General features: G+C 58.5%; 49 protein-coding genes, 1 tRNA gene and 1 pseudogene (2 of these 51 running past the window's edge). 26 read left to right on the top strand and 25 right to left on the bottom strand.

The window, feature by feature from the left end; translation table 11 throughout:
* Positions 1-959: the 5' portion of a Fe(3+) ABC transporter substrate-binding protein gene (locus tag ACHZCU_RS03090; RefSeq protein WP_319517603.1), read on the bottom strand. Its footprint begins 76 nt before the window's first position; only the first 959 of its 1035 coding nucleotides appear in the window; it begins with the start codon at positions 957-959; the stop codon falls past the left edge of the window.
* A gap of 166 nt (positions 960-1125) precedes the next feature.
* On the opposite strand from ACHZCU_RS03090, the gene rirA reads away from it, so the two are divergent.
* From rirA to ACHZCU_RS03075, 3 genes are all read left to right on the top strand, one after another.
* Positions 1126-1593 carry an iron-responsive transcriptional regulator RirA gene (gene rirA / locus ACHZCU_RS03085; RefSeq protein ID WP_106302254.1) on the top strand — a complete coding sequence of 156 codons (468 nt, stop codon included), beginning with the start codon at positions 1126-1128 and terminating at the stop codon, positions 1591-1593.
* 286 nt (positions 1594-1879) lie between these two features.
* The gene (locus ACHZCU_RS03080; RefSeq protein ID WP_319517602.1) at positions 1880-3511 is read left to right on the top strand and encodes an FGGY-family carbohydrate kinase; all 1632 of its coding nucleotides are present in this window, start codon (positions 1880-1882) and stop codon (positions 3509-3511) included.
* A 74-nt stretch (positions 3512-3585) separates the two neighbouring features.
* Positions 3586-4587: a substrate-binding domain-containing protein gene (locus tag ACHZCU_RS03075; protein ID WP_319517601.1), complete on the top strand. Its 1002-nt coding sequence runs from the start codon at positions 3586-3588 to the stop codon at positions 4585-4587.
* A 30-nt stretch (positions 4588-4617) separates the two neighbouring features.
* Here the strand turns inward: ACHZCU_RS03075 and ACHZCU_RS03070 are convergent, their stop codons facing one another.
* From ACHZCU_RS03070 to ACHZCU_RS03045, 6 genes are all read right to left on the bottom strand, one after another.
* Positions 4618-5985 (bottom strand): aminotransferase, encoded by a 1368-nt coding sequence (locus ACHZCU_RS03070; protein ID WP_319517600.1) that lies wholly within the window; start codon positions 5983-5985, stop codon positions 4618-4620.
* A 156-nt stretch (positions 5986-6141) separates the two neighbouring features.
* Positions 6142-7194, bottom strand: coding sequence for an ABC transporter ATP-binding protein (locus ACHZCU_RS03065; protein WP_319517599.1), 1053 nt, complete (start codon positions 7192-7194; stop codon positions 6142-6144).
* A gap of 1 nt (position 7195) precedes the next feature.
* A complete protein-coding gene (locus ACHZCU_RS03060) occupies positions 7196-8491 on the bottom strand; it encodes a hypothetical protein (RefSeq protein ID WP_394706009.1) in 1296 nt (431 codons plus the stop codon).
* Positions 8488-9738, bottom strand: a complete 1251-nt coding sequence (locus ACHZCU_RS03055; RefSeq protein WP_394706008.1) for a carbohydrate ABC transporter permease — start codon at positions 9736-9738, stop codon at positions 8488-8490. The genes ACHZCU_RS03060 and ACHZCU_RS03055 overlap by 4 nt, the downstream gene beginning before the upstream one ends.
* Positions 9735-11051 (bottom strand): sugar ABC transporter permease, encoded by a 1317-nt coding sequence (locus tag ACHZCU_RS03050; RefSeq protein WP_319517596.1) that lies wholly within the window; start codon positions 11049-11051, stop codon positions 9735-9737. The genes ACHZCU_RS03055 and ACHZCU_RS03050 overlap by 4 nt, the downstream gene beginning before the upstream one ends.
* Positions 11052-11121: 70 nt before the next feature.
* Positions 11122-12465, bottom strand: a complete 1344-nt coding sequence (locus tag ACHZCU_RS03045) for an ABC transporter substrate-binding protein (protein WP_106302236.1) — start codon at positions 12463-12465, stop codon at positions 11122-11124.
* Between the two features lie 377 nt (positions 12466-12842).
* Here ACHZCU_RS03045 and ACHZCU_RS03040 point away from each other — a divergent pair, with 377 nt between their 5' ends.
* Entirely contained in the window at positions 12843-13661 is an 819-nt protein-coding gene (locus ACHZCU_RS03040; protein WP_319517595.1) for a DUF1206 domain-containing protein, read from the top strand.
* Between the two features lie 415 nt (positions 13662-14076).
* Here the strand turns inward: ACHZCU_RS03040 and ACHZCU_RS03035 are convergent, their stop codons facing one another.
* The 3 genes from ACHZCU_RS03035 to ACHZCU_RS03025 all read right to left on the bottom strand — a co-directional run bounded on the left by ACHZCU_RS03035 (position 14077) and on the right by ACHZCU_RS03025 (position 15889).
* Complete coding sequence (locus ACHZCU_RS03035; protein ID WP_319517594.1) at positions 14077-14502, bottom strand: transposase; 426 nt, start codon at positions 14500-14502, stop codon at positions 14077-14079.
* A gap of 174 nt (positions 14503-14676) precedes the next feature.
* On the bottom strand, positions 14677-15006 hold the full coding sequence (locus ACHZCU_RS03030) for a transposase (protein ID WP_319517593.1): 330 nt from the start codon (positions 15004-15006) through the stop codon (positions 14677-14679).
* A 268-nt stretch (positions 15007-15274) separates the two neighbouring features.
* Complete coding sequence (locus tag ACHZCU_RS03025; RefSeq protein WP_319517592.1) at positions 15275-15889, bottom strand: hypothetical protein; 615 nt, start codon at positions 15887-15889, stop codon at positions 15275-15277.
* Between the two features lie 379 nt (positions 15890-16268).
* On the opposite strand from ACHZCU_RS03025, the gene ACHZCU_RS03020 reads away from it, so the two are divergent.
* Positions 16269-18038 (top strand): IlvD/Edd family dehydratase, encoded by a 1770-nt coding sequence (locus ACHZCU_RS03020; RefSeq protein ID WP_319517591.1) that lies wholly within the window; start codon positions 16269-16271, stop codon positions 18036-18038.
* A gap of 97 nt (positions 18039-18135) precedes the next feature.
* Here ACHZCU_RS03020 and ACHZCU_RS03015 read toward each other — a convergent pair whose 3' ends face one another.
* A complete protein-coding gene (locus tag ACHZCU_RS03015) occupies positions 18136-18726 on the bottom strand; it encodes a transglycosylase SLT domain-containing protein (RefSeq protein ID WP_319517590.1) in 591 nt (196 codons plus the stop codon).
* 250 nt (positions 18727-18976) lie between these two features.
* Between ACHZCU_RS03015 and ACHZCU_RS03010 the strand changes: the two genes are divergently transcribed.
* A complete protein-coding gene (locus ACHZCU_RS03010; RefSeq protein WP_106313254.1) occupies positions 18977-19366 on the top strand; it encodes a TIGR02300 family protein in 390 nt (129 codons plus the stop codon).
* A gap of 320 nt (positions 19367-19686) precedes the next feature.
* Positions 19687-19762: transfer RNA gene (locus ACHZCU_RS03005), tRNA-Ala, on the top strand.
* A gap of 345 nt (positions 19763-20107) precedes the next feature.
* Here the strand turns inward: ACHZCU_RS03005 and ACHZCU_RS03000 are convergent.
* From ACHZCU_RS03000 to ACHZCU_RS02970, 7 genes are all read right to left on the bottom strand, one after another.
* Complete coding sequence (locus ACHZCU_RS03000; protein WP_319517589.1) at positions 20108-20824, bottom strand: SprT family zinc-dependent metalloprotease; 717 nt, start codon at positions 20822-20824, stop codon at positions 20108-20110.
* Positions 20821-24126 (bottom strand): HsdR family type I site-specific deoxyribonuclease, encoded by a 3306-nt coding sequence (locus ACHZCU_RS02995; RefSeq protein ID WP_319517588.1) that lies wholly within the window; start codon positions 24124-24126, stop codon positions 20821-20823. Before ACHZCU_RS02995 ends, ACHZCU_RS03000 begins: the two co-directional genes overlap by 4 nt.
* Complete coding sequence (locus tag ACHZCU_RS02990) at positions 24123-25799, bottom strand: DUF6119 family protein (RefSeq protein WP_319517587.1); 1677 nt, start codon at positions 25797-25799, stop codon at positions 24123-24125. The genes ACHZCU_RS02995 and ACHZCU_RS02990 overlap by 4 nt, the downstream gene beginning before the upstream one ends.
* The gene (locus ACHZCU_RS02985) at positions 25792-27015 is read right to left on the bottom strand and encodes a restriction endonuclease subunit S (protein WP_319517586.1); all 1224 of its coding nucleotides are present in this window, start codon (positions 27013-27015) and stop codon (positions 25792-25794) included. Before ACHZCU_RS02985 ends, ACHZCU_RS02990 begins: the two co-directional genes overlap by 8 nt.
* A complete protein-coding gene (locus tag ACHZCU_RS02980) occupies positions 27008-28525 on the bottom strand; it encodes a type I restriction-modification system subunit M (RefSeq protein WP_319517585.1) in 1518 nt (505 codons plus the stop codon). The genes ACHZCU_RS02985 and ACHZCU_RS02980 overlap by 8 nt, the downstream gene beginning before the upstream one ends.
* Positions 28525-29115: a restriction endonuclease subunit S gene (locus ACHZCU_RS02975; protein WP_319517584.1), complete on the bottom strand. Its 591-nt coding sequence runs from the start codon at positions 29113-29115 to the stop codon at positions 28525-28527. The genes ACHZCU_RS02980 and ACHZCU_RS02975 overlap by 1 nt, the downstream gene beginning before the upstream one ends.
* Before the next feature lie 268 nt (positions 29116-29383).
* Positions 29384-29953: a recombinase family protein gene (locus tag ACHZCU_RS02970; protein WP_319517583.1), complete on the bottom strand. Its 570-nt coding sequence runs from the start codon at positions 29951-29953 to the stop codon at positions 29384-29386.
* Between the two features lie 387 nt (positions 29954-30340).
* Between ACHZCU_RS02970 and ACHZCU_RS02965 the strand changes: the two genes are divergently transcribed.
* The 7 genes from ACHZCU_RS02965 (at position 30341) to ACHZCU_RS02935 (ending at position 37554) form a co-directional block, all read left to right on the top strand.
* Entirely contained in the window at positions 30341-30607 is a 267-nt protein-coding gene (locus tag ACHZCU_RS02965; protein WP_319517582.1) for an addiction module antidote protein, read from the top strand.
* A gap of 125 nt (positions 30608-30732) precedes the next feature.
* Positions 30733-30918: a hypothetical protein gene (locus tag ACHZCU_RS02960; RefSeq protein ID WP_319517581.1), complete on the top strand. Its 186-nt coding sequence runs from the start codon at positions 30733-30735 to the stop codon at positions 30916-30918.
* A 545-nt stretch (positions 30919-31463) separates the two neighbouring features.
* Positions 31464-31697, top strand: a complete 234-nt coding sequence (locus ACHZCU_RS02955) for a helix-turn-helix domain-containing protein (RefSeq protein WP_319517580.1) — start codon at positions 31464-31466, stop codon at positions 31695-31697.
* A 248-nt stretch (positions 31698-31945) separates the two neighbouring features.
* Complete coding sequence (locus ACHZCU_RS02950) at positions 31946-32632, top strand: hypothetical protein (protein ID WP_319517579.1); 687 nt, start codon at positions 31946-31948, stop codon at positions 32630-32632.
* Positions 32632-34785: a Mu transposase C-terminal domain-containing protein gene (locus ACHZCU_RS02945; protein ID WP_319517578.1), complete on the top strand. Its 2154-nt coding sequence runs from the start codon at positions 32632-32634 to the stop codon at positions 34783-34785. The genes ACHZCU_RS02950 and ACHZCU_RS02945 overlap by 1 nt, the downstream gene beginning before the upstream one ends.
* 1 nt (position 34786) lies before the next feature.
* The gene (locus ACHZCU_RS02940) at positions 34787-35743 is read left to right on the top strand and encodes a TniB family NTP-binding protein (protein ID WP_319517577.1); all 957 of its coding nucleotides are present in this window, start codon (positions 34787-34789) and stop codon (positions 35741-35743) included.
* Positions 35743-37554, top strand: a complete 1812-nt coding sequence (locus ACHZCU_RS02935) for a TniQ family protein (protein WP_319517576.1) — start codon at positions 35743-35745, stop codon at positions 37552-37554. The genes ACHZCU_RS02940 and ACHZCU_RS02935 overlap by 1 nt, the downstream gene beginning before the upstream one ends.
* Before the next feature lie 235 nt (positions 37555-37789).
* Here the strand turns inward: ACHZCU_RS02935 and ACHZCU_RS02930 are convergent, their stop codons facing one another.
* Positions 37790-38002 carry a hypothetical protein gene (locus ACHZCU_RS02930; RefSeq protein WP_394706006.1) on the bottom strand — a complete coding sequence of 71 codons (213 nt, stop codon included), beginning with the start codon at positions 38000-38002 and terminating at the stop codon, positions 37790-37792.
* Between the two features lie 47 nt (positions 38003-38049).
* Between ACHZCU_RS02930 and ACHZCU_RS02925 the strand changes: the two are divergent.
* The 7 genes and pseudogenes from ACHZCU_RS02925 to ACHZCU_RS02895 form a co-directional block, all read left to right on the top strand.
* Positions 38050-38376, top strand: a pseudogene (locus ACHZCU_RS02925) (integrase core domain-containing protein); the annotation flags it as partial.
* 305 nt (positions 38377-38681) lie between these two features.
* A complete protein-coding gene (locus tag ACHZCU_RS02920) occupies positions 38682-39605 on the top strand; it encodes a hypothetical protein (protein WP_394706005.1) in 924 nt (307 codons plus the stop codon).
* Between the two features lie 17 nt (positions 39606-39622).
* On the top strand, positions 39623-40456 hold the full coding sequence (locus ACHZCU_RS02915; protein WP_319517574.1) for a polysaccharide pyruvyl transferase family protein: 834 nt from the start codon (positions 39623-39625) through the stop codon (positions 40454-40456).
* A gap of 669 nt (positions 40457-41125) precedes the next feature.
* Entirely contained in the window at positions 41126-42145 is a 1020-nt protein-coding gene (locus ACHZCU_RS02910) for a Gfo/Idh/MocA family oxidoreductase (RefSeq protein WP_319517573.1), read from the top strand.
* A 9-nt stretch (positions 42146-42154) separates the two neighbouring features.
* Entirely contained in the window at positions 42155-43228 is a 1074-nt protein-coding gene (locus tag ACHZCU_RS02905) for a Gfo/Idh/MocA family oxidoreductase (RefSeq protein ID WP_319517572.1), read from the top strand.
* 8 nt (positions 43229-43236) lie between these two features.
* On the top strand, positions 43237-44019 hold the full coding sequence (locus tag ACHZCU_RS02900; RefSeq protein WP_106311946.1) for a FadR/GntR family transcriptional regulator: 783 nt from the start codon (positions 43237-43239) through the stop codon (positions 44017-44019).
* Positions 44020-44035: 16 nt separating this feature from the next.
* Positions 44036-44464 carry a VOC family protein gene (locus ACHZCU_RS02895; RefSeq protein ID WP_319517571.1) on the top strand — a complete coding sequence of 143 codons (429 nt, stop codon included), beginning with the start codon at positions 44036-44038 and terminating at the stop codon, positions 44462-44464.
* A gap of 303 nt (positions 44465-44767) precedes the next feature.
* On the opposite strand, the gene ACHZCU_RS02890 is transcribed toward ACHZCU_RS02895, so the two are convergent.
* From ACHZCU_RS02890 to ACHZCU_RS02880, 3 genes are read right to left on the bottom strand one after another with little or no spacing between them, the layout of a single operon-like run.
* Positions 44768-46072, bottom strand: a complete 1305-nt coding sequence (locus tag ACHZCU_RS02890; RefSeq protein WP_319517570.1) for a TRAP transporter large permease — start codon at positions 46070-46072, stop codon at positions 44768-44770.
* 15 nt (positions 46073-46087) lie between these two features.
* The gene (locus tag ACHZCU_RS02885; protein WP_106311937.1) at positions 46088-46594 is read right to left on the bottom strand and encodes a TRAP transporter small permease; all 507 of its coding nucleotides are present in this window, start codon (positions 46592-46594) and stop codon (positions 46088-46090) included.
* A gap of 6 nt (positions 46595-46600) precedes the next feature.
* Positions 46601-47590, bottom strand: a complete 990-nt coding sequence (locus tag ACHZCU_RS02880; RefSeq protein ID WP_319517569.1) for a sialic acid TRAP transporter substrate-binding protein SiaP — start codon at positions 47588-47590, stop codon at positions 46601-46603.
* A 157-nt stretch (positions 47591-47747) separates the two neighbouring features.
* Here ACHZCU_RS02880 and ACHZCU_RS02875 point away from each other — a divergent pair, with 157 nt between their 5' ends.
* From ACHZCU_RS02875 to ACHZCU_RS02865, 3 genes are all read left to right on the top strand, one after another.
* Complete coding sequence (locus tag ACHZCU_RS02875; protein WP_319517568.1) at positions 47748-48644, top strand: dihydrodipicolinate synthase family protein; 897 nt, start codon at positions 47748-47750, stop codon at positions 48642-48644.
* A gap of 62 nt (positions 48645-48706) precedes the next feature.
* Positions 48707-49378 carry a GntR family transcriptional regulator gene (locus ACHZCU_RS02870; protein WP_319517567.1) on the top strand — a complete coding sequence of 224 codons (672 nt, stop codon included), beginning with the start codon at positions 48707-48709 and terminating at the stop codon, positions 49376-49378.
* Between the two features lie 30 nt (positions 49379-49408).
* Complete coding sequence (locus tag ACHZCU_RS02865) at positions 49409-52063, top strand: family 78 glycoside hydrolase catalytic domain (protein WP_319517566.1); 2655 nt, start codon at positions 49409-49411, stop codon at positions 52061-52063.
* A gap of 7 nt (positions 52064-52070) precedes the next feature.
* Here ACHZCU_RS02865 and ACHZCU_RS02860 read toward each other — a convergent pair whose 3' ends face one another.
* The 3 genes from ACHZCU_RS02860 to ACHZCU_RS02850 are packed head-to-tail and all read right to left on the bottom strand — an operon-like array spanning position 52071 to position 54812.
* Positions 52071-53321 carry a TRAP transporter large permease gene (locus tag ACHZCU_RS02860; RefSeq protein ID WP_319517565.1) on the bottom strand — a complete coding sequence of 417 codons (1251 nt, stop codon included), beginning with the start codon at positions 53319-53321 and terminating at the stop codon, positions 52071-52073.
* Entirely contained in the window at positions 53318-53824 is a 507-nt protein-coding gene (locus ACHZCU_RS02855) for a TRAP transporter small permease (protein ID WP_319517564.1), read from the bottom strand. Before ACHZCU_RS02855 ends, ACHZCU_RS02860 begins: the two co-directional genes overlap by 4 nt.
* Before the next feature lies 1 nt (position 53825).
* Entirely contained in the window at positions 53826-54812 is a 987-nt protein-coding gene (locus ACHZCU_RS02850) for a TRAP transporter substrate-binding protein (RefSeq protein ID WP_319517563.1), read from the bottom strand.
* 720 nt (positions 54813-55532) lie between these two features.
* Here ACHZCU_RS02850 and ACHZCU_RS02845 point away from each other — a divergent pair.
* Positions 55533-56810, top strand: coding sequence for an ABC transporter substrate-binding protein (locus ACHZCU_RS02845; RefSeq protein ID WP_319517562.1), 1278 nt, complete (start codon positions 55533-55535; stop codon positions 56808-56810).
* Positions 56811-56873: 63 nt separating this feature from the next.
* Positions 56874-57671, top strand: partial view of a carbohydrate ABC transporter permease gene (locus ACHZCU_RS02840; RefSeq protein WP_106311913.1) — the 5' portion only. It continues 96 nt past the right edge of the window; only the first 798 of its 894 coding nucleotides appear in the window; its start codon is at positions 56874-56876; its stop codon lies beyond the right edge, outside the window.

Here is a 57671-nt window from a genome sequence, read left to right as displayed (position 1 = left end):
GGCAGGTCGTCCGGATGGATATCGCCAAATGACTGCACGATCTCGGAGGCTTCGGCCCCCGGCATCACCGGATACTCGAACACCTGTTCGGCGTAGATTTCCTGGGCTTCGGGCGAGGCGAGGAATTCCATCAGCTTCAGTGCGTTTTCCGGATGGGGTGCATGTTTGGTCATGGCCATGCCGGAAACATTGACGTGGGTGCCGCGGTCATCGGCATTGGGAAACAGGATATCGATCGCGGCGGCCCATTCCTTCTGCTCGGGTTCCTTGTCGTTGGTCATCATCAGCCCGACATAATAGGTGTTTCCAAGCGCGAGGTCGCATTCGCCGGACATGATTGCCTTGGCCTGGCTGCGGTCATTGCCGTTCGGACGCCGGGCAAGATTGGCCTTGAGGCCTTCCAGCCATTCTTCGGTGTATTCCGTGCCGTGATGGGCGATCATCGAAGCAATGAGGGCGATATTATAGGGATGTTGACCGTCGCGGATGCAGATCGCGCCTTTCCATTTCGGGTCCGCCAGTTCCTCATAGGTAATGGGTATCTGGCCGATGCGGTCTTTCGATGCGTAGACCACGCGGCCACGTTTGGTCAGCGCAAACCAGTTGCCGTCGGGGTCGCGGAACTGCGCGGGGATATGGTCATTGATGATCGCGCTTTCGACCGGCTGGGTGACATCGGCTTCCCTGGCTTCCGTCAGCCGGCCGATATCGACGGTGAGAATCACGTCGACGGGCGAATTGGCGCCTTCTGCCTTCACCCGTTCCACAAGGCCCGTATCCAGAAACAACACGTTGGTATTGATTCCGGTCTCGGCCTCAAAGGCCTCGAGCAGGGGGGCGATCAGCTCCGGCTGGCGATAGGAATAGATATTGACATCCTCGGCCAGGGCCGCAGGCGCGGCAAAAGCGGCAGTCGCGAATGCAAGAAAAAAACCGGCGGACGCCTTGAGCCTTGTCATTGAATCCTCCTTGTGTTCTTTTAAGTTGAATTATGTCATCAGGTATTCGGATCGAGGTGTCAACCGAGAGCCTTTCTGGACTTGAGTGAAAATTTCTTCTTTTGGAATTGTTCCAAAGTGAGAAACGCGCTATAAAGATGGAAACATTCTAAAGAGGACAATTGGTATGCGCCTGACAAAGCAGACGAATTATGCGGTACGCATGCTCATGTATTGCGCCGCCAATGACGGAAAACTCAGCCGCGTGCCCGAGATTGCCAAGGCCTACGGTGTGTCCGAGCTGTTTCTGTTCAAGATCATTCAGCCCTTGCACAAGGCTGGTATCATGGAAACGGTGCGCGGGCGCAATGGCGGTGTTCGCCTCGGTCGGCCCGCTTCCGAGATCACGCTTTTCGATGTTGTTTGCGTGACCGAGGAAAACTTTTCCATGGCCGAGTGTTTCGATGACAGCAACGAAACGGATTGCCCGCTGGTCGACAGTTGCGGTTTCAACGGAGCGCTGCGAAAGGCTCTCAACGCCTTTTTCGCGGTGCTTGCCGACTACACGATTGCCGATCTGGTGCGGCGTCGCGGCGACATTTTCAAGCTTCTCAGCATTGAGGAAAACGAGAAGGTTGAATCCTCAGCCGCCTGATAGCGCTGCGCAGACGATGTCTGCGGCCGAAAAGCTTTTATGAATTGGTACGATGAGCGCCGGGATATTTTCCGGCGCTTTTTCGTTGTTCGGGTGCGGCGCATTGCACAATGGTGCTTGAGCTTCCTCCGGGAAAGATATAGCTGTAGATCGCTAACTCGTAGCAGCATATGCTTTTCATGGCTGAAAAGCTTAGGTCGGGCGATGGCAGGTGAGCATCGGGCAGTGGTGCCCTGATCGAAAGATACGGAGTTGCCCCGTTGGCGAACGGGGCAGGGAGGGAACCATGAACAATCATTTCATCGGTATCGATGTCGGAACCGGCAGTGCTCGGGCAGGCGTTTTCGACGAGAACGGCCGTCTGCTGGGCGTCGGCAAGAAGGATTTGACGCTTTGGCGGGAAGCCGGCGATATCGTCGAGCAGTCATCGCATGATATCTGGAGCGCCATCTGCTTTTGCACGAAAACGGCGCTGGCGGAAGCCAATGTCGATCCGGCAACCGTCAAGGGGATTGGCTTTGATGCGACATGTTCGCTGGTTGTTCTGGACGCGCAGGGAGAGCCGCTGGCCGTCGGCCCCTCGAACGATCCCGAGCGCGATGTCATCGTCTGGATGGATCACCGCGCAATCGAGCAGGCCGACCGCATCAATGCCGGCGGCCATGATGTGCTGCGCTATGTCGGCGGCCGGATTTCGCCGGAAATGGAAACACCGAAACTGCTCTGGCTGAAGGAAAACAGGCCGGAGACCTTTTCCGCCGCCGGTCATTTCTTCGATCTCGCCGACTTTCTGTCATGGCGCGCGACCGGTTCGACGGACCGCTCGGTCTGCACCGTTACCTGCAAATGGACCTATCTTGCCCATGAGCGACGCTGGGACGCCGAATATTTCAAGGCCATCGGCCTTGAGGAGCTTGCTGACGACGCATTTACGCGCATCGGTTCGAATGTCGTCGATATCGCAACCCCTGTTGGCGAAGGGCTGACGGATACGGCCGCCGGAGAGCTAGGCCTTGTTGCCGGAACGCCGGTCGGCGCCTCGCTGATCGATGCCCATTGCGGCGGCGTTGGCACTTTTGCCTGCGAAGGCCCGAATGGCGAAAACCTGCCGCCGGAAACCCAGATGGCGCTGATCATGGGGACCTCGGCCTGCGCGATGACACTGGCGAAGGATGCGCATTTCGTCGATGGCGTCTGGGGACCGTATTTCGGCGCGATGGTGCCGGGCTTCTGGCTTCTCGAAGGCGGGCAATCCGCTTATGGCGCGGCCCTCGATCACCTCGTCACCCTCCATCCAGCCTATCCTGCCATCCGCGAAAAGGCGGCGGCCCAGGGCCTGCCCGTCCCTGTCTATCTGGAAAAGCGCGCGATCGAACAGGCCGGCTCGCTGGACGCGGCGACCTTTCTCGGCCGTGACATTCAGGTGGTGCCGGAATTTCTCGGAAACCGCGCGCCCTATGCCGATCCGCAGGCAACCGGCGTCGTCAGCGGGCTGAAGCTTGATACGGGGGAGGACAGTCTTGTCGCGCTCTACGTCGCGGGGCTTTGCGGGCTGTGCTACGGCACACGGCAGATCATCGAGGCGGAAAAGGCCGCAGGGCTGCCGCTTGAGACCATCGTGGTCAGCGGCGGAGCCGCGCAGAGCAGGCTTTTGCGGCGCATCCTTGCCGATGCGACGGGCCTCAAGGTTGCCCTTCCCGATACGGCAGAACCCGTGCTTCTCGGCGGTGCGATCATCGGCGCGGTTGCTGCAGGGCATCACGATAATCTGGAGCAGGGCGCGCGACAGATGTCGGCGATCCGGGAGATTATCGAACCTGCCGGCGGCGCGGTTTCCGAGCTGCATGCGGCAAAATTTGAGGCTTTCGCGCTGCTACAGGACGCTGACCGCAAGATCAGGGCGATGATGGCATCCTGACCGCGTAGCCTTCTTGGTGCTGGCGTTTGGCACGCGCCTTGCGATAAACTGCCGGCAGCGGAGAAAAACAGGCTATGGCGAAAACGATTTCCGAGATTGCGGAAGAAACCGGTTATTCCCGGACGACGATCACCATGGTGCTGAGCGGGCGTGCTTCCGAATACCGGATCAGCACCCGCACGCAGAAGATCATCCGCGATTATGTCGACGAGCATGGCTACACGATCAACCAGACTGCGCGCAATCTGAAGACGCAGCGCAGCCATACGATCGGCTTTGTGGCGCCGGAGATTGCGAACCCGTTCTTTGCCCGTTTCATGGCGCATCTTGAAGCCTGCTGCCGGAGTGAGGGCCTTGTGCTGATTACCACGTCGAGCGGGGAGGATCCGCTGGTGGAAGCCCGCGCGCTGCAAAGCCTGCTGGAACGCGGGGTCGATGCGCTGGTGCTGGCACCGTGCGCACCACGCCCGGCGGTTTCGGCCAAAAAGCGCAGCCGCCAGACGCCCATGGTCGTGATCGACCGCCACTATCCGGGCGATAATACGCAGGTGATCGCCAGCGACCACCGGGAAAACGCAAGGCTTCTGACCGCCGCGGTGATGAGCGCGGGCGCAAGCGACATGGTGTTTTTCTGCGGACATCCGGAAAACCCGGCCATTGTCGCGCGCATTGCCGGATTTCGCGCGGCTGCCGGTGAGGGGGAGAATGCAAGACTGCTGACAGCGGCCGACGACAGCGTGGCCGCTGGCAAAGCCATGATGCAGACACTTCTTGAGGCCGGTGGCGCATTGCCGTCGGCGCTTTTGTGCTCTTCGCTGCTCGTGCTCGAGGGCGCCCTGCAACATTTCAGGCGCACGCGTTCGGTCGTTCCGCCCGACATGATCATCGCCACGTTTGACTATGACGGCTTTCTGGAACTTCTGCCCAACACGGTCATCGTCATCCGGCAGGATGAAGAGGCACTGGCGCGCGCCGCCTTCCAGGCGCTCTCCGACCGGATCGGCGGCAATGTGGCGGCCGAGGGAACGCGCACGGTCGTTGATGCCGAACTGCTCTATCTCAACGCGCCGGCCTGACGCGTCCCGGGAGGCGATGCGGCAACAGCGCTAACCGATCTCCGCAAAGACATCGGCAACCGTCTCTTCCAGCAGATCGAACATGGTGTCGGTTTCAGCCTTGGTGATGATGAAGGGGGGCGCGAGGACCACGGCGGCCCCGAGCGGGCGGCAGATCAGGCCCTTTTCCAGCGCCTTGTTGGCGATCCGCTCGGACACCCGAAGCTTGCTGTCGAACGGCGCCCTGGTCTTTCTGTCGGCAACCATTTCGATGGCGCCCATGAAACCGACGCCGCGCACCTCGCCTGTGTGGGGATGGTCGCCGAAGCGCGAAAGCCGCTCGAGAAAATGCGGTGTCAGAGCCCGGACATTGTCGATCAGCCCTTCCGTCTCGAGCACATCGAGCGCCTTCAGGGCAACAGCGCTGCCAAGCGGGCTGCCGGCTGCGGTAAAGCCATGCGGAAATTCCTCGGCCGCCTCTGATGCTTCTTCCAGTTCCGCGGCAAGCTTCGCGCCGAGAATGGCGGCGCCCATCGGATAGTAACCGGCGGTAATGCACTTCGAGGCGATGATCGCATCCGGCTCTATCCCGTAATAATCGCTGCCCCACATTGTGCCCATCCGGCCGAAACCGCAGATCACCTCGTCGGCGATCAGCGGAATGTCATATTCCCGAAGGATCGGCCGGATTGCGTCGAAATAGCCTTTTGAAGGTGGAATGACGCCGCCCGCACCCTGCACCGGTTCGGCAAACATACCGGCAATGGTTTCGGGGCCTTCACGCTCGATCAGGTCCCTGAGATTGCGCGCCATGCGCGCGGTAAATGCCTCTTCTGTCTCCTCCTCGAGGCCGAAACGCCAGAAATGCGGGCAGTCGGCGCGGAGAAAACCCGGCAGCGGCAGGCCGAATTCGCTGTTATAGGGCTTTGCCGTCATCGATGCCGTGGCCACTGTCACGCCATGATAGGCATTGATGCGGGTGATGATCTTGCGCCGTTCCGGCATGCCCTTTCGCCGGTTGATCATCCACAGCATCTTCACCATGGTGTCGTTGGCTTCCGAACCGGAGTTTGTGTAGTAGACCTTGCCGCTGTCGAAAGGCGAAAGCGAAATCAGGCGCTCGGACAGTTCGACGGTGACATCGGCAATCCGGCCGAAAAACGAATGATAGCCCGGAAAGCGCTGCGCCTGTGCGCAGAGCGCCTCCACAATGCCTGAGTGATTGAACCCGGCGACATTGTTCCACAAGCCCGAATTGGCATCCAGATAGCGTTTGCCGTGCACATCGAAGACATGAATGCCTTCGCCATGGCTGAGAACAACCGGCCCGTTTTCCTTCAGCGAAGGAAAATCGGTAAAGCCATGGAAGACATTGGCCATGTCCTTCTCTTCCCATGAATTTCCGCCTGTGTCCGCCATGCCCGGTCTCCCTGTTGCCGTTTGCAAGCCTGACCTTTCCGGGATTAGGTGGCGTCGTCAAGGCACGAACGGCAAAAGGGGCGTCTGGCTATCCGGGGACGGCCCTTCATGCCTGTCGCTGCGGCAATGGTTCAGGCGGGGCGAGCCTTGCAGGCATCAAAGCGAAAGCCCGGCCTCGTTGAAGAAATGCAGTTTATCCGGGCGGAAGGAAAGGCCGATATCCTTGCCGCGAATGTCGGCATCGATTTCTGCAACGCGGATGATGAGCCTGCCGGCATCGCCGCAATCGACATGGAGATAGGTGTCGGAGCCGAGATATTCGGAGATCTCCACCTTGCCCGTCACCTGACCCTTGCCGGCCTCGACAACGTCGATGTGTTCTGGACGGATGCCGAGCGAGGCGGGCGTGCCTTCCGTGCCCTCCGGCATTGGCCCACTGCCGTGGCCTTCGATTTTATATTCACCGCCGCTACCTGAACACGGCAGAATGTTCATTTTCGGTGAGCCGATGAACTGGGCGACGAACAGGTTGTCGGGTTTTTCGTAAAGGTCGCGCGGGGTGCCGACCTGCATGATGCGGCCATCCTTCAGCACCACGATCCTGTCTGCCAGGGTCATCGCCTCGACCTGATCGTGGGTCACATAGATCATCGTGGTGTTCAGCGTTTCATGCAGGCGGGCGATTTCGAAGCGCATCTCGACCCTGAGCGCCGCATCGAGGTTGGAGAGCGGCTCGTCGAACAGGAAGCCCTTCGGTTCGCGGACGATGGCGCGACCGATGGCGACGCGCTGGCGTTGGCCTCCGGAAAGCGCTTTCGGGCGACGGTCGAGATAGTCGTCGAGGCGCAGGATTTCGGCGGCACGGCCGACCTTTTCCGCAATTTCCTTTTTCGGGCTGCCGGCGGTTTTCAGCGAAAAGCCCATATTGTCGCGCACATCCATATGCGGATAGAGCGCGTAGGACTGAAACACCATGGAAAGGCCGCGCTCTGACGGCAGCCGGTCGGTCACATCGTCGCCATCGAGCAGAATGCGGCCGCGGCTTGTCTCTTCAAGCCCGGAAATCATCCTGAGCAGTGTCGACTTTCCGCAGCCGGAAGGACCGACGAAGATGACGAATTCGCCGTCATCAATTTCAAGGTCGATGCCTTTGATGACCTGCAGGTCGCCGAACCATTTTTCCACGTTTTCCAGCCGGATAGAGCCCATCTTATTCTCCTTCAGCCTGCAATAGATCGTCGCCCATGGCCCAGGCGAGATGAATGGCTGCGGTCCATGTGAAAAGCTTGCCGCCAAGGCCTTCGCCGGTCAGCGGGTCGAAATATTCATAAAAGCCGGATGTCTCGACGGCCCTTCGGGTGTCGCCGCGCAGCCGTTCGGCAAGGGCGCCATGGCCCTTTTCGGCAAGGCCGGTGCCAATCATGTAGTTGACCACGGACCAGATGGGGCCGCGCCAGTAGCGCCGGCTTTCAAACTGGCTGTCGCGCGGGTCCCAGCTGGGAAAACCATAGGTGCAGCAATCGAGAATGGCGGTGATTTCCCTCACCGAGCGGGCTTGTTGCGCCGCATCTCCGGCATCGGCGTAAAGTGCCATGGCCGACGCATTGGTGAAGGCCGTCGACAGCGCGCCGGAGCGCAGGTCCTTGGCAACAAAGCCGCCGACATCCTCGTTCCAGAAACTGCCGCAGCCTTCCTTTGCGCGTTTCAGCCAGCTTTCCGCCTCGTCGCGGATAGCGGGAAGGCCGAATTCATCGGCGAGTTCGGCCAGATCGCGGTCGCCGCGCATCAGCGCAAACTGGACGCAGGGGTCGACCATGAAGAACGGCCCGTTGCGGGCAATCTCGAGATGATCCCATTTGCATTCATGGCCGAATTTCACGATGGCGAGGTAGCGGTTATATTGCTCCGCCGTCGGCCGTTCGGACGGGTCGACATGGGTGATGTCGCGGCGCGGCAGGTCGCCGAGGTCGTCGGGCACGGTGATCTGCGCCATGCCGATATCCCAGTCCGGGCAATTGTCGCGGCCCGATTCCCACGGGTGGATAATGCCGACGACGCCGGTTTCATCCGGGTCGCGGTATTTGTGAAACCAGCGATGCCAGGCGACGAGCTTTTCGAAAAGCGCTTCCGCACGCTCCCGATCCATCGTCCCGCCGGTCTTCAGCATGGTCAGCATGGCGCTGGCGGCAACCGGCGGCTGGGAATGGCCGGAGGAGGGCGGCATGGTGTTGGATTTCCACATTTCCGGCCCCGGAAAATAGTCCGGGTCGGTCTTGTGGAAGATGATATGCGGCACCATGCCGTCATCCCACTGGCCGGAAAACAGCGTCTCGATTTCTTCCCATGCCCGGTTGCGGTCGAAGGTGGCAAAGCCGAGTGCGGCAAAGACGGAATCCCATTCCCACTGATAGGGGTAGAGGCGCGCTGTCGGTACGGTATAGCCGCCCCGGTCGTTCATGCGCAGGATATCGATGGCCTGTTGTTTCAACGACTGATGCATGCTCATCCTTTCACGCTGCCGGCAGTCAGGCCTGCCACGAGGAAACGTTCGAACCACAGGAAGATGAACAGCACCGGAACGGTGGCAACCACCGCGCCCGCCATCAGATGCTGGCGCGGCACTTCCGACGAATTGAGCGAGACGACCCCGCGCGAGAGCGTGAACATGTTGATGTCATCAAGGAACATGAAGGCAAACAGGAATTCGTTCCAGGCGATCATGAAGACGTAGAGCGCAACCGAGGCGAGGGCGGGCAGCGCCAGCGGCAGGGTGATCTTGAGGATGACGCCGGGCCGCTTCAGCCCGTCCATCAGCCCCGCCTCTTCCAGTTCGGAGGGCAGCCCCCGGAAATAGCCCTGCAACATGTAAAGCGCGACCGGAATGGTGGTTGCCGGATAGACGATCATCAGCCCGATAAGCGAGTTTCTCAAACCCACCTGCGAGAACACCGAATAAAGCGGGATCACCAGCACGATGGCAGGCACCATGTAGATCAGCAGGATGGAGCGCGAAAGGAACGCCTGACCGGGAAAGCGAAGTCTGGCCACCGCATAGGCGCCGGGCACGGCAAAGACCAGCGTGATGATGACGGTTGCCACCGACACGATGGCCGAGTTCATCAGGAAGGTGCCGAAAGAATAGACGGTAAACAATTCGATATAGGAATTGAACAGGCCGGAAAGCCCCTGGCTGAGGTCGATCGAAAGGTCGAGCGGATTGGAAATCAGCGACTGCTGGCTTTTGAAACTGGTCATCACCATGACATAAAAGGGCAGGGCCACGACGATGGTGAAAAGCGTCAGGCCAAGCCCTTTCATGAAGCGCAGGAAGATGACTTCGAGGTGGTAGCGGCCGATATTACCGGCCTTCTGATCGTGAAGGGCAGCCACAATCGACCACCAGACGGCCACCAGAAAGCCGGCAAAGGCGACAAGCTGCAGCCCCGTTGTGTAGGCGAGCGACAGCCCGAAGGGTTCGCCGAACGTGGTCAGCATCAGCACCGCGAAAATGGCGACGATCATGGAAGCCTGTACCGCAGCCCCGCGCGCTTTCGGGCGGTCGCGGGTTCTGACCGGCGACAGCACGTATATGGCCGCCCCCACTGCGCCCGCCAGTGCGGCATAGCCAAGCTGCGGCGCGCTTGCCTCACCGGAAAACAGCGTGAACACGAGGCCGATCACGATCATCCAGACAATTGCCCAGAAAGCGCCCAGAAGAATGGCGGCGATGAAACCGGTTCCGATACGCATCATCCGTCATCCTGTGGTGAGAATTTGAAGAAGACCAGCGAGAAGAACAGCAGGACCGCGAAGACGACAACGGCAACCGCCGCGCCCGCGCCGAGATTGGACACGGCAAAGGCCTGCTCATAGACATCGACCGTCAACGTTCTGGTGCCGGCTGCCCCGCCGGTGAGCAGGAAAATGTCGTCGAACTTGTTGAAGGTCCAGATGAAGCGCAGCAGGAACAGAACCGCCAGAATGCCGACAAGCTGCGGCAGCGAAATGTACCAGAACTGTTGCAGCGGCGTTGCACCGTCTATTTCGGCTGCCTCGTAGACATCGGTGGAAAGCGCCTGCATGCGGGCCAGAATGAACAGGAAGGACAGCGGGAAATAGCGCCACGCCTCGAACGCGATCACGGTCGTCAGCGCCACCGGGAACTGGAAGGTCAGGCCGAAAATCGAGATATCGACATCGCGCTGGCCGAAGAAATCGATCGGCGCGCCGATCATGCCGGAGCGCACCAGAAGCGCATTCAGCGTGCCCGAATAGGGATCGAGCAGGATGATCCAGGTGAACGCGACCGCGATGACCGGCGCCACATAGGGAAACAGGAACAGCCCGCGCAGCACCGAGCGCCCCTTGAAACTCTGGTTCAAAAGCTGGGCGGCGAACAGCCCCAGAACCAGCGCGCTCGCCGTGCCGAACACGGTGTAATAGAAGGTGACCCGCAGCACTTTCCAGAAGTCCGGCGAGGAGAAAATGCGGGCGAAATTTTCGAGCGTGAAGTCGAAATTCGTCAGGATGTTGTCGGCCCGGCCCGAGGTTTGCGGCTCACTGTCTCTGAGTTCGACGGGCGATGTCAGATAGGCGGTATCGGCAATCACCTGCATGCGGATGCGATCCCGGAATTTTTCCGGCAGGTCGCCGAGCGTGCAGCTCAGTTGACGGCCTTCCAGCGTGCAGCGCTCATCGAGGCCAGAGACCTGAAGGCCCTCGGGAATGATATCGACAAAACCGGCATTGTAGATGGAGGCCTTCTGCGAGGTATTGCGCAGCCGGTATTCGATTTCCGCCTCATCGCCGGGGTTTTCCAGATCGCCGCGCAGGCGCTCGTTGATGTTGAGCTGTGGCGGGCGCAGGTCGGAAAGCTGAACCGGCTTGAACGATATCCAGAAATTGGCAATCAGCGGCAGCAGCACCACGGCCAGCACAATGGCGAAGGTCGGGGCCAGCATCGTATAGGCAAAGCGCATTTCGCGCCGCGCCATCCGGCCGAAACCCTTGGGTGGTTTGGGGGACGGTTCGGTCGCGGGGCTGCCGCTGTCGGTCATGTCTGCCATGTCTCAAGCCTTTTGCGGGAAAAGCGGCCGGGCATGTATTTCAGCGCCCGGCTGTTCTTTCGGCCGGAAATCAGTTGATTTCCGAAAGCTCCGCATTGAGCTTTTCGACGGCGTCCGGTCCGGAAATCTCGCCGTCGATATATTCGCGCACGACCTGATTGATGACCTGGCTGTTGACCATCTTCGAGGCGAGCGCCAGCTGGCCTTCCTTCACGCCCCAGCGATTGGCGGTCTCAAGACCGGTGACGATTTTCTGCACCGTCTCGGCGGGGTAGACATCGGCAAGCGGCGCCTTGCGGTCGACGCCGACCGGCAGTGTTGCCCATTCATCGACAAACTTGCTGGGTTCTTCCGCCGTGCCGCGCCGAACCGGGAACTTGCCTTCCGGCGCCATCGACAGCGTGTTCATATAGCCCTCATCCATGGAGAACTTGATGAAGTCGGAGGCGACGTCGATATTGGCATCCGCCGTCACGCCGAGATAGCGGATGTCCGCCCAGGCCGCGCCATCCGGGTTGGACGGGCCGGAAAAGGTGGTGACGACGTCGGTCTTCTGGGCAAGCTCCGTGGAGGTCGGATCGTCGTTGATGGTCGGCGGGGCGCTGTCGCGCAGGCCGGCAAGCTCATCGAGGATGAAGGGCGACCAGATGATCATCGCCGCCTTGCCGTCGAAATAAAGCGCGCGCGACTGCTGCCAGTAGAGTTCACCGGCAGGCGAGGCATCGGCCAGCGTCTTGTAGAATTCCAGAACCTCGATGGTCTTGGCTTCGTCCAGCGGTTTGAAACCGTTTTCGTCCACCGGCGTCACGCCATTGGCGAGGAAGACGTGCTCCAGCACCTGGCTCATGAAGTTGTCATCGATCTTGGTGGCGGCGACGAAACCGTACATGTCCGGCGGATTGTTGAGGACCTCGATCGCCTTGGCAATGTTTTCATAGGAGTCCGGCGGAGCAAGGTCGTGCTCGTCAAACAGGTCCTTGCGGTAGATGATCATCTGCGTCCAGCCGTCGACTGGCACGGCGGCGGTCATGCCTTCGAACTGCGCCATTTCGATAGCGCCGGGCGCGAAACTGTCAATGCCGAGGTCGTTTACAATCTCGTCGTCGATTTCTGCATCAAGAATGCCGGCTTCCGCCCATGGCAGCACATATTGCAGGGTCAGGTAGATGACGTCCGGCAGGTCGCCGGCGGCGAAGGCAGCGGTTGCGCGGGTGCCGAGTTCGCTTTCCGTCACCGGAATGACCTGCACCTCATTGCCGGTCTCTTCCATGAACGCGTCGGCGATTTCCTGCTGCTTGGCCAGCCGCTCGGGCTGTTCTTCCGTGGTCCAGAAGCGGATTGTGTCCGCATGTGCCAGGGATGCAGCGCTTGCCGAGAGCAAGAGGGCTGCCGTCAGTTTCGTCAGTGTCTTCATTGTCATCCTCCAAAAGCTTCCATCGGAAAACCTGAACCCGGTCTTCCGCCACGACCCGGCAAAAGGCCGAACCGGTTTTTCGCACGCGACATCGCAGACGACGCAGCGGCCGGGTCTAAAATCCGGGCCGTCACGAGATCATGACGCCATATGCGTCAGGCCAGTCTGTTACCGATGGATCTCCTCCCATCGCCTGCAGTTTACTTAGGCATTTTTGAAAAATGCCAATTTAATAGACTTTAGCGCTTTCGGACAAAGGGTCAAGACGGGCTGTCGTCTTTGTCTGCGCGGCCTCTACGACTTTCGCAGCACCGGAACGCAAGCAACCGGCAGCTTTTCCGGTTCCGGAACAAAGACTGAGACCGGGCGTTGCTTTCATGAAACAAAACAAAGGGGAACGCCGGATGGCAAAGGGCTCCAAATGGATCAAGCATCTGGCGCGAACGGGATATTTCGCGCGCGGCCTCGTCTATTCCATCATCGGTTTGTTTGCCATTCTCGCTGCGATCGGATCGGCGGAAAGCAAGGATACAAGAGACGCACTGCAAACCGTCTTGAGCCAACCTTTCGGCTCGGCGCTGGTGACTGTCCTCATTGTCGGGCTTGTAAGCTATGGTCTCTGGCGGCTGTTTCAGGCGGTCATGGACCCTGACGATCATGGTTTCGGGGCGAGGGGGCTGGCGGTGCGGGCCGGTCTCTTGACAAGCGCTGTAACCTATGGTCTGCTGGCGTTTTATGCCTTGTCACTCGTCGGTATTTCCAACGGTGGCGAGGGTGACGGCGCATCGCCGGCTGAAATGATTGCCGGCTTTTTCGGTTCGCGGCCCGTTTCAATCGCGCTCGCAGCAATTTTCGCCGGTGTCGCCATCGCGCACTGGTGGAAGGCCTACAGGCGCAAATATGCCGAACATCTCAAGGCCTCCGATGCAGTCATGACCTGGTTGCACCCGATATCGATGACCGGGCTGGCCGCGCGGGGATGCGTTTTCTCCATTCTCGCCATGCTTCTGATTTTTCGTGGGCTGATGAGCGAAGATGGTTCCGGCACGCCGGGGATCAAGGATGCGCTTGAATATACCCAGGACCTGCCGTTTGGCGCATTCCTGCTGGCTGCTCTTGGCGTCGGCGTCGTGCTGTTTGCCGTCTATTCCTTCGCCGAGGCAATCTGGCGGGAGATCAATATCGAAGATGCCTGACAGGGTTCAGGCCCTGCGTTCTTCGCATGTGTTCTGCTGGGGTGGGATGAAGGCTGAGCTTCAGGATGGCATGTATAGGAAACGGACCGGAGATCCGGACTGTTTCCTCAGAATATTGACAATACCCCGCAAGCAATCACGGTTTTGTCTCCTCCCCCTCCCTCCGGGTCATCCTCGTGCTCGACACGAGGATCCAAGGCTACACGATGTATGCTTGCTTGAAACCCTTTCTTATTAAAGGGTTGAGCGGAATGGATGCTCGGATCATGTCCGAGCATGACACCTGTGGGGACTGCTGACGGAGGCAACAACCCGCACGTCGTCAGGTTTGTCAGCAGTCTGAGTCCTTGCGCGCAAGGACCTTTCCGAAAGGGCATAACAAGCAGCCCTGGCAACTGTATTGTTTCCCGCATGTTCAGGCTGTTTTGTACATGGTTTGATCTCTTAGTATTGCGTTTGCAAGGGTTAGGATTTTCCGTGCGATGGCGATAATCATGACCTTGAACGGTTTGCCTTTTGCAGACATGGCTTGTGCTGTTTGGGCAAAAGGCTTCTTGAGCCGATAGGCGACAAGAGCGGCCATATAGAGTGCATCGCGCACACGCTTTCGACCGCCGCGGATATGCCTTTGGCCTCTTTGATGTCCGCTGTCGACATTGAAGGGAGCAAGGCCGGCCAGAGCCGCCATAGCCCTGGATGGGGCTTCGCCCAGTTCGGGCATCAAGGCTATGAGCGTGAATGCGGTAACAGGGCCGACACCGGGGATGGAGCGCAGCCGAACCGTCTTCTGTTTCAGGGTTCTGTCTGACCGTACCAGCTCAAGGCAGGCTTTCTCGGTCATGGCGATCTCCGTGTCCAGCCAGGCGATGTGACGTTCGATACCTTCTCTTTCCTGCGGTTCGGCACCATGAAGTCGGTTTCGTTCCTGCTGACGCATGGCGACGAGCTGGTCTCTGCGAGCATGCAGCTGGCACAGCCTGTGACGCACGGGATCCGGTGGTTTGCTTGTCGGCGGTCACAGGGTCTCCCCCATGCGCGCCAACATGCGCGCATCGATCGCGTCGGTCTTGGCAAGCAGGCCACAGGCCCTTGCAAAGTCTCGTGCCCTGGCAGGATTGACGCGGCAGTAGGCGCACCCGCGGCGCGCCAGGGCTAAACACAAGCGCCGGTCATAGGGACTGGTCGCTTCGAATATGACCGTGACATTGCGCTCATCCAGGCTATCGAGCCAGGTCTCGATGCATGAGGCAAGGTTGTCGATGCGCAGATAGGTGCAGGTCCGGGGATCAAAAATATCGAGATGTGCTTTGGAGACATCGCATCCGATGAAGACAGGGTGTATCATGACAAGCCTCATCCTGTGCTGCGAGGTCCGCTGAAACGGCCTCTATCAACTGTTCAGGTTGGGATATTCAAAGCGGGCGGAGGATCAGGTGCCAGGGAACGGTCTCTAACGACCAGGATGCCGGACGACCTTCCGCCCGCGCCCATCATATCATAAGCCGCTATACACAGGACGCCGGATCAAGTCCGGTATGACGAATAAACGTGGGACGAGCTTTGTCAACAAAATGAGGAAACGGACCGAAATTCTTCCGGTCCGTTTCCCGTTTTCAGGCCTTGCGGCGCAGTGCCGCCGGGACGAAGCTGTGGATCGACAGGCCTTCGTCGCGGTGTTTGCCGCCGGCAACGCCTGCAAACCAGGCGCCGGCTGCGGCCAGAACTGCGCCGGCCGCGGAGGCAAAGGCGGTGATGACCGAGGCATTGTGCATCATCTGCATCATTTCTTCGCTGACCTCGCCGCCGGAAGGCGCAGCGCCCAGGCTGGAAAGCGCAGAGATGAGCGCTGCGCCGGCGCCGAGCACCAGTGTGGAAAGCGCCCAGACGACAATGCCGTGGATGCCATCGCGGAATTCGCTTTCATCCGGCGTTCCATCGCCGAAGTGAGAGCGCATGCGACCGGCGACATAGCCACCGGCAGAGGCGCTGGCAAAGGCGACGAGAACGAGCCAGAGGCCGATGAGGAAAAGGGCCCATGACAGGCCGTCTTCACCCGGCATCGCATCGCTTGCGGCAAGCCCGATGCCCGCGCCGAACTGGCTGAGCACGGATGCGAGCGCGCCCGCGACGGCCGCACCGCCAAAGATGGCGCCCCATTCGAGGTAGGAGACGCCCGGCACGGCCGGCGTGGCCGGCGTGGTTACAGGACTGTGGTTTTGCTCTGTCATGACTCCCCCTTATGCCAGGCCGAGGACGGACAGGATAAACATGACGACTACAACAAGACCTACGAGATAAATAATACCGTTCATTGTTTCTGCTCCGTTTTAATTCGATGCCTATTCAACGGGCACTGGCGCAGAACGTTCCGATGAAATCGCCCTTTTGACGGGATAGGGGTGTCAGCCACGGCGACAAGACACGGTGTTGCGGGCTATGAAAGGTCGTGCATCACGACCCGATTGCTGATCATATGGAAGCAGAACATGGGAAGTGATGTCGCATGGCGATAACCGGTTTCCGGCCGGGCCGGCGCCATTGACAATGACTGCCCAGACCGGCGCTTAGGCTTCGTGTTGCGGGCTTGCAGTATTGGGAGAAGGACATATGTCGCAACGTCGCCTGAGGTCTCGGGACTGGTTCGATAATCCGGATCATGCGGATATGACGGCGCTCTATCTGGAGCGCTTCATGAATTACGGCACAACGCCGGAGGAGCTGCGGTCCGGCAAACCGATCATCGGCATTGCCCAGAGCGGCAGCGATATCAATCCCTGCAACCGTCACCATCTGGATCTCGCGCGGCGCCTGCGTGACGGCATTCGCGATGCCGGTGGTATTCCCATCGAGTTTCCTTCTCATCCGCTGTTTGAAAACTGCAAGCGCCCGACCGCCGCGCTTGACCGCAATCTTGCCTATCTCGGACTGGTGGAGATCCTTTACGGCTATCCGCTCGACGGCGTGGTGCTGACGACCGGTTGCGACAAGACGACACCATCGGCGCTGATGGCCGCAGCAACGGTCAATATTCCGGCGATCGTCTATTCCGGCGGCCCCATGCTCGACGGCTGGTATGACGGGGAGCTTGTCGGCTCCGGCACCGTGATCTGGCGTTCGCGCCGCAAGCTTGCCGCCGGCGAGATCAATCGCGAGCAGTTTCTGGAGGCCGCCCTTGAATCCGCGCCTTCGGTCGGTCACTGCAACACCATGGGCACAGCCTCGACCATGAACGCCATGGCGGAGGCGCTCGGCATGTCGCTGACGGGCTGTGCGGCAATCCCCGCCGCCTATCGTGAACGCGCGCAGATGGGATATCGCACCGGCCGGCGTGCGGTGGAACTGGTCAACGAAAATATCCGTCCGCTCGATATTCTCACCCGGGATGCTTTCCTCAATGCCATCCGGGTGAATTCGGCAATCGGCGGCTCCACCAATGCCCAGCCGCATCTCTCCGCCATCGCGCGCCATGCCGGGGTCGAGCTGAAGCCTTCAGACTGGCAGGACTATGGCTTCGATATCCCACTTCTGGCCAATGTCCAGCCCGCCGGCGAGTTTCTGGGGGAACGCTTTCACCGGGCCGGCGGCGTTCCGGCGGTGATGTGGGAGCTGTTGCAGGCAGGGCGGCTCTCGGGCGACTGTCCGACGGTGACCGGCAGGCCTGTTGCCGATAATCTGCAGGGGCGGGAGGCGCAGGACCGCGCCGTGATCAAGCCGTTTGCCGAGCCGATGCAGGAGCGGGCGGGTTTTCTGGTGATGAAGGGCAATCTGTTCGATTTTGCCATCATGAAGATGAGCGTCATCTCCGAGGAGTTTCGCAAGCGCTATCTTTCCGTTGCCGGAAAGGAGGGCATATTCGAGGGCAAGGCCGTGATCTTCGATGGCTCGGAGGATTATCATGCCCGGATCAACGATCCGGCGCTCGATATTGACGAACATACCATTCTGGTTATTCGCGGCGCCGGCCCGCGCGGCTGGCCGGGTTCTGCCGAAGTGGTCAACATGCAGCCGCCGGATCGCCTTATCCGCAAGGGCATCACCAGCCTTCCGACAATTGGCGACGGCCGCCAGTCCGGCACCGCCGACAGTCCGTCAATCCTCCATGCCTCGCCGGAAAGTGCGGCAGGCGGCGGACTGGCCTTTCTGCGCGATGGCGACATCATCCGCATCGATTTCAATGCGGGCCGCTGCGATATGCTGGTCGATGACATTGAGATCGAACGGCGAAAACACGAGGCGCTTCCCGCCGTTCCCGCCGATGCGACGCCCTGGCAGCGGATCTACCGCAATTCCGTCACGCAGCTCGATGAAGGTGCGACGCTTTCGGGGGTCGAAGACTTTCGGGATATCGCATCGCGACCACCCCGGCACAATCATTGACCGGGCCGTTTGCGGTGACCCGGCCACGCTGCCTTGAGCGATTGGTTTTGTAACGAGGAGGACGACAAGCTGTCATCTGCTGTGGCCGGAACCGGGATTACGGGCAGCGCTGCAGCTGTGCTTCGTAGATCTGTGTCATCTTCTGGGCGCGGGCGGCCGCGCTCTTGGCCACGGGGCGGCTTTTCCAGACACCGCGTGAATAACCGGCATGTCCCGAATGGTAGGCGAGGTAGAGATTGTAGGGGTCGTTGAGCGCAATGCCGTTTCTGATATGGCTTTGATTGTGATACCAGGCGATGAAATAGATCGCATCGCCGAAATCGGTGCGATTGGCGCCGCGCTGGCCGGTCCGTGCCTTGTATTCGCTCCAGGTGCCGTCAAGCGCCTGCGAATACCCAAGGGCGCTGGAAGCGCGCCGCCCCGGAATGAAGCCGAGGATCTTCTTGCGCGGCGGACGGGCATGGCTGTCGAAGGAGGATTCGACGTAGATCGTCGCCATCAGGACCGAAACCGGCACGCCATACTCGCGCGAGGCCTTCTCGGCATCCCGGCGCCAGTTTTCGAAGAACCCGTTTTTCTGGGCAAAAATCGCGCAGCTGTTGCCGACATTGCTGACGGTCGTTGAGCAACCTGTCAGAGTGGCAAGGCAGAGCACTGCGAACACGATCCAAAAGCGCGAAATAGACATGGAACGGACTGTATGCGGGGGACGTTAAGGAAAGGTTCTTAAAAATAGTTAACGCCGGCGATGTCTTCGGGGCGTTGCGCGCTGAGGTTCGGGCGGACGGGCCTTTCGGGCTGATGAAAATTCCTGCAACTTAGTCTTTGACAGACGGGCGGCATGACGATAAGGGGACCGCCTGAAGAACAAGCGCAGCGGTGAACGCTGCTGGATCGGCGAAAGCCAGCCTTCAACCGCAACATGAGAGGGTTTGAACGTGGCGAAAGCGGAACTCGGTACGAAAAGAACATGCCCTGACACGGGCAAGAAATTTTATGACCTCAACAAGGATCCGGTGGTTTCACCCTATTCGGGGAATTCCTGGCCGCTGACCTATTTTGAGGACACGGCATCCATCGCTGTTGTGGAAAGCGAAGAAGAAGAGGAAGTTGCGGAAGTCGACGCCGAAAACAATGAAGGCGCGATGGGCACGATCGAGGCTTCCGACGATGACAGCCCGTCCGACAACATTCCCAATGTCGACGGCGATGATGACGACGATGTGGATGTCGATGATGACGACAACACGTTCCTCGAGACCGATGACGATGATGATGACGATGTTTCCGACATCATCGGCGTTTCCGACGACGACGAGGACAACTGATCTCACCGTTATCGGCGCAGCAATGCGGATTTGATATCAGAAGCCGCCGGCTCTCGGGCCCTGGCGGCTTTTTCTTTGCCGGGGTTGCGGCTTTGGCGGGCCGGTTGCGATGACTGGCGCGCGGGAAATCCCGTTTTTCCGTCATGCGAAGCCCTGATCTTCCAAGCGGATAGGGGCTTTTGATGTTTGGTGAGGAGGCGGTTTGAATTTTTTTGCAGGCTTTGTTTTTTTATGGCTTGCATCCAGCGAAAATCCACAGTAACAAGCCGCCACCCGACGCGAAACGCGTCGCTTCGAACTGCTCAGGCAGTCTGGAGAATGGGGCTATAGCTCAGCTGGGAGAGCGCCTGCATGGCATGCAGGAGGTCAGCGGTTCGATCCCGCTTAGCTCCACCAAATTTTCCCTTTTTGTTGTAAAATGTCACATGGATTGACCTTTTTGTGCAGGCTTTGACCTTTTCGGTCACTTGGCTTGAACTTTTTCTATGTTCGAGGCGGCAACATGGGCTGCTGGCATGGCATTCGGGAGTTGGGATCGGTTCGTTCCGCCGATGGTCGAGGTTTTCGCCCGTTGGTTTCAGGATGCGCTTTAAATCAGCCAGCATGTTAGCCAGGTCATCATGACAGGGGATACCTGACCGCTTCGCGTGTCCAAAAGTCGCTGTGCGGGGGGGCAGCTAGAACTCCCCATAAGCGTCCCTCGGCGATGACGATATTTCGTCGATTGTCCCGTGGGTCTTTTCAAGCCATTGATCGTTCCAGCCTCTGCTTCCGGTACTCCCAGTCAGGCATGACCTTATCGAGAAGTTCGAAGAATGCTGGGCTGTGATATGGCTCGGCCACATGGCAGAGCTCATGGGTGATCACATAGTCTATAGCGTCGACTGGCGCCTGCACGAGGCGCCGGTTCAGCAGAAGGCGTCCTGTCGGAGACATGGATCCCCACCTCTGCCGGATCTGACGCACGATGAGACCTTTCGGTCGGAATGCTTCGGGAGCAGGAAAACGACCCAGACAGAGTTCGATCCGCTCAGGAAACTTGATGTGGGCCCGATCCCTATACCATGCCTCGACAAGTTCGCGCGTCACATCGGACCTATTAGGCCGGTGAGTTTGCACCACGATGAAACCGCGGATCAACTTAACACCTTCCTGGAGATGTGGAACGACTTTCAGCCGGTACTGGCGCCCGAGGTAGAGATGCGTCTCCCCAGCCACGAACCTGCGCTCTGGCGTCCTCGGCAGGAACTGGGAAAAGTATCGCTGCTGCCTTGTCACCCATGCTGCCCGCTTCCGCAGCTTGGCTTCGATCGCCTCTAGCGTCGCGTCCTCCGGGGCTGCAATCACCACCGACGTATCCGGCTCGACAGCGATCTCCAGTGTCTTCCTAGGGCGTCGTACGATCTCGTATTGGATTTCCTGCATACCATACTGCAGGCAGTGCAGCTCACGCGTCATGCCGCAAACCGGGCCCGAGCGAGGTCCATGATTTTCAGTTCGAGCTCGTCGAGCACCTCCACAGGAAGGTCGATGCCCTTTTTGTCGCGCAGGATATCGAAGAAGTAGTCATCAATGGCGTTGCGCAGATTGTTCTGGGCTACTTCGTTCGACCAGATGTCGACGATCAGGTGTGACTTGATGATGTCAATAATCTGCTGTGCGATCGCAGCAGCACTGTCACCCGCTACCGGCTCATTTTCCTGATTCTTGAGTTGACCGTCGAGAATGCCGAATAAGGCCTGCGCATCCTCATCGCCCCGGATGCTTTCTGGTACATGTCGGCCGCGATCTTTGCGTGCCACTTTGCTCGCGAGGTTCACGACGCTGTTCAGATACTCGCGCTCAGACAGCCTTTTCTCGCGATAGGCGCGGATGGTCTCTTCGAGTAGCTCTGAGAACTGTTTGTAGAACGTCGGATCCTCATCCATCTTCTCGGTGATTGCTCGCCGAGTCGCGCTGGCGATGCGGTCCGCCCTTGAGGCTTCGGAAACTCCCGTCTCCTCGACGACCGCCTTCAGCGCGTCAGGATCGTTGATGTTGACCACGTCGACGATGATCTCGGCCGGCATCGCCACAACATGGTCATCGAGGAGCTTCTGGATTTTTGGCTCGAACTCGCGGACATCGACTGTCTCCTGGTAGCGGAGCTGGACCGAACGCCTGAGCTCGGAGAATTGCTTCCAATCCCGCTTCAGGGTATCCACCTTGGCCTCGTCGAAGACATCGAATAGTTTGTCGGACGAGAGCGAGATGTGCAAACACCGGCTGAAGGCCTTGAGGCGCGCATAGAACTCATGGCGCAGCGACTCATCAGCGAGGTGCTGTTCGAACTGTTCCATGTCCTTCTTGTTGCGGACCGGCTTGAAGAGATCCCACAGCTGATCGTGCAACTGGGGAAGCTTGCGTATCTCCTCGCGGACATCATGCACTGTCCCGGCGAGGTCGGTCGCCTCGTAGCCCTCAAAGGCGCTATAGGTTGTCAGGGCGCTGTCGAGTTCGCCCAGCAGCCCTTCGTAGTCTACAACAAAGCCGAACTGCTTCTCAGTGCTGCCATCCTCGTAGAGCCGGTTGACGCGCGCAATCGCCTGCAAGAGATTGTGCTCCTTCAAGGACTTGCAGAGGTAGAGCACCGTATTCCGAGGCGCATCGAAGCCGGTGAGTAGCTTAGAGACGACGATCAGGATCTCTGGAGCACCAGAGCCCTTGAAAGCATCGATGATCTGGCGATTGTAATCCTCCTCAGTCTTGTACCGCACCATCATCTTCGACCAGAAGCGACGCACGAGGTCCTTGGATTCCTGATCGACTTCCTCGTTGCCCTCGTTCTCTTCCGGCGGTGAGATGACAATCGCGCTTGATACGTGGCCGATTTCATCAAGGACCTCCTTGAAGCGGACGGCTGCTGCCTTCGACGGTGCGACCAGCTGCGCCTTGAAGCCAGTCCCCTGCCAGTGCTGGCGATAGTGCTCGGAAATGTCAAACGCCTTGGCCCGGATAGCCTGGTCGGTCTTGGCCAGAGCGTCCATCCGGGAGAACTTGCGCTTCAGATCGCGTTTCTGGTTCTCGGTCAGCCCCTCACTGATCTTGTCGAACCAGCGGTCGATCACGGTACCCGAGACCTGCTGCTCGACAAGCCGTCCTTCGTAGAGCAAAGGCACGACGGCGCCGTCGGCAACAGCCTCGTCGATCGCGTAACGGTGGATGAGCTGGCCGAAGGTCGATAGTGTGTTTTTCTCCTTCTTCAGCAAGGGTGTGCCGGTGAAACCGAGGTAGCAGGCCCTCGGCAGGAGGCGCCGCATCTTGGCGGCAAACTGGCTGTGGCCGCCATAGCGTCCTGTCTGAGTCCGGTGGCTCTCGTCCACCAGCACGAAGATGTTCGGGTCGTCGTCCGCCAGCTTGCTGTTCTTCAGCGCCGTGTCGAACTTATTGATGATAGCAGTAACCAGCGGAGCCCTGTTTTGGACGAGCTCCAGAAGATGCGCACCGCTTCTTGCACGGACCGGTTCCAGATCACAGGACTTGAAGGTGTCCTTGATCTGTCTGTCGAGATCATCGCGGTCCGTGACGATGATGATTCGCGGGTTCTCGATGCTGCGCTCGAGAGCAAGGGCGCGCCCCAGCATAACCATCGTTAATGACTTGCCCGAGCCCTGCGTATGCCAGATCACGCCGCCTTTGCGTGCGCCGCCGACACCGTACTGCTTGACCGTCTCGACAGCGGCTCGAATCCCGAAGAACTGCTGATGGCGCGCGACCTTACGGACGCCGCCATCGAAAACGGTGAAGCGACGGATGAGGTCGAGCAGCCGCTCCGGGCGGCAAAGAGAATAGATGGTGCGGTCCTGGTTCGTGACAGCACGTTGGCCTTCGTCCCGCAGCGCCTCAAAATGGTCGCGCGCCGATGCCATCGGGCCGGAGAAAACGGCCTGCTCTTCCGCAAATCCTAGACCCCGGTTCGCCGCGGCGACCAGTTCCTTTGGATCAAGGTCTTCAACCAGCGTCTCGAAGTCGATAGCGTCCAGAACCGATCCGTCGACTGATTGACGGGCCAATGTGGCGGGGGCATCTTCAGCGTCCTCCTCCTCCCGCCACATTTGCCAGAATTTTGCCGGCGTGCCCACAGTCGCATAGCGTGCTTCGGTTCGGTTCATTGTCATCAGCAGCTGGGCGAAATGGAAGAGTTGTGGGATCATGTCCTCGTTTTGGTAGCCGATCAGCTGGCTATTCGCCTTCTTTAGACTTTCCGTTGGCCGCTTGTTCTCGATCACGAGGATCGGGATTCCGTTGACGAAGGCGACGATGTCGCACCGCTTGGTCTGGCTTGATGCGGTCCTCTCGACCGCGAACTCGGCAGTAACGTGAAAGACGTTTCTCTCTGGCTGCTCCCAATCGATATAGCGGAACGAGTAGCTCTTCGAGTCGCCGTCAATGGACTTCGTGATCGTCGTGCCGAGGACGAGCGTGTCGTAAATCTCTTGGTTCGTTCCCCGCAGCCCCTTCAGGCGGTCGGGCGTGGGCTTGAGCCGCCGCATTGCCTCGTGCGCGTCCTCGAGGTCGAAGCTGTATTCTCGACCCCGGTGCGTGAAGCGGTTGATGCGCATTAGCTGCTCGGCGAGTACATCATCCAACACCACGTTCCGAAGTCTACCGCTGCGGAGACGCAGGGCTTCCTCCTGGCTGAGCGGGTTGAAACCGAGCGCCACAAGCAACTGCAGCGCAGGGATTTGGGACTGGTATTTTTCTGCGGCGTCGAAGGTCATTCGTCGCTTCCTTCCTCCTCTGTCCCCGCAGCCTCCGACGCCGGTTTTTCAATCAGTTCGATCGCAACGGGAATCCCGAACTGTTGTTGGATACGGACTGCGGCGGTCAGGAAACTTACTTTGCTGAAGAATGGCAGGCCCAGTGACCCGTCCTTGTATGGCTTGCGCATGATACCGAACACAACTTTGAAATCGTCCCGGACTACCTTGTCGGTGCTCTTGGGAAGTTGGATTTCAAATCCCCGGCCGAAGGATTTCACCTTCGACCTCAGTTTTTTCCGGAAGTCTGCATCACTAACAAAGGCTTCTGCGCTCACCACACCTTGCGCCCATAAATGGCTGATTGGACCGGACGAATGTCCGTCCTTCAGGTGGATGAATTCACTGTGTTTGGAAAAGAAGTCGCACGGTTCAAGATTTGCATACCGCACATCAGCGGGGTTTATCTTCTCCTGGTCCAGCTTAAGGAGATCTGCTCTATTGGCGTGCAGATCAGCAATCAGCTCTTCCTCATTCCTGCATCCGGTAGCGCCGATAATCGCGACTTTCTCAGTTGAATCAAAGAAATCCTCGATCTGCTTTTTGAATTTTTTCTCGACCTGATACCAGTCACCGGCGAAAAGTACGTAGTGCTGTTGTGAAGAGTCGGTGCCCAATGAGGTCTCAAAGACGAAGCAATCGTATACGCGCCACTTCTCGGAAAAATCTTCTTCGCCGTCGCCCTTTGCCTTGATGCGGTGCCCTGCTTTTACATCATCAATGTCGCCGTCAAAATCGCACCGTTCGAGTTCGGACACGTAGTCATCGATGGACAGGCTATGAAACGTGGTGCCATGGCTGCCAAAGCCGTTGTAATGCAGTTGGCTGCCTTCCGTGTAATTGACGATCTCTGGTGGTGCCATGTGAAGGTCGGAAACCTTGCCGTCACGCAGATCGCCGATGGCTTCAAACAAGTGAGCATCGAGAGCCTCAATGACATCCCTCTCGTGAATGACACGCATGTTGTCGACCCACGCGAACTCCTTCTGATAGTCCTTTTTCTTATAGGCTCGGACGATCTCAGCACATTTGTCATGGATGTGCGCGGCGTCGACTTCGCATGTGATGGAGACGGCATCCTTGCCAGCCAGGAAATTGGCGAAAGCCTTGTCCTTCGGAGTGCCACCGGCAACACGCGCGAGGTCTCGCAGCATATCGACGCCAAATGCTTGGACATCGCTGTCCTTGCTGGCTTGCACACGCTTCTGGAATGTCACTGCATCCGGCGTCGCCAGATCTAAGGTACGGATGTTGCCCCTTGGCACGGTGTTCAGCGTAACCTTGAGACCAAACTGCCGCTCGAAGGCGTCATCATTCAAGGCAAGATGCACATGCCCAAAACAAACGGCTACCGTGCGACCCTCGACGGGCAAAAACAAAACGGCCCCAGCACCGCTCGTGATCATGTCCGTGGGCAGATCGACGCTGCCTTCGGCAAGAAAGTCCGTCCAGCCAGGAGGGTTCGCGTAAACCTGCCCTATAAAAAGGGAAGCACCCTCGGCTCCATCCCACGGACGCTGTTCAAGCGCACGTGCCTCCCCAATAGCGAAACTCGGCGAAAAGGCTGTTTCTGGAGTTCGAGTAGTTCGAAGGAGCCGAACATTGAGGGTCCTGGTGGATTTACGTTTAGGCATTTTCCTCCTCCTTCGTCATCCGCCACTCGCCCGTCAGCAGCTTCTGCATGAGGCCGCGCTTCTGGCGGATCAGAGCAGCGATTCGTTCGTCTTCGAGGGCGAGATCGGCTTCGAGTGATCCGAGGGCGCGCGTGTGGGCTTCCTGGTCGGCGATGGGCGGTGCGGGGATGTACACGTCCCCGAAGTCGCGGAAGGCGATCTGCTTGCCGTCGCGGATGCCGAAGATCAGCTTGTCGAGGCGGCCGATGAAGCTGCGGGACTTGAAGAAGTGGCGGTAGTAGTCGCCGATTAGGTCGGTAGTCGGCCGAAGGACCGTGTAGGCCGGGCTGACCAGTCCGATGATGCTGGAGTATTCGAGGCCGCCCTCGAAGGAACGCAGGCTGATCACGAAATCGCCAGGACGGACCACCTTGTAGGTTGAGGTGTCGCCGTCAGGCATCGCCACGCGCCGGTCGAGTTCGTCGCGGCGGACGATCCCGATATCCTGCATGACCGCGAGAAGCGGCAGATCAGGGCGCGCACGTTCCGACACCGTCTCGAAGAGGTCCTTGGCGCGCTGGAGCCGGCTGTGGGAGGCGTACTCGGTCTCGAACAGGCGCTGTCTCAGAGAGGAAATGCGACGCACCTTCGCTGCGCGGAGGGCGGTGAGCTTTTCAAGGGCCTCGTCCCAGGTCCGCAGGATCTCGGCGATCTTGCGCTGTTCGGGGAGCGGTGGGAAATCGATAGTCATGCGCTTGAAGATCGGCAAACCAATGGTCTTGATCGTGGAGCCAACAGCCATACGCTCAAAGAATGGCTTCTGCATCTGCATCCACGCATACAGAAACCACGGGTCGAGAGCTTTCTTGGTGGAGCAGGACCAAGCGATGAAATGTTGACTGACCGCCATTTCGCGTTTCAGGACTGCAGACTTTCCGACCCCTGCATCCCGAGAAAGGATCACCGTTTCCGGTGGCAGCAACACCGCTGATGAGTGCCTGATGCCGAGGTGAGAGATCTGCTTGTCGGTTTCTACGATGTATCCTTGGTCGAGCTTGGCACTATCCGCCAGTGAGACCCAAGACACGCCACCATTCCAATACTCCGGTTTTCCCTGATCCGGTGTGTGGCCGCTCGCACGGTCGACGACGTCGTCCAGTTGCGCCCTGCACCAACCTGTCGGCAAGGTACGTCCAAAATCGGGAAACGGCTTCAGGGTATCACCGCAATCAAGCATCAACGCCGAGCTCCTTGAGATACCCAGCCATCTTCGCCCGAACCTCGGCCAGCTCGGCCTCGATCCGCAGGATGTCCTTCTGCACGGCGGCGACGTCTATCTCTTCCTCCGGCTCGAAGGTGTCGACGTAGCGGGGGATGTTGAGGTTGTAGCCGTTTTCGGCGATTTCCTCGGGGCTCGCCCGGTGCGAATACCGCTCGACCTCGGCGCGGTTGGCATAGGTCTCCAGTACCTCCGCCACATGCATGTCGTCCATCACGTTCTGAGTCTTGCCGGGCGTGAACTCCTTGCTGGCGTCGATGAACAGCACATCGCGCCGGTCCTCGTTCGCACCACCTTCCTCGCGCGAGCGGTCGAAGATCAGGATGGCGACCGGGATCCCCGTGGTGGTGAACAGATTGGCGGGCAGGCCGACGACGGCATCGAGCAGGTTCTCCTCAATCAACTGCTGGCGAATGCGCCCCTCGGCCCCGCCCCGGAACAACACGCCATGGGGCACGATCACGGCGACGCGGCCGGACTGCCGCCTGGCGATCTCGATCATGTGGGTGATGAAGGCGTAGTCGCCCTTGGACTTGGGCGGTACGCCACGCCAGAAGCGCTTGTACTGGTCGCTGCCGGCATCCTCCGCACCCCATTTGTCGAGCGAGAACGGTGGGTTGGCGAGCACCACGTCGAAGCGCATCAGCTGGTCGCCCTCGACCAGCGCCGGGCTGTTGAGCGTGTCGCACCATTCGATGCGCGCGGCGTCCTTGGCGTGCAGGAACATGTTCATGCGGGCGAGCGCCCAGGTCGCCCCATTCACCTCCTGCCCGTAGAGGGCAAAGTTCTCGGACCCGACCTCCTGCGATGCCTGGATCAGCAGCGAGCCGGAGCCACAGGCGGGGTCGCAAATCGTATTGCCGGGCTGCGGCGCGGCCAGCTTGGCCAGCAGACGCGAAACGGGCGCGGGCGTGAAGAATTCACCGGCCTTCTTCCCAGCATCCGAGGCGAAGCGCGAGATCAGGTAGATGTAGCATTCGCCGATAATGTCCTCGGTCACCCGCGACGGGCGCAGGTCGAGCGCGGGCTTGGCGAAGTCCTCAAGCATGTTTTTGAGGCGGCGGTTGCGATCCTTCGGGCGCCCGAGATTGGCCTCCGAGTTGAAATCAATGTTGCGGAAGACGCCCTCGAGCTTGGCTCGGTTGGCGTCCTCGATCTTCTCGAGCGCAATGTTGATCAGTTCGCCGACATTGGGCTCATTCCGCTGGGCGTAGAGGTCGTAGAAGCTGGCGCCCTCGGGAAGTCTGAAACGCTCGCGCTCGAGGCGCCGGCGAATGCGGGCCTGATCGTCGCCATACTGGTTGCGGTAGGTTTCGAGGTGGTCGTTCCAGAGGTCTGAAATGTACTTCAGGAACAACATCACGAGGATGTAGTCCTTGTATTGGCCAGCATCGACGGCGCCGCGGAAGGTATCGCAGGCCGCCCAAGCGGTCTGGTTGATCTGCTGTTGGGTAATCTGATCGGTCATCAGGCAATTTCCTTCTGGTCGGCAGCCATTGCTGCCTCGCCGAGAACGGCGCTTATAAGTTCTTCCCGACGGGCGGCTAGATTCCGGAGCAGTTGCCCCTCCTGCTGGGCGAGGGCATTGAGTTCGACGATGCGTTTCTGCATGTACAGATCGGGTACAGCGATCTTGAGATTTTCGAGGGCCGCCATCGGGATCATTCTAAGGCTTGTCCCCTGTGCCTCCGCGCCAAGCCTGCGCTGCGCGTCAGGCTGGTTGATGGCCCACGCCAGGTATTCAGGGAGAATTCGGTTCCTGTCAGGGCGGACGATCACCAACGGAACGATGACCGCAACCGGTTCCGGCAGAAGATTACGAATGGCCACCGCAGTGTTAGGCTCACCACGCGAGCGAAAGACAACCTCGCCGCCGCTGACAAAGTATCGGTCGGGCAGTTTACCCAGTTCGTATCTTTGGAAGTTCGGACCTGGCGCTTCGCCGTTCGTTCCAACGTCACGCAACTGCAGCGCCGGCACGCCGCCCTTCGGCAGCGGATTCAGCTTGCCGCGCGCTGTAAAGCCGGAATGGATGGAAGCGAGCTCTGCGAGCTTCATAGGGTTGACCTCTGTATGTGATTTACAGAGATTTAACGCGAAACGCCGTATGAGTCAATTTTTTTATGCAGTTTTGTCTCTACAGAGGAAATTCGTGAGGAGCTCTATCTCGGATAGTGCAGAGAAGGGGGGGCTTGTTTATACACGCGCGCTTTTATGCAAGTTCGCTGTAATGAATTCAGCTGGACTCGCTGGCAAATCGGCGGAAGGCGCCACAATGATCAGTATCCAGGCAGGCTGTTGACGGCAGTCGCTGCGATCGGCTCAATCAGCTCATTCGCTTGGAGCTTCTGACTTTAAGCGCCTGATATAGCGTTGTCTTGCTTACCTTAAGCCGCGCGGCAGCTTCGCGCACGTTAAGCCCTGTCGATATGAGTTGCTGTGCTTTGGCGAGCTTTTCCGGTGACATGACGGGCCTTCGCCCGCCCAAGCGTCCCTTCTCGCGTGCCACTTGGAGGCCCGCATTGGTTCTCTCGCGGATGAGATCTCGTTCAAACTGCGACAGCGCACCAAAAAGATGGAACACAAGGCGACCGCCTGGCGTATTCGTGTCGATATTTTCCGTGATCGAGCGGAAGCCAATGCCGTTCGCTTCGAGTTGTCCGACAGTCTCGATGAGATGTTTCATCGAACGGCCAAGCCGGTCTAGCTTCCAGACTGTGAGGGTGTCACCTTCTCTCATAAAGGCCTGCGCCTCGATGAGGCCGGAGCGCTCTGCTTTGGCACCCGACGCGACGTCTCTGAAAATTCGATGACAGCCCGCTTTCTGCAAAGCTTCGATTTGCATGGCTATGTTTTGGTCGTTGGTGGAGACCCGGGCGTAGCCGACATTGGTCATGGCTGATCCTGTTGTCCGTTTTCTCGTATAAAACGGACAATGTCCGAAAACTCGTGAGAATGCAAAGAATTGGACAGGTGCCAGCTTGGCCGAGAAACGGTCGTTTGTCGGAGAGCGTGGACCTCCCTTGAGATCGCCGAATCCAGCGGGCGCTCAAGAGGGAGACCTCGTGCAGCAGACCCAAAAACAGGTAATGGCACTTAAGCTTGATCGAAAAACAGCCGCAAGGTTTTAGGCGAAAGGCTGAACTTGACGCTCAGAAATGGTGAGGCCCTCAACAAAGAGGTTTGCCTGCTGCCAGTCTCGCAGGTATTGAGATAAGCTTCTTTTGGCTAGTTACCCTACCAAGCGCAAGCGAGGCCAGACAGTACAGTTCCGAGGTCCCCAATGAAATTGACTGTTTATGACACCGCTGAGTACCTGAAAACAGAAGAAGATATCATCGGGTACTGGCGAGTAGCCCTCGAAGAAGACGGCGACGACCCGAATTTCATCGGAGTGGTCTTGGGCCAGATTGCCCGCGCCAGATACATCAACGCTCTGGAACGGGAAACAGGCCTTCAAAGAGAGGCGATTTTTAGGGCATTCAACGATGGTGAGGCAAGTGCCGAATTGGTTGCGGAACTGTCAAAAGCGCTAAAGCTTGACGAATAGGGACGACCAAAGCTCGAAATCATCGACTTGACGTCGCTATGGAGCTCCCTCGCGGGCGGGCAAAAGTTAAATAGAGGCGTACTATGCGAAATGGTCGATATGGCAAAACCTCGAAGGGGAACGAGATGAACAGCGGCGGCACGGTGAGGCAGAAGAGCGCAAGTCTGGAAGGGCGTGAAAGAGTTCTGGAAATCGTGTCTCATTCTCGTAGGTTGGCCGACAAGCTTGGCCCCATTGATCCCGATTTCGAACAGAAAAGGTTCAGTGATTTTCTCTCCGACGAAGAAAATCGGGTGTCAGGCCGTAAATGAGTCCATCCGTGTGGCAAATCCGCGCTGATCGCGAACGCGCTGATGCCGTGATTCCTTAAATTCAGTCTATCCTCCCCATCCATGTGGTTCTCACCTGGGACTTAGGCAGGCAAGGGGCTAGCCGGGGAGGGGTTGTCGTGTGATTCGTGGTCTTGGACGATCTTTCTAACGAATAGGCTTGCGGCCTTGCTTTTGGTGCGGCCGGAGACAACGGCATCCGTATCTATTTGAGTCTAAAATCTCTGGAGATAAAGAGACTATTTATTGGAAAAATTCTCCGAGAAGATAGTTCCATAAACAAATCTCGATTTAAAACGGGAATAGTGTTTTGTTATTAACTATATGAAATTAAATAATAAAAATTTATATATAAATATACGTCATTCATGAGAGATGATATTATATTTTTATTTTGACATCATTTGTTATATTTAATGTTATTTCTATTTAATTGATTTTTTAATCTAATTTTATATTGACGGCCCGAATCTTGTCTGACTCATTGTTTGCCATAGGGCGCGACGCAACGCGCTTCCGGAGCAGCGATGTCCAGGTACGGAAATCAAAGACACGACCACATCAAGGCGGAACTGAAGTTGCAGGGCAGCTCGTTCTCCGACATCGCCAGGCAACTGGGGGTGACGTGTGCGTCTGTAACGATGGTCTCCCAAGGGCGTAGCATGTCCAGACGCATCCAGAACGCTCTTGCTTCCCGTCTCGGAATGCCGACGGAAGTTCTTTTCCCGGAAATAGGAGGTGCGCCAAAAAGGAAGATCTAAGCAACCAAAAGCAAAAGGCTTCGACAAGCTGGAACTTGTCAAAGCCTTTGAAAGATCATCAAACGATTCTACCCGTTGATGGTCTTTCATCGCTCGATACCCCTAAAAAGTCAAGGATGCACTCGTCACCGTTCGCGGTGGCCGGGTCCTTGCGTCCCGAAATCAGAGTATGAAAGGCAGGGTTCCTGCCGAAACACGCCAAAGCGGCATTGCCGTTTTGGCGCCGGCACTTTGCACCCTGAAAACAGATGAAGACACACCACTCGATCTATCAACCCCCGCTGTCCAGCCGGGCGACACGAAAGGTTCTGCACCGCTCGAAGGCCAGCGGACCAGGCGCGATGGTCGCCCGTCTCAAGGCACATGCGCGTCCTGTTACGATTGACTATGAAAGCGGGCTTGAAGGGCGCACTGCGCATCTGCTTGCAGCCCGGCGTGACATTTTCGACCTTCGAAGCCAGCCCCCGTTTGTTGAATATGTCGACGATGCTGGCCGCAACCGAAAACATGTCTTCGATTTTCTTGCGACCCTTGATTCAGGCCTGCGCATCGCCGTCGCGGTTAAGCCGTGGCAGCGGGTCATTCAGCGACGGTTCGATGAAGAGCTCAAACTTGTTGCCGAAGCTATGCCAGCCCGGTTTGCCGAAAGGGTTTTGCTGGTCACAGATCGGCACATCAACAAGACGGCCGCCAGGAATGCCACCCTGTTCAATCTGTTTTGGCTTCACCCGGATGACGAGGCGGATGCGCACGTGCTCTCGGTGGCAAAAATGATGGGAGAAACGTTTCGGCTCGGGGACTTGATGGAGAAATCGAACCTCGGCAGTCGTGCTTTCGCAGCGGTCGTACGCGGTATCTATCGCGGTCCTTTTTCCGCCGATCTCACCCTTCCACTTTCCGACACATCTATCCTTTCAGCGAGGGAGACCGTCTGATGTCCAACCGCGTGAAGTTCAATTCCGACGACCGTTTTCTGCTGAATGGCGAGGCCTACCGCGTCGAGGATGTTTCGGTAGGCGGACTGTTGCTTCGTCAGGTCGGTAATGCCGACATAACCGAGTTTTTGAGTCACCAGAAGATTGGAGAGCTCTGGGGGACGCCAGTGCTCAAACACGAGCCGGGATACTATTCTCGCGAACGACAGCTTGCGCATGCCAATGTGGAAGTCGAGACACTGCGGGATTTGCCTGATGCCCTGCGCTCAAAGGTTCTCTGGAAACAAGCATATTGCGATGTTGCCATTTCGTTTTTCCAGGGTGGGCAGATGAAGATGACCGATGAATCTATCCGGTCAATGGCGCCGAACATACAGGCGAAAGTGAATGAGATTTCCTGCAAGGGCCAGCAGGGGGCTACGCGACAGTATGCGGGCCATATTACAGTCGCGAGGAAGCCACCGAGCACATCATCGCTTAAGCGGTGGCTTCGGTGCTATCAGTCCGGGGGGTGTTCTCCTATCACGCTCATACCGGGCACCTTCCGCAGCGTGGTCCGCTGCAAGCGTTTCTGCCCTGCCACAGAGACTTTGCTCCGCAAGGGAATTGAGCAATACGCTGACCCGCAGCGTCCCAGCATGGATCTGGTGATCTCAGAAACACAAGGCATGTTTCGGAAAGAAAACAGGGCGCGACTTGAACGAGGTGCGTCTGCCTTGTCCGTGCCTTCGGCGAGCACGATCAGGCGGCGCATCCGCGGACTGGACCCTTACTACGTCGATTCCAAACGATATGGTCTCCAATGGGCCAACCGTAAATATGCCCTTTATGAAAACGGGGTCGAGGCTTCATTTCCGCTCGAACGGGTCGAAATCGACCACTACAAACTGGATGTCGTCTCGCTTCTCTCTGAGAGCGGGGCGCTGCATGGGCTCAGCCAGGAACAACTTTCCGCGATTGAACGCGGCCGCCGCTGGGTTTGCGTTGCGAGCGATGTGGCAACACGCTGCATTGTCGGGCTCAGTCTGACAGACAGCCCTTCGACTGCGTCAGCGATCAGGACGCTTGAACATATAACGATGGACAAGCCCGCCCTTGCTCAAGGACTTGGGTGTGAGCATGGCTGGGAGATGCATGGTACGCCTGCAAAGGTTGTCACTGACCAGGGTTCTGAGTTCTTTTCAGTAGATTTTCAAACGAAGGTCGGTGGGCTCAATAGCGCAATCGAATATTCGCCGGCCGGACTTCCGCATTTGCGAGGGCATGTTGAACGAGCGTTTAGGACATTCGGCAGCGAACTGATGCCGCTTCTTGCCGGTCGGACATTCTCCAATTCAAAAGAACGTGGCGACTATGACGCGATGGGACTTGCCAGCCTTTCCGATGATGACCTGCTTGAGGTGTTGGTCAACTTCATTGTCGATATTTATCATCAAAAGCCTCACGCGGGTTTGGGTGGCGAGACACCTTCAAATGCCTGGAAGCGACTTACCGGCAAATATGGGGTCACTCCCGCACCTGATGGTTATGCTCGCCGTTCCGTTTTTGGTACCGAGTTCGCCCGAAAGATTACTGGTGGCAACGTTCGGTTTCTTGGGATTACCTATACCAATGAACAAATGCGGGAGCATTTCCTTCGGAAGCGAGACCGCACGGTTCAAATCCGGGTCGATCAGCGCGACCTTGGCTGGGTTTCCGTGCAACTTGACGGGAAATGGTATCCTGCCCAAGCGACGCTTGGCAGCTTTGACAATATGTCGGCGCGCGAATGGATGAGTATCACGCTTGCTTTGCGCAAGGACAGTGCCGCGCAAGCCGTGTTGACAGAATCCAGCATCATAAAAGCCCGCGCACGAATTTCGGATGTGCAAAGGCAGGCATTCGCCCGACTTTCCTTGACCCCCAGACATCTCAGCGCGGAGGACATCCTGCGGTCAGAAAACGCTCTTTATATCGGCCTCTCTTTGCGTGGTGCGGGAGGTTCTTCGGTCGAGCCAAAATCTGCCGACCTCCTCGAAGACGCAATCGAAATAGCGCCGGCAGAGAAATCGCACGCGGCTGACGTCTCTGGCAGCGCCTCTATTGCATCCATATCGTCAGAAGCGCCGGAGGATGACGAGCCCGCCTCTGACTGGTGCCTGGAGGATGACTGAGATGAAGACGTCAGACTATGAGGCTGTCAGCAGCAGAATCTCGGATATTAAGAAGCACTTCGTCAAGACAGAACGCTATTTCGAACTGGAGCAGCAATTTCAGTTGCTGCTTTCTAGGCACGTCGCCGGACACGGGAACGGAGGCGCCTTTGAAGGTCGTGGTATAGCGATTGTCGGAGCGTCCGGGTCGGGGAAGACGACCGCTGTTGAACGATTGCTGCGGCATGCGCGCGATATGTACCCTGACAACACGGAAACGGGGGAGATCATTGCTGTCAGCATGCGTGTCCCGTCTCCTGCCACCTTGAAATTTGTCGGCATGACCGCGTTGAAAGCCCTGGGGTATCCAATGGAACGGCGGGGTGAAGCTTACATGATCTGGGAGAAGGTGAAGTTTCATCTTCGCGAAAGACATGTCCGCTTTCTCCATCTCGATGAGGCGCAGGATGTGGCGGCGCGCGGCACGGAGAGAGACCGGCGCGCCGTCGTCAATACTCTGAAGTCGCTGATGCAGGACCCGGACTGGCCGGTCAATCTCATTCTGACGGGAACGAATGACCTGACGGATATTCTGAACTTTGATCCTCAGCTCGGCCGCAGGCTCAACGCAATCGAGTTCAATAGGCTCGAGCCGCAAAGAGATGTCGCCAACATTCGCAAGCTCGTCAAATCTTATGGGATGAAAGCGAACGTGTCCGTTGATGGCCATGTGCTTTCGGATGCGTTTGCGGCCCGTATCATACACGCGGCCGACTGCGAATTCGGGCTGTGTGTGGAGCTTATCATCGCGGCGATGGAGGACTTGTTTCTGAACGGTGCCAGTGTGTTGAGTGCGGATGTCTTTGCCAGCGCATACCAGAGGCGGACAGGGTGCATCCCCGGTCTGAACCCGTTTCTGGTTGAGGATTTCCAAGGCATCGATCCGCGCAAGCTTCTTGGTCGACTGGAGGCGTTCTGATGCTCGGAAAACTGCCTTTGACCGTGCCGCTGCAACCTTCAGAAACAGCAATATCCTTTGCCAGTCGGTTGGCTGCAAGAAACGGGGCTCAGAATGTCTCGGAGTTTTGCCTTGATCTAGGACTTCGCCGGTCCGCTTTGCAGACAGGCAATCAAAATCAGGTTCGACGCCTTGCGGAGTTGGGAGGCTGCGACGCAAGCCTGCTCGCTTATCATACGCCTCGGCTAATCACCGCGGGGCGATATGAATTGTACGGCAACGCGGTGCAAATTGCCCCAGGTTTTCAGAGCCATTTGCGGTACTGTCCAAAGTGCGTGCAGGTCGATTATGCCGCAGATCCGCTGTACGGTGGTTATGAGCGATCTATGTACGCCCTTCATGCTGTACGCGTTTGCCAGGAACATAGCGTCCTCTTGAGGCATTTGCCTGCGCGGGAAGATTTGCCATTTTGCAAGGAGCCCCACAGTCGATACCGCAGGCTCTTTGAGGGGACAGACATCGGGCCTTCCAACCTGGTCAAGCAAGAAGACCGCGCAATGGAACATTATCTATTGCAACGACTGAAAGGGCAAAAACAAGCTTCGTGGCTGGATCAAATGCCTCTTGGGGTGGCCACCAGCTTTTGTGAGAACTTCGGCGCGCTTTTGGCCTTTGGTTCATCGCGCAAACGCGGCGAAATGACTGACGCCGACTGGACGCACGCCGGCGCGACCGGTTTCTCTGTCTTAAGGCATGGAGAAGCAGCCTTTTTCGATGCGGTCGATCAGGCTTTTACAAAACACGGTAACCTGGAAAGCAGGCAGTATCGCGTTTGCCTGGGCCCCTTTTTCCAGTGGCTGCGCGATCGATCGCAGCGAAAGGAGTATGATTTCCTGAGAGATCTGATGCGAGAGCACATTGTCTCGAACTATCCCATCGCCTTGGAAACAAAGGTGCTTGGAGAGTATTGCGGCGAAAGTCGGCTTCACACGGTCGGAACAGCTGCATCCAGATTTGGTGTCACAAAGCAGAGCATGGGACGACGTATGGTCGAAATGGGCTATGCAGAGCCTCAAAACGACAATGGTTCATTCCGGCTTCTTCGTTATATTCCAGCTGACATCGCAAAAGCCGCAGCGGATGAAATCAAAGAATTCATCGATCTCGTCGATGCGGCATCTCAAATCGGTCTTGATAGAAATATCTTCGCCGCGCTTGTGAAATTCAAGGTTTTTAGGCCAGCAATCACGCTCGACGGCGCGCTTCCGAAATTTGATCCCCATCATGTTGATGCTGTGTGGAGGGGCTGTCTGGGGCAAAAGGTACGATGGCACGAGACCATTGGCGAGTTCGTTCGTCTGGACAGCGCGTACTTGCTCAGCGGATGTCGTGCCGAAATCTTGATTGCGCTGATTGCTCAGAAAAAAGTCGCTTCATACCACTCTGATTATGGAAGGAACGGGTTGAGGTCCATATTGGTCTCACCGTCAGAGATAAGGAACGTTTTGCGTGTTCCTGAGCATGTCGGGCTGCCGAATAGAGCTGCAGCGAACAGGCTAAAGGTCAGCCAAAACCTGCTCAACGAACTTGTCAGGAAAGAGGTGTTGCGGAGATCCCAGATCGGCTGGCCGATTGCTCAACGCAAAATAGGCGTGATCGAGCTGACTTCAATTCTGGAATTCGAAGCGGAATATATATCACTAGCGGATCTCGCCAAGGCCAACGGCAATATGCCAGGCCCGCTTTCTCAAAAGCTTGCGGCAAAAGGAGTGCTGCCGGTATTTCAATGGAAAAAGGGAACCCGGTTTTACCGGCGATCTGAGGTCGCCTGAGATAACCCAAAATGTCTGAATTTCACAGAAAGGCCCGCTTCGGCGGGCCTGTTTTTGTCCTTGCCGGTCAATCTGAGTGACAATAAAGGTCAAAAACAACGAGGTGCCATTTCACGAGGATAATAATTTCAATATGTTAGGTCGTTCAAAAAGTTCAAACCAACTGACTCGTGACATTTTGTAATGTAAAATGTCACATGGATTGACCTTTTTGTGCAGGCTTTGACCCTTTCGGTCACTTAGCTTGAACTTTTGGGCGTTTAGAGTATTGGTCTTGATCAAGCCTTTGTGACCATTTTCGATCATCGCGGATGAGCGCGTTTGCCAGTTCGACAAGCTTTCGTATGATCGCTGTGAGGGCAACTTTGGCGGGTTTTCCGGCGCTTTTCAGCGCCTCGTATTTTTCCTGCATCTGCTTGTTGAAGCGCATGGCGACGAGGGCGGGCATATAGAGGGCGTCGCGCAGGAACCCGCCCTGAATGAAGGCCTTTCCACGCCATCGCCCTGCGAAGACCGCCGAAAAGCTGCATGCATCACACTGACCGTGGCAGCCAATGTTGCTCTCACGATTACCAAAAAATCCTGCGCCAACATGGCTTCCAGGTGTCGATGAACGGTACTGGAAACTGTTACGATAACGCGGCGGTCGAGACATTCTTCAAGACGATCAAGGCCGAGCTGTTGTGGCAGCGGTCCTGATGAACGCGTCGTGATACCGAAGTCGCCATCTTCGAATACATCAACGGCTTCTACAATCCGCGCCGTCGCCACTCAGCCCTAAGCTGGAAAAGCTCCTTGGCTTTCGAGCGAAAGGTAGCTTAAGTGAGAAAATTGGAGCGGCACAAATACGCGACAGGTCCAGTTTTGATATGATAGGAGGCAAGCCAGAGCTGGCTCCGGCATTGCTGTCACAAATAGCTCTGGGACTGGTTGCCTATATCGGTGCAAACCTCAGTCTGTGGCGGATTGAGGTCAGCCCGCGGGGGCGGAAACCGAACTCGTATCTCAATTTCACCGTTTTTGAGGTGAGAAAAAATAGTAATTTCTTCGTCAACCCCGTTTTTCTCCAACGACCCCATAGAAATGAGCACCACATCGTTGGTTGACATCCTCGTAAGGGAGCCAAGTTGTTCGTTTTCCTAAAAGACAAAACATCAGACGTAACGCGCAGTATAGATCAACAACTTCGATCTTTCGAACTGCATAACGTTTTCAATCCCAGCATAGTGGAGAAGGGTGACAGGCGTTTCGTCGCATTCCGGGCGGCTCTGAACGCGGATGACCGGCCCTTCAGATTCTTTCTATGTGTCAGTGATGCCGCCGGAAACCTTATGGAAGGCCCTGCAGATTTGGGGGCAGATTTTGCAAGCCTGAACCTTCCTGCCGTGAGCGACCCAAAGCTCTTCACACTCGGAGATGAGGTATGGGCGGCCATCAATACCGGGCATTTCGAGACCCCAAACCGGATCTTCGTTAAGAGGATTTATCCTCACGCTTCCAGACCGATCGAATGTAGGTTCGATCGTCGTGGCGCCATCGAAAAGAACTGGGGGTTTTTCCTTCTGAATGACGAGCTTTTCTGTCTTTATATGCTCAATCCCCTGACGATTTTGCGTTGTGTCGACCGCCATGCAGAGCATTGGGAATTCGTTGCCCATCCTGATTGGGCGCCTCTGCATAACCGCAAGCTCCCATCGCTGACGATTGGCCCGCAGCCGATTGTGACGGATTCAGCATCCGGCCCGATTATGCATGTTATCGCACACCAAAGATTTGTGTTGCTACGCAAGCGGACCTATCTCGGCCGTGCCCTTGGGATCACCTTGAGCGGAACGCCTCAGATCACCTCTGTCGGGCCGCTTCTCGCCCATTCTCCGGTTTCAATGTTGGGCTCGCGCATTCGGCATAATCGTAACCTGATCAGCTGCACCTATTTCTCGGGGCTCCGGATTTCGGAGGGCCGGGCTTTGCTCAGCTATGGTATCAACGATACGGACTTTAATCTGGCTGAGACCTCATATGAGGATATTGGCTTCAAGAAGACAACATAGAACTCCCGAGAGGCCATATGTCGATACGCTCGTTCTATTGGGAAGCTACGATTATCGATCCAATCAGATTTTTCATAAAACGGAAGGTTCTCAACCGTGGATGGGGGAGTTTTCGTTACGGCAATGCTGGAGATATCTTCGCGCGGAATCTGCTTGAATATTTCTATCCCGGGGAACAGATCATCGTCTGTAATAGGGAAGACAGCCCGAAACTCATAACTGTGGGTTCTGTAGCGCAATGCAGTGCCAGTGGCGATATTCTGTGCGGTAGCGGCTGTAAGTCGCCGGCCCTTCCTTCGGTTGAGGGAAAGCAGCCCTGGGCGCACAGTTTGCGTGGCCCGTTGTCTCTGGAGGCTTGCCGCAAAGCAGGCTTCGACGTTTCCGATGTCGCCTACCTCGCCGATCCCGGCCTCCTGATCAGCAAGTTCGTCGAACCGATAAAACCGGTTCCGAACCGGGTCATCTTTATCCCGCATTATCGGGAACGCCGCGCCGTCCTGCCCGATATTCCGGCAGGTATCAAATTTGTCGATATAGATGCCCGCCCGTCTGACGTTGCGCGGGAAATCATGAAGGCCGAGCTGGTTTACACTTCGTCCCTGCATGGCATCATCTTTTCTCATGCACTTGGCCGTCCATGTGTACAGGTACGCCCGCAGACGGAAGAGCCGAGTTTCAAGTACCAAGATTACTTTTTGTCTATGAATCTAGAAATGCCCGTGCCGGCCGATAATATCCAGCAGGCTTGGGGTGCGGCTAAGCCAGTTTCGCCAATAACATTACCAATTACGCCCGACGAGATAACCTTCCCATCGATCGAACACTTGACAGAATCTGGTATCCGAATCTGAGTACTCGATTTAAAAGTCATTGAGCGATAGAAAACAAGCCAGACAGAAAGCCTTATAGCTTGCCTCGAAACATACACGAAGGGTATGTGCGCAACGCTCTGATCCGATTTCTATTTGGCCTTCTCTGGCAATCTTTGACAGCGCCTCCAACTGAGAACGGCAATGCCGTTTGTCGGATGACTGCCGCAGTCAGTCATATCGGTCGCGGGCAAGCCCGGAGTGTATGCGTTCCTGTTGGAGCCGGCAAGGCATGCCTGGCCTAACTGTTTCACGGATCTTTGCAGGTGAAGGCGAGGACGCACGTGCCCAGCACAAAGGATGCTCAGGTTCTGTTTAGCCGCCCTCCGAACGATGCCTGTTCGAATTTTAGGGCGGCCTTTGTGCGTCGCCGTGTCTGTCATCGCTCAGTTCCGTCACGGCTCTTTCCCTTGTATTGATTGGTTAGACCAAAAGAAAAATTACTGAATTTCTCGAAGCATCAAGATCGCGTTCATTCTCCCGAAATAGCTAACATTTTGGCCGTTTTGGACCGTTTATGCGGCAGTATCTGTCTTGACAAAATCGCCGCAATTATATCTGGTCTGTCCAAAGTGGAGGTGATGCTGCGGTTGCCGGCCGGTTTGTGCGGTCGGCTGCGTGGCGGTCTGGGCATAGCGGAGGATACGTCAAATGCTGCGATTTGCTGTCGTGGGGATCGATCACGGGCATATTTTCGATCAGGTCAAGGGATTGCTTGCCGCCGGTGGAGAGTTTGTCGGCTATTGTGACAAGACTTCCGTTCCGGCTCTTGTCGATGGTTTCAGGGAGACATATCCGGACATTCCGGTGATCGACCGGGATGCGATTTTCGCTGATCCCGATATCGACGTCATCTGCATCGCCGCCATCCCCGCCGACCGTGCGGGGCTTGCGATCCGCGCGATGGAAGCGGGCAAGGATGTGATGGTCGACAAGCCCGGCGTGACCACGCCGGAGCAGCTTGCCGCCGTCAAGGCCACGGTCGAAAGCACCGGGCGGATTTTCTCGATCTGCTTTTCCGAACGTCTGTGCGTGCGTTCTGCCGTCAAGGCCGGCAAGCTGGTCCGTGAGGGGGCCATCGGCACGGTGGTGCAGACGCTCGGCATGGGGCCGCACCGCAAACAGTTCGACAAGCGCCCGGACTGGTTCTTCAAGCCCGAGCGCTTCGGCGGCATCATCGTCGATATCGCCTCTCACCAGATCGATCAGTTCCTGTTTTTCACCGGCTCTGCGACGGGTGAAGTCACCGCATCGAGCATCGGCAATTTCGGTACCAAACAGCACGCGGCGTTTCAGGATTTCGGTGAAGTGCTGCTGCGCAGCGATCATGCTTCCGGCTATATCCGTGTCGACTGGTTCACGCCCGAAGGCTTGCCGACATGGGGCGACGGGCGGCTGACCATACTGGGAACCGATGGCTATATCGAGCTGCGCAAGTATATCGATATCGCCGGGCGTCCGGGCAAGGACCACCTGTTTCTCGTCAATCAGGCGGGTGTCGAATATATCGATTGCTCGGCAGAGCCGATTGAATATTTCGGACAATTTATTGCCGATGTGCGCGATCGCACCCAAACCGCGATGAGCCAGGATCATGTCTTCGAGGTTTGCCGGCTGTCGCTCGCAGCGCAGGCGAAGGCCGAGAACATTTCCCCGCGCCGGGCAGGGTAGGGGGCGATCATGACCAGGAAGTTTCGTGTCGCCGTCATTGGCGCCGGCATCGCCGAGCGGCACCTGACAGGGTTCAGATGGAATGCAGAGCTTTTCGATGTGCCCGTGCTGTGCTCACTGGATGAGGACCGCGGGCGCAAGCTGTGCGATGAATTCGGCATATCGGAATACACGCAGGATGTGGATACGCTGTTTGCGCGCGACGATATCGACATAATCGATATCTGCACCCCGCCGCACAGCCATTTCGATCTGAGCCGACGCGCGCTTGAGGCCGGCAAGCATGTGATCTGCGAAAAGCCGCTGTTCGGCTCGGTCGCCGATATCGATGCGATCAGCGATGTTGCCAGGGCAACGGGCAGGACCATCATGCCGATCTTTCAGTATCGCTACGGCGCGGGGCTGCAGAAACTGAAGCGCCTTGTCGAACTTGGTCTGACGGGCCGTGCCTTCCTGACCACGATCGAGACGCATTGGTGGCGGCCGCCTGAATATTTTGCCGTCGAATGGCGCGGCAAGTGGAAGACCGAGCTTGGCGGCGGTTTGCTGGGGCATGCCATTCACGCGCATGACATGCTGAACTACATTCATGGCCCCTGCGACGAGGTCTTTGCCTATGGCGCCACGCTCAACAATCCGATCGAGACCGAGGATACGATGGCGCTGGCGGTGCGGATGAAGAATGGTTCGCTGGCTGCCTTGTCCATGACACTCAATTCGCATGAGGAGATTTCCCGCCTGCGCTTCTGCTTCGAGAAGGTGACGGTGGAAAGCATTCTCGATCCGTATACCGTGGCCCGTGATCCCTGGCGGTTTACTGCCGTGGATGAGGCTCACCAGAGGCTGGTGGAGGCGGCGCTTGCCGAAATGCCGAAGACCGAGGATGGCTATACCCGCCAGTTCGAACTGTTTTATCATGCGCTCGTCGAAGGCGGCGAACCGCCCGTCACGCTTGACGATGCCCGCAATTCTCTGGAACTGGTAACGGCGGCCTACCATTCCGATCGCACCGGCCGCGCCACGCCGATGCCGATTACGGCAGACCACCCGCTCTATGGCTCGTGGCTGCCACAACAGGGATAGCGAACGCCGTGCAGGAAAACCGAAAGGACGGGGAGGAACGGGCTGGCGATGGCCGCAAGGTGCGCCTGCTGGCCGCCAAACGGCTCTATCAGGTCGTTGCCCGGCGGATCGCCCGGATGATCGAGGAAAACCAGGCGACGCCCGACTGGCACCTGCCGTCTGAACGGGAACTTGCCGAGCAGCTTGAAGTCAGCCGCACGGTTGTGCGCGAGGCGGTCATCGCGCTTGAAATGCGCGGCATTGTCGAGGTGCGCGGTCGGGCGGGCATCATCGTGCTGCCGGCGCATGTCAACGCGCTCTCCTTCGATGCGCTCAACACCGATATCGGTCCCGGTCCTTTCGAGCTGCTGGAGGCGCGGCTTGCCCTGGAAACGAGTGCCGCAGCATTCGCGGCCGAGCGCGCCACGCGCTACGACATCATGGAGCTGGAAGACTGTATCGAACGCATGCAGCTCGAAACCGACGAAGTGGCCGTTAACGAGAAGGGGGATCGGGAGTTTCATCTCTCCATCGCCAACATGACCGGCAACGCCATTATCCTGTCGATGGTGCAGGCGTTGTGGGACCAGCGGGATTCCTCGCGCATGTGGCAGCGGGTTCACCGCTATATTCACGCACCGCGCCTGCGGGCCCTGTGGATCGGCGATCACTACGCCATCGTTGCAGCGCTGAAAATGCGAAACAGCGAAGCGGCGCGCGACGCCATGGCGCGCCATATCAACAACGTCAAGGATGAGCTTTTGAAGGCCGATGAACTCGGGCAGTTCTCATCCGGCGAAACGGACGAATGAGGAGGTTCTGAAATCCATGTTGAAGGGCTTCGAACATGTCGGCATGACCGTCAGCAATATCGACAAGAGCCTGAATTTCTATCTCGATCTGCTGGGCCTGAAACTGGTCGTGCGCCGGTCGGGCGACGAGCGGTCCGATGGGGAACCGGTCGACCGGCGGCCGGCCGGCCACCAGCTCTGTTTCCTCGATGCGGGCAATGCCATGCTGGAGATCATGGGCCCGGCCACAGGCGCGCTTCAGGCGGAAGACGTTGCCGCCGGCCGCGCCGGCCTGCGCCACCTGACCTTCTGCTTCGATGATGTCGAAACACTTTACCGCAGGCTGGAAGCGGCGGGTGTGGAAATGGTCGAGGCTCCGCGTCAGGCCTATAACCGGGATATCATCAGCAAGGTGGCGTTCTGCCGTGATCCCGATGGCATTCTGATCGAGCTGGTGGAGCGCTGAAGCATTTCTGCATCGGCAAAGTGCGAAACGGCCGGTCTGTTTCTGGATCGGGTGCCAGACTGCCGGCGGGGCGAGAGACACGGGAATTCGTGTTGCAGTCGACCGTCCCACAGGTGCCATGCTCGGACCTGATCTGAGCATCCATTTCGATCAAGGTATTGAGTTTGAATGATTTTTCGAAGCCATGCGCCATGCCGCCTGGATCCTCGGGTAAAGCCTGAGGATGACGCGGAGCCGGGGAAGGCGGGCCAATAATCTGACAGCCGGTCTATCTCTGGACCGGCTGTTTTTTTCTGCGTGCCCTCAGAGCATGCCCGCCGCGCGCGGCAGCCACAGGGTCAGGCCGGGAATGAAAGTCAGCGCCAGAAGCATGGTGATCAGGATGGCCATGAAGAACCATGTTTCCCGGATCATTTCCGACAGCGGTATCCCGTTCAGCGCCTTGATGATGAACAGCAATATGCCGTAGGGCGGGGTGATCAGACCGATCATCATGTTGAAGACGAGGACCACGCCGAGATGGTTGAGGTCGATGCCCAGTGCTGCCGCCGTCGGAATGAACAGCGGTGTTACCACCAGCATGATCGTCGAGACATCGAGGATGCAGCCCAGCAGCAGGTACAGGATGTTGAGCAGGATCAGGAACTGCCAGGTTTCAAGCTGGAAGCTCTCGAACAGGTGGAAGACGGCCTGGGGAACGCGCTCGACGGTGATCACATAATTGAAGATGAAGGCGCCGCACAGCACCATGGTGACCACGGCCGTGGTCTTCATGCTGGAAACGACCACGTTCCAGAAGGATTTCAGGCCGAGCACCCGGTAGGCGAAGACAGCCAGCAGCAGGGCGTAGAGCGCTGAAACGGCAGCCGCTTCGGTGGGCGTGAAAATACCCGAATAGATGCCGCCGAGCAGGATGATCGGCATCAGCAATGCGGGAAAGGCGCGGATGATGATCAGCGGCAGGGCGCGGAAGGGCACGGCCTGTTCGATCGGAAAGCCGCGCACCTTGGCCATGATGCCGACGGCAATCGCCATGACGGTGCACATCAGGATCGCCGGCACGACGCCGCCGAGGAACAGCACGCCGACAGATGTCGATGAGATCAGCGCATAAAACACCATCGGGATCGACGGCGGGAAGATCGGTCCGACAACGGCGGAGGCGGCGGTCAGCGCACCGGCGAAACCGCGCGGATAACGGTTTTCCTTCATCATCATTTCGGTGATGATCTTGCCCACGCCCGCAGCATCGGAAATCGCCGAGCCGCTCATGCCGGAAAAAATCAGGCTGGTGAAGATGTTGACCTGCGCCAGGCCGCCGGGAAGCCGGCCGACCACGGCGAGCGCAAAGTCCAACAGTCTGTCGGATATCTTGCCCTCGTTCATCACATTGGCGGCGAAGATGAACAGCGGCACGGCGAGCGCGACGAAATTGCCGAAAACGCCGTTCAGCACGTTTTCGGCGGCAAGCCCCACATCGCGGCCGGCCAGGAACAGATAGAAGATGCTGGCGACGATCATCGAGATGCCGAAGGGTAGCCCGGTGATGGTGATCGTCACCATGATGACCAGCATGACGATCAGCGCATGCTCGGAAAGAAATGCCATGTCAAAAGTCCCCCGTCAGATCTCTTCGGTCCATTTGGGCCCGAAAAGACGCACGAGCCGCCAGATCGCCTGGACGGTGAAGCCGAACAGGAAGAGCAGGTAGCAGCCATAGACCCAGTTCATCGGAATGCGCAGAACCGAGCTCTTCTTGCGTGTCAGAAAGTCGAGATAGTCCCAGGTATACGGGATCAGCAGGGCAAAGGCGGCAATCAGCATCACCATGGAAAACATGGTGAAAAGCCGGCGCGTACGCTCCGGAACGATGTCATAGACGACATCGAAGGAGACATGCTCGCGGATCGGCACGCAGAAGGCGGCTGCCCAGAAAACCGCCCAGACAAAGGCGATCATGGTGAATTCCTCGGTCCACAACAGCGGCCGGTTCATCACGTAGCGGTAGAAGATCTGGATGATGAAGCCGACGAAGGCCGACAGAAAGAACAGGGCGCCGATCGTATCCGCGACCGCCTTTAGAAAAATGCCCCACTTGCGCAGGGCATTGGCATTGTCTCGGGCCGGCATGGCGGATCACTCGGCGAGCTGGTTGATTTTTTCGACCCAGCCCTCGGGCCAGTCCGCCGCGCGCGGCGAATTCATGTAGGCCTCCTGAACATGGGCGCGGAATGCATCGACATCCGGCGTGGTGACGGCCAGACCCTGCTCCTCGAAGAAGGCGACAAGATCCTGCTCGACCTTCACGCGTTCGGCATTGTTCCAGTCGCAGGCAGCCTTGGCGGCCTTGGTGACGGCGTCTTTCTGCGCGTCGTCCAGCTCTTCCCAGAAGATGTTGGAGACGGAGAAGTTGATGGCGTCGACGAGGTGCGAGGTCAGCGTGATCTGGTCTGTGACTTCGTAGAACTTGGCGGCCTCGACGGTCGGCAGCGGGTTGTCCTGGGCATCGATCGTGCCGGTCTGCAGGCCAAGATAGACCTCGCCAAAGGGCAGCGGCGTCGGATTGGCGCCAAGCGCCTGACCGAGGAACAGCCATGCATCCGAACTCGGCATGCGCAGCTTGACGCCAGCCAGATCATCCGGGGTCTGGATGTCCATCTCGTTGCGCAGGTTCAACTGGCGGGTGCCGAGATAGCAGGCGTCGAGCAGCTGGATGTCCATCTCGTCGGAGACGGTCTGCTTGAATTCTTCGCCAATATCGCTGTCGAGGAAGGCGCGATAGTGTTCCGGGCTCTGGAACAGGTAGCCGGCGGTCAGAAGACCGTATTGCGGCAGGGCGTCGGCGATCAGCTGATAGGACACATAGGTCATTTCGGCATTGCCGCGCTGCAGGGCGTCAAGGTCGGCCCCCTGGCCGAACAGCGAGCCCGAATCATAGATCTGTACGTCGAATGCGCCGGGCATTTCCTTTTCGATTTCTTCGGCAAAAACGTGCAGCGCCTTGGTGTGCAGGTCGGTCGGCACGCTCGGCACGGTCATTTTGAACTCGATCGGGTCCTGGGCCAGAGCGGGCGTTGCGATGAACACCGAGCACAGAAGCGCCTTGGCGATAAGTGACTTCTTCAAAATCATTCCTCCCTAAACGTCAGGTCAGCCGGGCCCCTCATTTAGCAAAATGTCCCGGCGGGCAAAATAGACTTTACGGGTTTCGATCACTGATGTAAATACTGATTGTATCAGTTATAGGATAAAACATCCGATCAATACGCGGGAAAGGAACATCATGCTGGCGGAAAGTGATCTGAGAGGTGTTGTCGGGGCGTGCGTGACACCGGTGACGGCTGCCGGTGAAATCGATGTTCAGCGCCTCAAGTCGCATATGGAATTCGTGCTGGCGGAGGGCTGTTCCTTCGTTTCGGAATTCGGCACGACGGGTGAGGGCGCTTCACTCTCGACCCGCCAGAAAGCCGCGGCCTTGAGGGCGCTTGCCGGGACCGGCATGGACATGAAGCGCCATATCCCGGGCGTGGTCGCTTCCGCGCTGGACGAGGCCGCCGACATGCTGACCGCGATCACCCAGGTCGGCGCGCGTGCGGCTCTGGTGATTCCGCCCTATTATTATGCGCCGTCGTCGCGCACGGCTGTCGCCGATTTCTACGAGGCGATGATCGAGCGCGCCGGGTCGCCGGATATCGAGATCGTTCTTTATAACTTCCCGCATTTTTCCGGCGTCACGTTCGATGTGCCGCAGGTGGAGGTGATGCTGGAACGGTTCGGAAAGCGAATCATCGGCATCAAGGATTCCACCGGCAATCTTGCCGACGGGTTGAAGCTGATCGAAGCCTTCCCGCAACTGTCGATCTTTACCGGCGACGACCGGATATTGCCCGATATGGTGGCCGCCGGCGGCGCTGGTATGATCGGCGGTATGACAAATCCTTATCCCGCTGATACAGTTCAGCTTTATACCGGACCAGTCACGGATGCGTTGAGGGCCCGGGCCAAGGCACGGATCGAGGCTGTTGACGGCTATGGCGGTACGGTGGTTTTGAAGGCGCTGGTTGCCGAAATGCACAATGACGACGCTTTCAGGCGCACGCTGCCGCCGCTTTCTCCGGCGAGCGATGCCGATATGGAGAAGGTGCATGCGGCAATCGGGCATGAGCCGGTCTCCGGCTGAACGGGTTGACGGCAGGGGCAGCGCCATGGTGCTGTCCGGGCCGAAAGAGGGAGAGATGAACCGTGGCAAAACAAGGTGCAGCCGAAGCTGGCGGCGCGGGCGTGAAGGATGCGGCCTACGACCTCTTTCAGGAGGCGCTGATGAACGGGCAGTTGCGGCCCGGCCAGATGGTCTCCCAGCGCGCGCTTGTCGAAATGCTGAACCTGTCGATCGGCGCGCTCAGGGAGCTTTTGCCGCGCCTTCAGGCCGAAGGGCTGGTCAGCGTGCTGCCGCAGCGTGGCATTCTGATCCCCGCGATCGATCTTTCGATGATCCGCAACACCTTTCAGATGCGCGCCGCCCTTGAGCGCGAGGCGGTGATCCATGCCGTGAAGGACATGTCCGACACGGTTCTGGAAAGCCAGCGCAAGCTGCATGCCGAGATGATCGAAGCAGTGAAAAAGGCGCCGACGCCGGAACTGCTGGCGCGCGGGCAGGAGATCGATACCGGCTTCCACAACCTTCTGATTTCCGCCACTGACAACGAGCTTCTGCGCAACGCCTACAACATCAACGCCATACGCATGCGGCTGATCAAGCTTGACCGGATCCGGCTCAATGAAACCGTGCTGCCGGAAGCCTTCGGCGACCATCTGGCGGTGATCGATGCCATTCAGAAGCGGGACCGGGCGGCGGCCGTCGAGGCGATGGATGCGCATGTGCGCAATGCGCGCAATCGCGCCCTCGAACTTTGAAATCCTGAACAAGACAACGGGAACCGGACGATGCTGAAACCCTTGCGCCTGCGCGTTGCCGCCCTGAACGAGGCGGCCGGGCTGAACGGCGAAATGCCGCGGTTTTCATGGGGCCTGGGCGGAGACGCGCGGGAGCAGCGGGCCTTTCGCGTTGTCGCCGGGACCGACCCGCGTGGTGTTGCCGAGGGAAAGGGCGATCTCTGGGACAGCGGCAGGCGCGAAGGATGCTGGCCGGGTGTTGCCTGGGACGGTCCGCCGCCGGCCTCCGACCTGTCGGTCTGGTGGTCGGTACAGCTTTGGGACGAGACGGGGGAGACGACGGGTTTCGCGCCGCCTGTGCGGTTTTTCACCGGGCTTCGGGCGGAAGACTGGCAGGCCGAATGGATCGCGCGTTATTTCGTGCTGCCGGCCGGCCGCGACGTGCCGCAGGGCAATCGCTACGACAACCGTTTTCAGGCGCGTCCGGCTGATTATCTGCGCCGGAGTGTGAGGCTTGGCGAGAAACCGGTGCGCGCATTTGCCTATGTGACGGCACTCGGTCTTTATGAATTCTCGATCAACGGCGCGCGTGTCGGCGATCATGTGATGGCGCCGGGCTGGACCGATTATCACACCCGCGTCGAATACCAGACATTCGATGTGACCGGGATGTTCGCAGGCGGTGAGAACGTCATTGGCGCGATCCTCGGAGAGGGTTGGTATTCGGGCCGGATCGGCCACAATCAGCGTCGCGCGGGCAATCATTACGGCGGCCGCCCGGCCTTCAAGTGCCAGATCCATCTCGAATATGCCGACGGCCGTATCGAGCGGATTGTCAGCGACGGCAACTGGCAGACGGCGCAGGGGCCGATCCTTTACAGCGATTTTCTGGCGGGAGAGGCCTATGACGCGCGGCTGGAAATCGAAGGCTGGGACAGGCCGGGCTTTGATACGTCAACATGGCAACCGGTCGAAGCCTTCATTCCCGAGCCGGGCGCGCCGGTGCTCGATGCCCAGCGCGTGCAACCCGCTCGTGAAGTGGCCCGGTTTGCCGGGCGTTTCCTGCATGAAAAAGACGGCATGCGGATCTACGATTTTTCGCAGAACCTTGCCGGCTTTGCCGAACTGAAGGTGAAGGCCCCGGCGGGAACCGTCTTCCGGCTGCGCTTTGCCGAACGCCTGCAGGATGACGGCGCGCTTTATCTCGACAATATGCGCTATGCGGTCAACGAAGACATCTACATCGCCAAAGGCGTAGGCGAGGAAGTGTTCAAGCCGCGCTTCACCTTCCGGGGCTTTCAGTATGCGGGCCTTTCCGTCGAGGGTGAGACGGACGGCGAGCCGGACCTCACGGCAATCGCGATCCAGACCGATACGCCCGTGCGCGGCAAAATCGAGACCGGCCATCCGCTGGTCAATCAGCTGCTTTCGAACATCCTCTGGGGCCAGCGCGGCAATTTCCTCTCCGTGCCGTCCGACTGCCCGCAGCGCGACGAGCGCTATGGCTGGTCGGCGGATGCGCAGGTGTTCTGGCGCACGGCCGGCTACAACATGGATGTCGAGGCCTTCCTCTCGAAGTGGATGGAAGACCTGATCGACGGCCAGTCGGACGAAGGGGCGTTTCCCGATGTCGCGCCGACCAAACCGCTCAATCCCTATCGCCTGACGCCGCAGCCCGGTGCGCCGGGATGGGGCGATGCGCCCGTCATCATGGCCTGGCATCATTTCATGCGCTATGGCGACCGCGCCCTGCTCGTCAGGGTCTATGACCGGCTCGTGGCGTGGATGGACTATATCGAGGCGGCCAATCCGGATGGCCTGCGCGTCAACCGCAATAACAACAACTACGGCGACTGGCTGAATGTCGGCCCGAAAACTGATCCCTTTCTGGTCGCAAGCGCCTATTGGGTGCATCTGGCCGACCTGATGGAAAAGATCGCCGGCGCCACCGGGCGTGACCGCCAGCGCTGGCAGGCGCTGGGCCGGAAACTTCGAAAAGCCTTTGTCGCGGCCTATTGGAACGACGGAAAGCTCACCTCCGATACCCAGACGGCCTATCTGCTGGCGCTCGATTTCGCGATCCTGCCGGAAGCGATGCGCAAACAGGCCGCCGCGCGTCTGGAAGCGCTTTTCGAGGCGGCGGACTGGCATTTGCAGACCGGTTTTCTGGGCGTGCGGCATGTCTGCCCGGTGGTGGCCGACCACATCGGTCCGGCGCGCGCGATCGATCTGCTGCTGAAGGACACCTATCCCTCATGGGGCTTTTCGATCCGCCATGGCGCAACCACGATCTGGGAGCGCTGGGATGGCTGGACGCCGGAGGGCGGCTTCCAGAGCCCGAACATGAACTCGTTCAACCATTATGCCTATGGCGCGGTGGGCGAGTGGATATGGTCGCGCCTTGCCGGCATCGACTGGAACGAGGCCGAACCCGGCTATCGCGCGGTTCTGGCGCGCCCCGTCTTCGACCGCCGCATTGGCCATGTTGCTGCCCGTTATGAAGCGCGGACAGGCGTGATCGAGAGCAACTGGCGCGTGAATGGCGACGAAGGCGAATGGCAGCTGGTGCTGCCGCCCTCGGTGAGCGCCGATGTCGAACTGCCCGAAGGCGTGCGCGATGTCGTGGTCGATGGCGCGCTGCTTGACGGCAGGCGAACCCGGCTTGCGCCCGGAACGCATCGCGTTCGCTTCACGCTTTCTGCCTAACCGTCCCTCAGCCGAGGATCAGCGGCACGAAGGCGATCAGCAGATAGACGGCGAGCAGTACGGCGAGATAGGGAATGACGGCCCGGATGATCCGCTCGATCGGCAGGTTTGCGGTCGTGGAGGCCACGAACAGGTTCACCGCCACCGGCGGCGTCACCATGCCGATTGCCAGCCCGACGACGATGATGATGCCGAAATGAACCGTGCCGAGACCCATCTGTGCGGCCAGTGGCAGCAGCATGGGCGTGAGTATAATCAGCGCGGATGCCGTTTCCAGGAAGGTGCCGGTCAGAAGGATCAGCAGCATCACGATCAGCAGCAGAAGATAGACATTGCCCGAGAGCGACAGCGCAAAATCGGCAATGGCGCCCGGGACCTGCCAGTTCGAAAGCGTCCAGCTCAGCACCGACGAGGCCGCAATCACGAACATGATGACGGCGGTGGTCACGCCGGCCTTCACGACGATGCGATAGAGATCGCGCAGCGACAGATCGCGATAGATGAACAGCGAAACGATGACGGCGTAATTGACGGCGACCGCCGCGGCCTCGCTGGGCGTGAAGATGCCGGAAAAAATGCCGCCGAGAATGATGACCGGCGCCATCAGGCCCCAGCTTGCCGATTTCAGCGTTTTCAGGATCGTGCGGATGTTCAGCTCGGTTCCGCGCGGATAGGCGCGGCGGTGGCCCTGCACAAGCGCGATGCCGATCAGCCCGAGCCCCATGGCGACGCCGGGAATGATGCCATTCAGAAACAGTTTCGCCACCGATTCCTGTGCGATCACCGCATAAAGGATCATCGGCACGGACGGCGGTATCACCACGCCGATTGTGCCCGAGGCGGCAATCAGCGAGGCAGCGGAAGCCGGATCGTAGCCCTTGCGCTTCAGCTCGGGCACCAGGCTGGCGCCAACGGCTGCGGTTGTCGCCGCGCCGGAGCCGGAAATCGCGGCAAAGAACATCCCTGCCAGAACCGAGACCACCGACAGCCCGCCCTTGACGAAGCCGAAAATCGCATCGGCGAAGGCGACCAGCCGGCGGGAGATTTCGCCATGCGCCATGATGTCGCCGGCGAGCACGAACATCGGCACGGCCACCAGCGCAAACGAATTGATGCCGGCAAACATCTGTTGCGGCACCACCATCAGCGGCACATTGGCGGCATTGAGCGCCATCGAGGTGGCCGCGCCGATGACGATGGCGACGGGAATGCCCATCAGCAGGAACAGAACGAAAAGGGCAACCAGCAGCAGCGTCATTCCGCAAGCTCTCCGGGGGCGTCGCGCAGTTCCTTGCCGGCAAGAATGCGCACCACGTCGATGACGGCCAGAACCGCCATCAGCACGGCGGAAACCGGCATCACCGCATAGACCCAGAACATCGACAGGCGCAGCGACGGCGAGCGCTGAAAGCTCTGCACGTTCATGTATCGGGTTCCGATGATGGCCAGCATGACGAGAAAGGCGAGGATCACCAGCGTGCCGGCGAGCGCGACGATGCGGCGCGGCAGCGGCGGCAGGCGGTCGCGCAGGATGCTGACGGCGATATGACGGCCTTGCTGGAAGGCGAGCGTTGCGCCGAGAAAGGTGGTCCAGATCAGAAGAAAGCGGGCGACCTCCTCCGTCCAGGGGACGGAGGTGAAGGCCACCCGCGATACGATCTGAAGCGTGATCACCAGGCTGAGGCCCGCCATGCCGGCGAAGACCACCGGCTTCAGCAGTGCGCCAAGCGCACGGTCAATCCACGCCAGCACCCGCAGCATGTCAGTTCAGCTGTTCGCGGATGCGCGGCAGGTAATCGCCGAACTGGCTGCCGTATTTTTCGTAGACCGGCTCGACGGCTGCCGAGAAGGCCGAAAGGTCGGCGTTGTCGATGATTTCCATGCCGGAATCGCGCAGCGCCTGAAGCTGTTCGTCTTCCTGCGCTGCATTCAGGTCCCGCTCATACTGGGCGGCATCGCGGGCGGACTGGAGAATGATCTCCTGCGCTTCTTCCGACAGGCCGTTCCAGATCGGCATGCCCATGACGAACAGCGCCGGCGCGTAGCTGTGGCGGGTCATGGTCATGTTGGTCTGGGTTTCGTTGAGCTTGAAGGAATAGACCACGTTGACCGGGTTTTCCTGACCGTCGATCGTGCCCTGCTGCATGGCGGTCAGCGCTTCGGTCCAGGCCATGGGCACCGCATCGGCGCCGAGCGCGCGGAAGGTGTCGATATAGACCGGGTTTTCCATGACGCGGATCTTCAGCCCGTCCATGTCTTCCGGGGTGTTGACCGCATGTTCGGAGTTGGTCAGGTTGCGGAAACCGCGCTCGGCATAGGCGAGGCCCTTCAGGTTGACTTCCGAGAGGCGGTCCAGAAGTTCCTGGCCGATCTCGCCGTCGAGAACCTCATAGGCGGCGTCGCGCGAGGGAAACAGGAACGGCAGTTCGAAAACCGCGATATCTTCGACAAAATTCGAGACCGGGCCATTGGTGATCACGCCCATATCGACCGTGCCGATCTGCATGCCTTCCAGAAGGGTGCGCTCGTCGCCAAGCGTCGCATTCGGGAAAATCTCGACCGAAATCGCGCCGTCGGAGCGCTCGGAGACAAGTTCCTGGAACTTGGTGGCGGCGGCGTGGAAGCCGTCCTGCTCGTTCACGACATGGGCAAGGCGCAGGTTGACCGGGTCCATATCGGCCCAGGCCGGCATTGCCCCGGCAGACAGGATTGTGGCAGCGATGGCCGCTGCGGGCAGTATCTTTTTCATCGAGGTCCTCCCGGAAATATGTTTTTCGACGCGGGCGCGCCGGTATTGTTCTCACCAGCCGATTCCGGCGGGCTTTTGGTCGGTCAGAAAAACCTTACAGGACCGTCATTTGTCAATAGCTGATGGCCGACGGGCCCCGTTTTGCGGTGTTTTCGGCGGTGATACAGGGCGCATATTGACCGGTGATGGCGTTTTGAGCCGCCGGTACGCGCTGTCGCCTGCCTGCGTTTCGCTGGCGGGTTTGTCCGTCGACCAAAGTCCCTGCCATAAAGGTGATCAGGCCTTTCCGGCGCTGCATCCGTATTAGGGGCAGACGAAATGGTCCTTGCAATCATCGAAGTGCTGTGTTGTAAATTTCATAAGCGGAACGCTGTTTTGAAAAAAACGGTATGCAGGTTTACAAACTGTGTCCGGTTGAAACGGGTTCTGTCGGCCGGCGTCTGCGGGGAGGAACGAAGCAGACAGGTCGACTGGCGATACGGGTGATACCGTGACGTGACCGAAAGGGAGGAAATTCGGAAAACAGGAACCGGCCCTGACGGGCTGCGCTGGACTGTCGGATCAGGTTGCGGTGGCGCGATCTCGCCGGACGCTGCTCGATGCGTGGTTTCTGCTGTTTTTCCCAATGGCGCCGACCTTGTTCCGCGCCTGCACACATATGCGACGTATCCGGTTGAGGAGCCGGGTTACACATCGAAAAGCCATGAAAAGGAGGAGTTTATGGCCGTTTCACGTAGGAAATTCCTGACCACCACGGGCGGGCTGGCGCTGGCTGCGGGCCTGCCGATGCCGGCGCTTGCGCAGGATCGCAGCATCCGCCATTTCTGGTGGGGCAATCCCGAGCGCGACAGGCGCACCTTCGAGGTCATCGAGGTTTTTGAAAAGAACCATCCGGGCATATCCGTCTCGGGCGAGACCATCGGCTGGGGCGATTACTGGACCAAGATGGCGACCCAGACCGCCGGCCGCAACATGGCCGATCTGGTGCAGATGGACTATCGTTTCCTGTTTGAATATGTGCGCCGTGGCGCGCTGCAGGAGCTTGACCCCTTCATTGGCAATGGTCTCGATCTGTCGAATTTCGACGAGGGCCCGCTGCAGGGCGGCATGGTCGACGGCAAGCTCTATGCGCTCAATATCGGTTCCAACAGCCAAGTGTTCGTCTACAACGAGACGATCTTCGAAGAGGCCGGCGTCGATGTCGATGTGATCGACTGGACGTGGGAGCAGTTCGCCGACGTCTGCAAGACCATCACCGAGGCCACCGACGGCAAGGTCAAGGGCTCCGACGACTGCTCGGTGGTGCTGGAAGTGTGCGAGGTCTGGATCCGCCAGAACGGCAGTTCCTTCTTCGGCCCGGATGGCGATGTGACGGTGTCCCCGGATATCATCGCCGATTACTGGCAGTTCTGGCGCGACCTCAGGGACGCCGGTGTGCTGCGGTCCGCCGATAAATCGCTCGATGCCAACCTGCCGATGTCGGATGTCGGCATTGTTGCCGGCGACACCGCGATTTCGAACTTCTGGTCGAACCAGATCGTCGGCGTTCAGGCGCTGATGCAGGATCCCGTCGGTGCCGCCATGGTGCCGCACAGGCAAGGCGGCGACCCCGGCCAGTTCATCAAGCCGTCAATGTTCATGAGCCTGACGCGCGACAGCGAGGATACCGAAGCCGCGATCATGTACATGAACGACTGGATCAACAATCCGGAAGAGACGAAGATCCTCGGTCTGGAACGCGGCATTCCCGCCAATCCGGATGTGCGCGCGGCGCTGGCGCCCGATTTCACGCCGGCCGAAAAGGTCTCCGTGGATTACTTCAACGCCATCCAGGACAAGGTCGGCCCGCTGCCGCCGCCGGAACCCAAGGGGGCGGGCGAAGTGCGTGACGCCTTCATTCGCGCCGGCACGAATGTGGTGCTCGGCGATATCGAGCCGCAGCAGGCAGCCGAACGCTTCGTCGACGATGCACAGGCGATCATCGATCGCGCGCGCTGACAGGTCTTGCCTCCGGTCCCCGTCCGGTGCGGGGACCGCCTTTCCTTTTGAAAGAGTGGTTCGATGAAGAATACGAAAGCGCGCAACGCTTCCGGATATATGTTCCTGTCCCCCTGGCTGATCGGCTTTTTCCTGCTCGCCATCGGCCCGATCCTGGTGTCGCTCTATCTGTCATTCACACGCTATGACATGGTCGGCGATCCGCGCTGGACGGGGCTGGACAATTATATCTACATGTTCACCCGCGACCGGCGCTTCTGGAAAACACTGGAAGTCACCTTCCACTATGTCATCTTTGCCGTGCCGCTGAGGCTGATCATGGCGCTGAGCGTCGCCATGCTGCTGGACAAGGGCCTCAGGACAATCGGGCTTTACCGCGCGATCTTCTATCTGCCCTCGCTGCTCGGCGCCTCGATCGCGATCGCGATCCTGTGGCGGCAGCTGTTTTCAATCGATGGCGTGGTCAATCAGGTGCTGGCCGTCTTCGGCATTCAGGGCGTGGGCTGGATTACCAATCCATCGACCTCGATCTATACGCTGATCGTGCTGGCGATCTGGCAGTTCGGCGCGCCGATGCTGATCTTTCTCGCCGGTCTTCGCGGCATACCGCGCGATCTCTACGAGGCGGCGGATATCGACGGGACCTCCCGCTTTCGCAAATTCTACGCGATCACCCTGCCGATGCTGGCGCCGGTGGTGTTCTTCAATCTGGTGCTGCAGATCATCGAGGCGTTCAAGATATTCTCGCCGGCCTTCATCATTTCCAATGGCACGGGCGGCCCGGCAGACAGCCTGCTGGTCTACACGGTTTACCTTTTCAACGAGGCCTTCAAGTTCTTCCGCATGGGCTATGCCTCGGCA

The organism is uncultured Martelella sp. (genome assembly GCF_963677965.2).
Taxonomy (GTDB): Bacteria; Pseudomonadota; Alphaproteobacteria; order Rhizobiales; family Rhizobiaceae; genus Martelella; species Martelella mangrovi.
This window is presented reverse-complemented; position numbering and strand designations above follow the sequence as displayed.

Bases quoted from the DNA above. Each gene is read 5' to 3' on its own strand.
- rirA (WP_106302254.1), top strand. From the start codon at position 1,126: ATGCGCCTGACAAAGCAGACGAATTATGCGGTACGCATGCTCATGTAT.
- ACHZCU_RS03080 (WP_319517602.1), top strand. From the start codon at position 1,880: ATGAACAATCATTTCATCGGTATCGATGTCGGAACCGGCAGTGCTCGG.
- ACHZCU_RS03075 (WP_319517601.1), top strand. From the start codon at position 3,586: ATGGCGAAAACGATTTCCGAGATTGCGGAAGAAACCGGTTATTCCCGG.
- ACHZCU_RS03070 (WP_319517600.1), bottom strand. From the start codon at position 5,985: ATGGCGGACACAGGCGGAAATTCATGGGAAGAGAAGGACATGGCCAAT.
- ACHZCU_RS03065 (WP_319517599.1), bottom strand. From the start codon at position 7,194: ATGGGCTCTATCCGGCTGGAAAACGTGGAAAAATGGTTCGGCGACCTG.
- ACHZCU_RS03060 (WP_394706009.1), bottom strand. From the start codon at position 8,491: ATGAGCATGCATCAGTCGTTGAAACAACAGGCCATCGATATCCTGCGC.
- ACHZCU_RS03055 (WP_394706008.1), bottom strand. From the start codon at position 9,738: ATGATGCGTATCGGAACCGGTTTCATCGCCGCCATTCTTCTGGGCGCT.
- ACHZCU_RS03050 (WP_319517596.1), bottom strand. From the start codon at position 11,051: ATGGCAGACATGACCGACAGCGGCAGCCCCGCGACCGAACCGTCCCCC.
- ACHZCU_RS03045 (WP_106302236.1), bottom strand. From the start codon at position 12,465: ATGAAGACACTGACGAAACTGACGGCAGCCCTCTTGCTCTCGGCAAGC.
- ACHZCU_RS03040 (WP_319517595.1), top strand. From the start codon at position 12,843: ATGAAACAAAACAAAGGGGAACGCCGGATGGCAAAGGGCTCCAAATGG.
- ACHZCU_RS03035 (WP_319517594.1), bottom strand. From the start codon at position 14,502: ATGACCGAGAAAGCCTGCCTTGAGCTGGTACGGTCAGACAGAACCCTG.
- ACHZCU_RS03030 (WP_319517593.1), bottom strand. From the start codon at position 15,006: ATGATACACCCTGTCTTCATCGGATGCGATGTCTCCAAAGCACATCTC.
- ACHZCU_RS03025 (WP_319517592.1), bottom strand. From the start codon at position 15,889: ATGACAGAGCAAAACCACAGTCCTGTAACCACGCCGGCCACGCCGGCC.
- ACHZCU_RS03020 (WP_319517591.1), top strand. From the start codon at position 16,269: ATGTCGCAACGTCGCCTGAGGTCTCGGGACTGGTTCGATAATCCGGAT.
- ACHZCU_RS03015 (WP_319517590.1), bottom strand. From the start codon at position 18,726: ATGTCTATTTCGCGCTTTTGGATCGTGTTCGCAGTGCTCTGCCTTGCC.
- ACHZCU_RS03000 (WP_319517589.1), bottom strand. From the start codon at position 20,824: ATGACGCGTGAGCTGCACTGCCTGCAGTATGGTATGCAGGAAATCCAA.
- ACHZCU_RS02995 (WP_319517588.1), bottom strand. From the start codon at position 24,126: ATGACCTTCGACGCCGCAGAAAAATACCAGTCCCAAATCCCTGCGCTG.
- ACHZCU_RS02990 (WP_319517587.1), bottom strand. From the start codon at position 25,799: ATGCCTAAACGTAAATCCACCAGGACCCTCAATGTTCGGCTCCTTCGA.
- ACHZCU_RS02985 (WP_319517586.1), bottom strand. From the start codon at position 27,015: ATGCTTGATTGCGGTGATACCCTGAAGCCGTTTCCCGATTTTGGACGT.
- ACHZCU_RS02980 (WP_319517585.1), bottom strand. From the start codon at position 28,525: ATGACCGATCAGATTACCCAACAGCAGATCAACCAGACCGCTTGGGCG.
- ACHZCU_RS02975 (WP_319517584.1), bottom strand. From the start codon at position 29,115: ATGAAGCTCGCAGAGCTCGCTTCCATCCATTCCGGCTTTACAGCGCGC.
- ACHZCU_RS02970 (WP_319517583.1), bottom strand. From the start codon at position 29,953: ATGACCAATGTCGGCTACGCCCGGGTCTCCACCAACGACCAAAACATA.
- ACHZCU_RS02965 (WP_319517582.1), top strand. From the start codon at position 30,341: ATGAAATTGACTGTTTATGACACCGCTGAGTACCTGAAAACAGAAGAA.
- ACHZCU_RS02960 (WP_319517581.1), top strand. From the start codon at position 30,733: ATGAACAGCGGCGGCACGGTGAGGCAGAAGAGCGCAAGTCTGGAAGGG.
- ACHZCU_RS02955 (WP_319517580.1), top strand. From the start codon at position 31,464: ATGTCCAGGTACGGAAATCAAAGACACGACCACATCAAGGCGGAACTG.
- ACHZCU_RS02950 (WP_319517579.1), top strand. From the start codon at position 31,946: ATGAAGACACACCACTCGATCTATCAACCCCCGCTGTCCAGCCGGGCG.
- ACHZCU_RS02945 (WP_319517578.1), top strand. From the start codon at position 32,632: ATGTCCAACCGCGTGAAGTTCAATTCCGACGACCGTTTTCTGCTGAAT.
- ACHZCU_RS02940 (WP_319517577.1), top strand. From the start codon at position 34,787: ATGAAGACGTCAGACTATGAGGCTGTCAGCAGCAGAATCTCGGATATT.
- ACHZCU_RS02935 (WP_319517576.1), top strand. From the start codon at position 35,743: ATGCTCGGAAAACTGCCTTTGACCGTGCCGCTGCAACCTTCAGAAACA.
- ACHZCU_RS02930 (WP_394706006.1), bottom strand. From the start codon at position 38,002: ATGCCCGCCCTCGTCGCCATGCGCTTCAACAAGCAGATGCAGGAAAAA.
- ACHZCU_RS02915 (WP_319517574.1), top strand. From the start codon at position 39,623: ATGTCGATACGCTCGTTCTATTGGGAAGCTACGATTATCGATCCAATC.
- ACHZCU_RS02910 (WP_319517573.1), top strand. From the start codon at position 41,126: ATGCTGCGATTTGCTGTCGTGGGGATCGATCACGGGCATATTTTCGAT.
- ACHZCU_RS02905 (WP_319517572.1), top strand. From the start codon at position 42,155: ATGACCAGGAAGTTTCGTGTCGCCGTCATTGGCGCCGGCATCGCCGAG.
- ACHZCU_RS02895 (WP_319517571.1), top strand. From the start codon at position 44,036: ATGTTGAAGGGCTTCGAACATGTCGGCATGACCGTCAGCAATATCGAC.
- ACHZCU_RS02890 (WP_319517570.1), bottom strand. From the start codon at position 46,072: ATGGCATTTCTTTCCGAGCATGCGCTGATCGTCATGCTGGTCATCATG.
- ACHZCU_RS02885 (WP_106311937.1), bottom strand. From the start codon at position 46,594: ATGCCGGCCCGAGACAATGCCAATGCCCTGCGCAAGTGGGGCATTTTT.
- ACHZCU_RS02875 (WP_319517568.1), top strand. From the start codon at position 47,748: ATGCTGGCGGAAAGTGATCTGAGAGGTGTTGTCGGGGCGTGCGTGACA.
- ACHZCU_RS02865 (WP_319517566.1), top strand. From the start codon at position 49,409: ATGCTGAAACCCTTGCGCCTGCGCGTTGCCGCCCTGAACGAGGCGGCC.
- ACHZCU_RS02860 (WP_319517565.1), bottom strand. From the start codon at position 53,321: ATGACGCTGCTGCTGGTTGCCCTTTTCGTTCTGTTCCTGCTGATGGGC.
- ACHZCU_RS02855 (WP_319517564.1), bottom strand. From the start codon at position 53,824: ATGCTGCGGGTGCTGGCGTGGATTGACCGTGCGCTTGGCGCACTGCTG.
- ACHZCU_RS02850 (WP_319517563.1), bottom strand. From the start codon at position 54,812: ATGAAAAAGATACTGCCCGCAGCGGCCATCGCTGCCACAATCCTGTCT.
- ACHZCU_RS02845 (WP_319517562.1), top strand. From the start codon at position 55,533: ATGGCCGTTTCACGTAGGAAATTCCTGACCACCACGGGCGGGCTGGCG.